Annotated in this window: 46 protein-coding genes (2 of these 46 cut by a window edge); 23 read left to right on the top strand and 23 right to left on the bottom strand. The window is 72.1% G+C overall.

The window, feature by feature from the left end; translation table 11 throughout:
- On the bottom strand, positions 1-3077 hold the 5' portion of the coding sequence (locus tag MTP10_RS22635) for a protein kinase domain-containing protein (RefSeq protein ID WP_310711571.1). The gene continues 436 nt to the left of window position 1, outside the view; only the first 3077 of its 3513 coding nucleotides appear in the window; it begins with the start codon at positions 3075-3077; its stop codon lies beyond the left edge, outside the window.
- 143 nt (positions 3078-3220) lie between these two features.
- Here MTP10_RS22635 and MTP10_RS22640 point away from each other — a divergent pair, with 143 nt between their 5' ends.
- Together MTP10_RS22640 and MTP10_RS22645 are read left to right on the top strand one after the other, a co-directional pair.
- Positions 3221-3718: an RICIN domain-containing protein gene (locus MTP10_RS22640; RefSeq protein WP_310711572.1), complete on the top strand. Its 498-nt coding sequence runs from the start codon at positions 3221-3223 to the stop codon at positions 3716-3718.
- Between the two features lie 335 nt (positions 3719-4053).
- Positions 4054-4224 (top strand): hypothetical protein, encoded by a 171-nt coding sequence (locus tag MTP10_RS22645; RefSeq protein ID WP_310711573.1) that lies wholly within the window; start codon positions 4054-4056, stop codon positions 4222-4224.
- A 23-nt stretch (positions 4225-4247) separates the two neighbouring features.
- Here MTP10_RS22645 and MTP10_RS22650 read toward each other — a convergent pair whose 3' ends face one another.
- Both MTP10_RS22650 and MTP10_RS22655 read right to left on the bottom strand, forming a co-directional pair.
- On the bottom strand, positions 4248-4868 hold the full coding sequence (locus MTP10_RS22650; protein ID WP_310711574.1) for a pyridoxamine 5'-phosphate oxidase family protein: 621 nt from the start codon (positions 4866-4868) through the stop codon (positions 4248-4250).
- 33 nt (positions 4869-4901) lie between these two features.
- On the bottom strand, positions 4902-5423 hold the full coding sequence (locus MTP10_RS22655; RefSeq protein WP_310711575.1) for a helix-turn-helix domain-containing protein: 522 nt from the start codon (positions 5421-5423) through the stop codon (positions 4902-4904).
- A gap of 45 nt (positions 5424-5468) precedes the next feature.
- On the opposite strand from MTP10_RS22655, the gene MTP10_RS22660 reads away from it, so the two are divergent.
- Complete coding sequence (locus MTP10_RS22660; protein ID WP_310711576.1) at positions 5469-6812, top strand: MFS transporter; 1344 nt, start codon at positions 5469-5471, stop codon at positions 6810-6812.
- Between the two features lie 39 nt (positions 6813-6851).
- Here MTP10_RS22660 and MTP10_RS22665 read toward each other — a convergent pair whose 3' ends face one another.
- A complete protein-coding gene (locus tag MTP10_RS22665; protein WP_310711577.1) occupies positions 6852-7952 on the bottom strand; it encodes a PrsW family intramembrane metalloprotease in 1101 nt (366 codons plus the stop codon).
- 146 nt (positions 7953-8098) lie between these two features.
- On the opposite strand from MTP10_RS22665, the gene MTP10_RS22670 reads away from it, so the two are divergent.
- From MTP10_RS22670 to MTP10_RS22685, 4 genes are all read left to right on the top strand, one after another.
- Positions 8099-8578 carry a PPOX class F420-dependent oxidoreductase gene (locus MTP10_RS22670; RefSeq protein ID WP_310711578.1) on the top strand — a complete coding sequence of 160 codons (480 nt, stop codon included), beginning with the start codon at positions 8099-8101 and terminating at the stop codon, positions 8576-8578.
- A gap of 14 nt (positions 8579-8592) precedes the next feature.
- Positions 8593-9561, top strand: coding sequence for a helix-turn-helix domain-containing protein (locus MTP10_RS22675; RefSeq protein WP_310711579.1), 969 nt, complete (start codon positions 8593-8595; stop codon positions 9559-9561).
- 120 nt (positions 9562-9681) lie between these two features.
- The gene (locus MTP10_RS22680; RefSeq protein ID WP_310711580.1) at positions 9682-10089 is read left to right on the top strand and encodes a VOC family protein; all 408 of its coding nucleotides are present in this window, start codon (positions 9682-9684) and stop codon (positions 10087-10089) included.
- A gap of 12 nt (positions 10090-10101) precedes the next feature.
- The gene (locus MTP10_RS22685) at positions 10102-10908 is read left to right on the top strand and encodes an alpha/beta hydrolase (protein WP_310711581.1); all 807 of its coding nucleotides are present in this window, start codon (positions 10102-10104) and stop codon (positions 10906-10908) included.
- A 16-nt stretch (positions 10909-10924) separates the two neighbouring features.
- Here the strand turns inward: MTP10_RS22685 and sigJ are convergent, their stop codons facing one another.
- Positions 10925-11896, bottom strand: coding sequence for an RNA polymerase sigma factor SigJ (sigJ, locus tag MTP10_RS22690; RefSeq protein WP_310711582.1), 972 nt, complete (start codon positions 11894-11896; stop codon positions 10925-10927).
- Positions 11897-12065: 169 nt separating this feature from the next.
- Here sigJ and MTP10_RS22695 point away from each other — a divergent pair, with 169 nt between their 5' ends.
- Positions 12066-12431, top strand: a complete 366-nt coding sequence (locus tag MTP10_RS22695; RefSeq protein WP_310711583.1) for a hypothetical protein — start codon at positions 12066-12068, stop codon at positions 12429-12431.
- 45 nt (positions 12432-12476) lie between these two features.
- The gene (locus tag MTP10_RS22700; protein ID WP_310711584.1) at positions 12477-12983 is read left to right on the top strand and encodes a carboxymuconolactone decarboxylase family protein; all 507 of its coding nucleotides are present in this window, start codon (positions 12477-12479) and stop codon (positions 12981-12983) included.
- Between the two features lie 116 nt (positions 12984-13099).
- Here MTP10_RS22700 and MTP10_RS22705 read toward each other — a convergent pair whose 3' ends face one another.
- The 3 genes from MTP10_RS22705 to MTP10_RS22715 form a co-directional block, all read right to left on the bottom strand.
- Entirely contained in the window at positions 13100-15958 is a 2859-nt protein-coding gene (locus tag MTP10_RS22705) for a vitamin B12-dependent ribonucleotide reductase (protein WP_310711585.1), read from the bottom strand.
- The gene (gene nrdR / locus MTP10_RS22710; RefSeq protein ID WP_175588570.1) at positions 15955-16410 is read right to left on the bottom strand and encodes a transcriptional regulator NrdR; all 456 of its coding nucleotides are present in this window, start codon (positions 16408-16410) and stop codon (positions 15955-15957) included. Before nrdR ends, MTP10_RS22705 begins: the two co-directional genes overlap by 4 nt.
- A gap of 683 nt (positions 16411-17093) precedes the next feature.
- Positions 17094-17429, bottom strand: a complete 336-nt coding sequence (locus MTP10_RS22715; RefSeq protein WP_310711586.1) for a hypothetical protein — start codon at positions 17427-17429, stop codon at positions 17094-17096.
- A gap of 1408 nt (positions 17430-18837) precedes the next feature.
- On the opposite strand from MTP10_RS22715, the gene lexA reads away from it, so the two are divergent.
- Complete coding sequence (lexA, locus tag MTP10_RS22720; RefSeq protein ID WP_310711587.1) at positions 18838-19545, top strand: transcriptional repressor LexA; 708 nt, start codon at positions 18838-18840, stop codon at positions 19543-19545.
- Positions 19546-20456: 911 nt separating this feature from the next.
- Here lexA and MTP10_RS22725 read toward each other — a convergent pair.
- Complete coding sequence (locus MTP10_RS22725) at positions 20457-21671, bottom strand: MFS transporter (RefSeq protein WP_310711588.1); 1215 nt, start codon at positions 21669-21671, stop codon at positions 20457-20459.
- A gap of 85 nt (positions 21672-21756) precedes the next feature.
- Between MTP10_RS22725 and MTP10_RS22730 the strand changes: the two genes are divergently transcribed.
- Entirely contained in the window at positions 21757-22224 is a 468-nt protein-coding gene (locus MTP10_RS22730; protein ID WP_310711589.1) for a helix-turn-helix domain-containing protein, read from the top strand.
- A 72-nt stretch (positions 22225-22296) separates the two neighbouring features.
- A complete protein-coding gene (locus MTP10_RS22735; RefSeq protein ID WP_310711590.1) occupies positions 22297-23403 on the top strand; it encodes an aminotransferase class I/II-fold pyridoxal phosphate-dependent enzyme in 1107 nt (368 codons plus the stop codon).
- An 81-nt stretch (positions 23404-23484) separates the two neighbouring features.
- On the opposite strand, the gene MTP10_RS22740 is transcribed toward MTP10_RS22735, so the two are convergent.
- On the bottom strand, positions 23485-26676 hold the full coding sequence (locus MTP10_RS22740; RefSeq protein ID WP_310711591.1) for a PDZ domain-containing protein: 3192 nt from the start codon (positions 26674-26676) through the stop codon (positions 23485-23487).
- A 188-nt stretch (positions 26677-26864) separates the two neighbouring features.
- On the opposite strand from MTP10_RS22740, the gene MTP10_RS22745 reads away from it, so the two are divergent.
- Both MTP10_RS22745 and MTP10_RS22750 read left to right on the top strand, forming a co-directional pair.
- The gene (locus MTP10_RS22745; protein ID WP_310711593.1) at positions 26865-27284 is read left to right on the top strand and encodes a hypothetical protein; all 420 of its coding nucleotides are present in this window, start codon (positions 26865-26867) and stop codon (positions 27282-27284) included.
- 53 nt (positions 27285-27337) lie between these two features.
- The gene (locus tag MTP10_RS22750) at positions 27338-28303 is read left to right on the top strand and encodes a TIGR03557 family F420-dependent LLM class oxidoreductase (protein ID WP_310711594.1); all 966 of its coding nucleotides are present in this window, start codon (positions 27338-27340) and stop codon (positions 28301-28303) included.
- 87 nt (positions 28304-28390) lie between these two features.
- Here MTP10_RS22750 and leuS read toward each other — a convergent pair whose 3' ends face one another.
- Positions 28391-30844 carry a leucine--tRNA ligase gene (gene leuS, locus MTP10_RS22755; protein WP_397334491.1) on the bottom strand — a complete coding sequence of 818 codons (2454 nt, stop codon included), beginning with the start codon at positions 30842-30844 and terminating at the stop codon, positions 28391-28393.
- A gap of 743 nt (positions 30845-31587) precedes the next feature.
- Here leuS and MTP10_RS22760 point away from each other — a divergent pair.
- On the top strand, positions 31588-33249 hold the full coding sequence (locus MTP10_RS22760) for a hypothetical protein (RefSeq protein WP_310711597.1): 1662 nt from the start codon (positions 31588-31590) through the stop codon (positions 33247-33249).
- 9 nt (positions 33250-33258) lie between these two features.
- Here MTP10_RS22760 and MTP10_RS22765 read toward each other — a convergent pair whose 3' ends face one another.
- Positions 33259-34500 (bottom strand): cytochrome P450, encoded by a 1242-nt coding sequence (locus MTP10_RS22765; RefSeq protein WP_310711598.1) that lies wholly within the window; start codon positions 34498-34500, stop codon positions 33259-33261.
- Positions 34501-34739: 239 nt separating this feature from the next.
- Between MTP10_RS22765 and MTP10_RS22770 the strand changes: the two genes are divergently transcribed.
- Entirely contained in the window at positions 34740-35870 is a 1131-nt protein-coding gene (locus tag MTP10_RS22770; RefSeq protein ID WP_310711599.1) for a methyltransferase domain-containing protein, read from the top strand.
- 11 nt (positions 35871-35881) lie between these two features.
- On the opposite strand, the gene MTP10_RS22775 is transcribed toward MTP10_RS22770, so the two are convergent.
- From MTP10_RS22775 to MTP10_RS22785, 3 genes are read right to left on the bottom strand one after another with little or no spacing between them, the layout of a single operon-like run.
- Positions 35882-36718 (bottom strand): alpha/beta hydrolase, encoded by an 837-nt coding sequence (locus MTP10_RS22775; RefSeq protein WP_310711600.1) that lies wholly within the window; start codon positions 36716-36718, stop codon positions 35882-35884.
- Between the two features lie 53 nt (positions 36719-36771).
- Positions 36772-38025, bottom strand: coding sequence for a cytochrome P450 (locus MTP10_RS22780; RefSeq protein WP_310711602.1), 1254 nt, complete (start codon positions 38023-38025; stop codon positions 36772-36774).
- A gap of 46 nt (positions 38026-38071) precedes the next feature.
- Entirely contained in the window at positions 38072-39619 is a 1548-nt protein-coding gene (locus MTP10_RS22785; protein ID WP_310711603.1) for a GMC family oxidoreductase N-terminal domain-containing protein, read from the bottom strand.
- A gap of 156 nt (positions 39620-39775) precedes the next feature.
- On the opposite strand from MTP10_RS22785, the gene MTP10_RS22790 reads away from it, so the two are divergent.
- Complete coding sequence (locus tag MTP10_RS22790) at positions 39776-41311, top strand: long-chain fatty acid--CoA ligase (protein WP_310711604.1); 1536 nt, start codon at positions 39776-39778, stop codon at positions 41309-41311.
- 56 nt (positions 41312-41367) lie between these two features.
- Here the strand turns inward: MTP10_RS22790 and MTP10_RS22795 are convergent, their stop codons facing one another.
- On the bottom strand, positions 41368-42312 hold the full coding sequence (locus tag MTP10_RS22795) for a teichoic acid biosynthesis protein C (RefSeq protein ID WP_310711605.1): 945 nt from the start codon (positions 42310-42312) through the stop codon (positions 41368-41370).
- 90 nt (positions 42313-42402) lie between these two features.
- Between MTP10_RS22795 and MTP10_RS22800 the strand changes: the two genes are divergently transcribed.
- On the top strand, positions 42403-42789 hold the full coding sequence (locus MTP10_RS22800; protein ID WP_310711606.1) for an ACT domain-containing protein: 387 nt from the start codon (positions 42403-42405) through the stop codon (positions 42787-42789).
- Between the two features lie 55 nt (positions 42790-42844).
- On the opposite strand, the gene MTP10_RS22805 is transcribed toward MTP10_RS22800, so the two are convergent.
- The 4 genes from MTP10_RS22805 to MTP10_RS22820 form a co-directional block, all read right to left on the bottom strand.
- The gene (locus MTP10_RS22805) at positions 42845-44104 is read right to left on the bottom strand and encodes a cyclopropane-fatty-acyl-phospholipid synthase family protein (protein WP_310711608.1); all 1260 of its coding nucleotides are present in this window, start codon (positions 44102-44104) and stop codon (positions 42845-42847) included.
- 3 nt (positions 44105-44107) lie between these two features.
- On the bottom strand, positions 44108-45457 hold the full coding sequence (locus tag MTP10_RS22810; RefSeq protein ID WP_310711609.1) for an FAD-binding oxidoreductase: 1350 nt from the start codon (positions 45455-45457) through the stop codon (positions 44108-44110).
- A 144-nt stretch (positions 45458-45601) separates the two neighbouring features.
- A complete protein-coding gene (locus MTP10_RS22815) occupies positions 45602-46573 on the bottom strand; it encodes an NAD(P)-dependent oxidoreductase (RefSeq protein ID WP_310711610.1) in 972 nt (323 codons plus the stop codon).
- The gene (locus MTP10_RS22820) at positions 46570-48120 is read right to left on the bottom strand and encodes a serine/threonine-protein kinase (protein WP_310711611.1); all 1551 of its coding nucleotides are present in this window, start codon (positions 48118-48120) and stop codon (positions 46570-46572) included. The genes MTP10_RS22815 and MTP10_RS22820 overlap by 4 nt, the downstream gene beginning before the upstream one ends.
- Before the next feature lie 161 nt (positions 48121-48281).
- Between MTP10_RS22820 and MTP10_RS22825 the strand changes: the two genes are divergently transcribed.
- Positions 48282-49412 (top strand): CaiB/BaiF CoA-transferase family protein, encoded by a 1131-nt coding sequence (locus MTP10_RS22825; RefSeq protein WP_310711612.1) that lies wholly within the window; start codon positions 48282-48284, stop codon positions 49410-49412.
- Positions 49413-49426: 14 nt separating this feature from the next.
- Here MTP10_RS22825 and MTP10_RS22830 read toward each other — a convergent pair whose 3' ends face one another.
- On the bottom strand, positions 49427-49879 hold the full coding sequence (locus MTP10_RS22830) for a GyrI-like domain-containing protein (protein ID WP_310711613.1): 453 nt from the start codon (positions 49877-49879) through the stop codon (positions 49427-49429).
- Positions 49880-49978: 99 nt separating this feature from the next.
- On the opposite strand from MTP10_RS22830, the gene MTP10_RS22835 reads away from it, so the two are divergent.
- Positions 49979-51418 carry a GuaB1 family IMP dehydrogenase-related protein gene (locus MTP10_RS22835; RefSeq protein WP_310711615.1) on the top strand — a complete coding sequence of 480 codons (1440 nt, stop codon included), beginning with the start codon at positions 49979-49981 and terminating at the stop codon, positions 51416-51418.
- Positions 51419-51515: 97 nt separating this feature from the next.
- Here MTP10_RS22835 and MTP10_RS22840 read toward each other — a convergent pair whose 3' ends face one another.
- The gene (locus MTP10_RS22840) at positions 51516-54269 is read right to left on the bottom strand and encodes an AAA family ATPase (protein ID WP_310711616.1); all 2754 of its coding nucleotides are present in this window, start codon (positions 54267-54269) and stop codon (positions 51516-51518) included.
- A 96-nt stretch (positions 54270-54365) separates the two neighbouring features.
- Here MTP10_RS22840 and MTP10_RS22845 point away from each other — a divergent pair, with 96 nt between their 5' ends.
- The 3 genes from MTP10_RS22845 (at position 54366) to MTP10_RS22855 (ending at position 57268) form a co-directional block, all read left to right on the top strand.
- Entirely contained in the window at positions 54366-55610 is a 1245-nt protein-coding gene (locus MTP10_RS22845) for a M24 family metallopeptidase (RefSeq protein WP_310711617.1), read from the top strand.
- Positions 55610-56206, top strand: coding sequence for a hypothetical protein (locus tag MTP10_RS22850; protein WP_310711618.1), 597 nt, complete (start codon positions 55610-55612; stop codon positions 56204-56206). Before MTP10_RS22845 ends, MTP10_RS22850 begins: the two co-directional genes overlap by 1 nt.
- A 66-nt stretch (positions 56207-56272) precedes the next feature.
- Positions 56273-57268, top strand: a complete 996-nt coding sequence (locus tag MTP10_RS22855; RefSeq protein ID WP_310711620.1) for an MBL fold metallo-hydrolase — start codon at positions 56273-56275, stop codon at positions 57266-57268.
- A 112-nt stretch (positions 57269-57380) separates the two neighbouring features.
- On the opposite strand, the gene MTP10_RS22860 is transcribed toward MTP10_RS22855, so the two are convergent.
- On the bottom strand, positions 57381-57671 hold the 3' portion of the coding sequence (locus MTP10_RS22860; RefSeq protein WP_310711621.1) for an SDR family oxidoreductase. Its footprint extends 498 nt past the window's final position; the window shows 291 of its 789 coding nt (coding positions 499-789); the start codon falls outside the window, past its right edge; its stop codon occupies positions 57381-57383.

The raw sequence follows: 57671 nt of genomic DNA on the forward strand, positions 1-57671 counted from the left end.
CTCAGCGCGGGACGGTAGCCCGTCGCGGACAGGGCGAACCCGCTGCCGGACGGCTTGCCCGTCGTCAGGTCGAGGAACCTGCCGCTGCCGGTGACGAGCGCCCTGCCGTCCTTGGTCAGCGGGCCGCCGCGCTCTGCCGCGGCGAAGTCGTGCAGGGTGCGTCCGGTGGCCGCGTCGTAGACCAGCACGCGGAAGTCCTCCACCTGCGCCTGTGGGTCCATCGACATGACGACCTCCTTGCCGTCGGCGGTGAACTGCACCTGATCGGGGTTGTTGAGCTTGGGCGTCCGGACGGCCCACACCTGCCGCGACGTCCTCAGGTCGATGAGCCTGACCTTGCCGTCCGACTCCGCCAGCACCATGCGGTCGCGCGGTTCGTCGAAGCCCGGCTCCAGGGACTGAGCCTCGGAGTCCTTGGCGAACGTGGCGACGGTTCGACGCGTCCGGAGGTCCACGACCCGGAGGCGCGTCGCCTCATAGTCGGCGACGGTGGCCCACCGCCCCGTGGGGCTGAACCGGATCTCGGCGTCCTCCTCGCCCACCCGCGTGGACGTCACCCGGGAGGCCAGGTCCACGCTCACGACGACATCGTCCATGAGATAACGCAGCGTCCTGCCGTCGGGGTCGAGGCGGACATCGGTCAGGTCGCCCTCGGCACGGTAGTTGAGCACCTCCTTGTGATCGGCGATCTGCCACACCTGCAGGTCCCGTAGGGCGAAGACGACGACGTACCGGTCGTCCAGGCGCATCTGGGCCCAGACATTCCGGCAGAGCTCGCAGGACCACTGGTCGTCCCTGGCGCGCAGCCGTCCCGAGGCCGCGTCCACCAGCGTGATCCCGTCACGTCCGCAGGCCAGGGTCCTGCCGTCCGGGCTGAAGGCGGCCACGGCCGACTCCTTGCGGCAGGCCGGGTAGGGCCGCTCCCACGTCCAGCCGGGCAGCGACAGCGCGTCGAGCCGCCCGTCCGTGACCAGCATGCGCCGGCCCGTCGGATCCACCAGCAGGTCGTCGGGCATGGCCTCCATGTCCCCTCTGACGACCGGCTTGCCGAACCGCCTGCCGGTCTTCAGGTCCACCAGATGCGACAGACCCTCGAAGTAGGAGACGAGCATGGTCGTCTCGTGCTCGCCGAACCGCGGGAAGTAGCCGCCGCCACTCGCCCCTCCGAGCTTCTCCCTGTAGACGCGTCTGCCCGTGGTGAGGTCCCAGACGCCGAGCTCCTCCGGCGTCGACTGCGCCAGCAGGCGGCCGCTCGGGCTGAGCACCGGGCCGAAGACGATCTCGCCCTTGAGGTCCAGCCCCTCCCAGCCGCCGGTGCGCCGGCCCGTCCGGATGTCGTAGACGTTCACCCCCTGCTTGCTGACGCTCACCAGCGTGCGGCCGTCACGGCTGAGGGCCCGGTAGGCCACGCCCTGAACGGGCGGGTCGCGGAACACCGCGGTCTCCTGCTGCTGGAGGGAGGCGACCAGGCTGGAACGGGTCTCGGGCTGCGGCGAGAGCCGCCACGCCGCGACGCTCAGCCGCATCGCGGTGCCCGGGTCGGTGACTCGCATCCGGTCCGCCTCGGCAGCCGCCTGCTTGGCGGTGGCGATGTCGCGCTGGCGGGCCGTCTGCTGTCCCTGCCACACCGCCACGCCGGCCGCGACCAGCGCGACCGCCAGCATCCCGGCCAGCGCGATCGTGGTCAGCCGCCGTCGCCTGGTGCGCCGCCGGGTCAGGTCGGTGCCGGCCTGGAGGTAGTCGCGCTCGCGCGGGGTCAGTGTCACGTGCCGGCGGCTGGTGGCGGCCCACCGCAGCGCCCGCTCCAGGCGGGTGCCCTGGAGCAGGTCGGCGTCGCGCCGGCCGTGCTCGGCCCAGTGCCGGGCCGCCCGGGTGATCTCGCCGAGGACGGCCAGGCCGTCGCGGTCGGCGTCCACCCACATGCGCAGCCGGGGCCAGGCGCGCAGCAGCGCCGGCCGGGACAGCTCCACCGACGTGCCGTCCGAGGAGACGACGTACGAGAAGGCGCGCAGCACCCGGTGCACCGCCTCGGCCTCCGGCTCCGGGCGTCCCTCGAACAGCTCGTCGTGCGAGGCCGTCCGGCCGCTCTCCCGGCCGTCGTCCCCCACGGCGACCAGCCGCAGGAACACCTCGGCCGCCACATCCCGCTCCTCCGGCCCGAGCGAGCCGTAGGCGTCCTCGGCGATCGTGCCGAGGGCGGGGTCGTCGCGGTCGGAGCCGGCCACGCCGCGGGCGGCGCGGCTGCCCTCTGCCAGCAGCCCGCCGGTGTCGGCGGCGTCGCCGCTGACCAGCGCGAGCAGCAGGTCGCGGGCCGCCGGCCGGGCGGCGGGCTCCTTGCGCAGGGCCGCGGCGACAAGGGGGCGGAGCGCCGGCGGCAGGGCGGTCAGGTCGGGGTGGTGGGACAGCACGCGGTGCATGACGCCGCCGAGGTTGTCGGCGTGGAACGGGTCCTGCCCGGTGGCCGCGAACACCATGGTCGCGCCCCAGGCGAACACGTCGGCGGACGCGCCGGCCCGCTGCCCGGTGAACACCTCGGGCCCGAGGTAGCTGGGCGTGCCCGCCACCTCGCCCGTCCTGGTCAGGGACATGTCGAGGGTCCGGGCGATGCCGAAGTCGATGACGCGGGGGCCGTCCGGCCCGAGGAGCACGTTGTCGGGCTTGAGGTCGCGGTGGATGACGCCCGCGTCGTGGATCGCGGTGAGCGCGGTGGCGACCGCCGTGGCCAGACGGTGCAGGTCGTCGCCCGCGAACAGCCGCCCGCCGTTCACCGCCTGCCGCAGGCTCGGGCCGGGGACGTACTCCGACACGATGTACGGCCGGCTGCCGTCGAGGTCGGCGGCCAGCACCCTGGCGGTGCAGAACGAGGCCACGCGGCGCGCGGCGGTCGCCTCCTTGGCCAGCCGGCCGGCCGTGCCGTTCCCCCCGCCGTCTCCCCCCGGGTGGAGCACCTTGAGAGCGACCCGCAGTCCCCCGGCGTCGTACGCCTCGTAGACGACTCCCTGGCCGCCGGCGCCGAGCCGTCCGGCCAGCCAGTACGGGCCGACATGCTGCGGATCCCCCGCGCTGAGCGTTTCCACAAGGGGTTGGATGCCGGGTCGTGCCCCGGGGTTGTCACATTCCGGGCGGCGAACCGCGCCTGAGGGAAGATCCCAACCAAACCGGGCCGGGATGCATCTCACGATCGACATGTTCCTCCCGAACATCACGAAAGGAACCGATCGTGAGCACTTTCCCTCGGCGCGTCCTCGCCTTCACCGCGGCGGCGGCCACCGCTCTGTCCCTCGCGGCCGTGCCCGCCGCCGCGACGGCCGGCTCCGTCGCGACGGCGGACGCATCCCGGCTCACGAACGCCGCCACCGGGATGTGCCTGGCGGTCGGCCGCAGCGAGGTCCGGGCGGGCAAGAAGGTCATCCAGTGGCCGTGCTCGGACAACAAGGACCAGAAGTGGATCTACCGCCACGGCCGGCTCACGAACGCCAAGACCGGCATGTGCCTGGCGATCCCGCACGCCTCGCCGCGGAAGGCCGAGGGCGTGGTCCAGTGGCCGTGCACCGATGGCGGCGCGGAGCAGAAGTGGACCTACGACGGCATGCAGCGCCTGCGCAACCGGGCCACGGGCATGTGCCTGGCCGTCGGCAAGGCGGAGCGGCGCAAGGGCAAGGTCGTCATCCAGTGGCCGTGCGGCGGGCAGACCGACCAGGTGTGGCTTCACCGGTAGAAATGCATTGAAAGCGCAGGTGACCCGCGTTAGGTTGTCCGGCATGGCGGGCCCCCGCGCCCGCCGGCCGCGCTGGCGCGGCGCTCGTACGGCCGGGCGCCGGGAGGGGCACACCATGAGACGCGTCACGATCGTCAGGCCGACGAGACCACGTCCGGATCCCAACGCGGACCTGGACCTGCGCTCCCCCTCGGGCCGCCGGCTCCCCTACTGATCGAGGATCGGGACCGCGTCCGGTTCGGCGAAGGATTTCCCCGCCGAACCGTTTCTTACACCGTGCTTACGGGTGTTTCTGTAGTTAAATTAGATAACAGGAACATCACGGGGGGCTCGGGGTGAAGAGGCTAGCGGTCGTGCAGCCGCACGTCATCAGGCACAAGGTGCGCGACATCCGCACGGTGGACCGGCGCAGGCCGGCGCCGCCCGATCCGAAGGTCGTGGACCTGCGCGCCTACGCCGGCCGCAACGTGATCCGCTTCCCCGGCGGCCCGACCCCGGCCGCCTAGCCGGGGCCCGGCCGAGGCGCGGCTCAGCCGTAGAGCCTCTTGGCGTAGGACTCGCCGTAGTACTGCTCCAGCTGCTCGACCGACTCCTCGACCACCTGCACGTCCTTGACCAGCCGGGCGTGCGAGGGCAGCGCGTCCGGCTTCCAGGCGTCGGGCTTCCACAGCGACGAGCGCAGGAACGCCTTGGCGCAGTGGAAGAAGATCTGGTCGATCTCGACCACGAGAGCCAGCTGCGGCCGGTGGTTCTTGACGACCATCTCGTCGAGGAACGGCGCCTCGCGGACGAGCCGGGCGCGGCCGTTGATCCGCAGGGTCTCGTTGCGGCCGGGGATCATGAAGATCAGCCCGACGTTGGGGTTGGTCAGGATGTTGCGGAAGCCGTCGGCGCGGCGGTTGCCCGGCCGGTCCGGGATGGCGATGGTGGTGTCGTCGAGGACGCGGACGAATCCGGCCGGATCACCCTTGGGTGAGACGTCGCAGCTCCCGTCGGCGCCGGAGGTGGCGATCAGGCAGAACGGCGAGGCGGCCAGCCACTGCCGGTCACGCTCGTGCAGGCGCGCCCGCTCCTTGGTGGCGGCACGGGGCATCACGTCGCCCAGCAGCTCCCGTAGCTCGGACTCGGAGTCGATCTCGACCCAGCTCATGCGATCTCCCTTCGGGGGTCCGGGCAAATCCTGTCACGGGAGCGGCTCCAGCAGTCGATGGGGTGCGCGCAGCGCCACGCTGACCGGATCGCGGCGACCGTCCTCCAGCCCGGGCCCGGGGCGTACCTCGACCTGCTCGGGCGGGAGGTGCGGCGCCCCGCAGCCGGTGCAGGAGGAGAAGGCGTCGATGCGGGCGCCGCAGTCCACGTGGATGAACAGCCGCCGGGCGCCGTTGCGGGTGAGGTGACGCTCGCCCCACTGTCCCAGGGCCAGCACGGGCTGCCAGAGCTCGCGGCCCATCGGGGTCAGCACGTACTCGTCGCGGGGCGGCGTGTCCTGGTAGCGCCGCCGTTCGAGCACGCCGGCGTCGACCAGGGCGGTCAGCCGCTGTGACAGCACAGCCCGCGGGATGTCGAGGTGGGCGAGGAAGTCGCCGTAGCGGCGCACGCCGTAGAGCGCGTCGCGGACGACGAGCATGGTCCACCGCTCGCCGACCAGCTCCAGGACCCTGGCCAGGGAGCAGTCCTGGCCGTCGTAGTTCTTGCCGAGCGCCATGGGGCCATCTTAGTTCATTCATTGAACCGTGGTACCGTGCCCGCCATGAGTTCAATGACTGAACCGACGACACGGCCCCGGTTGGGGCCCGCCGTGGCCTCGCTCGCCCCCTTGCTGGTGCTGACGAACTACACCGTGCCGATGGTCACGCTGCCCGACACCGCGCGGGCGCTCGGCGCCGGGCCGACGGGGCCGGTGTGGATCCTCGGCTCGGTCGCGCTCGGGTTGTCCTCGGTGCTGCTGGTGTCCGGGGGGCTGGCCGACGACCATGGGCGCAAGCGGGTGCTGGTCATCGGCACCGGCGTGCTCGCCGCGGCCAGCGTGGTGACGGCGCTGGCCACGGTCGTGCCCGTGTTCGTGGCGGCGCGCTTCGCGCAGGGCGCGGCGAGCGCCGCGATGCTGGCCGCCAGCCTCGGGCTGGTCGGCCACGCCTACCCGACCGGCCCGGAGCGGGTGCGGGCCACCGGGCGGTACGGGGCGATGATCGGGCTCGGCACCGCCGTGGGGCCCCTGGTATCCGGGGCGCTGGCCTCGGTGGCGAGCTGGCGGGCCGCGTACTGGCTGGTGGCCGGGTGTGCGCTGGCGCTGATGGCGGTGTCCGCGCGGGTGCTGGAGGAGTCGCGCTCCCCCGAGCCGCGCCGCTTCGACGTGCCGGGCGTGGCGCTGCTCAGCGTGGGCGTGGCCGCGCTGGTGGCCGGGGTGACCGAGAGCAGGCTCGGGTGGGGGCGGCCGGTGGTCCTGACGGCTTTCGCGGTGGCGGTGGCGCTGGGAGTCGCGTTCGTGGCGGCCGAGCGCAGGCGGCCGGACCCGCTGCTCGACCTGGAGTTGTTCCGGCGGCCGGCCTTCCTCGTGGCGACCGGGGGCGCGCTCGTCGTCGGGGCGGCGATCGTCGGGCTGCTGAGCTACCTGCCGAGCGTGCTCCAGCAGGCGCGCGGGCTCACCCCGATGGAGACCGGGTTGCTGTTCGGGCTCTGGTCGTCGCTGTCGTTCGTGGTCTCCCTGCTGTCCAGGCACGTACGGCTGCGCACGGCGGGGCGCTTCGCGCTCGGTCTCGCGCTCAGCGCGGCCGGCTTCACCGGGCTCCTCGGCGCGGGCTCGGACGGCTCGATGGTCCCGGTGGTGGCGGGACTCGCGGTCAGCGGGATCGGGTCGGGGCTGGTCAACTCCTCGATCACCCACCTGGCCATCGAGAGCGTGCCGGCGCACCGGGTCAGCATGGGGTCCGGGGCCAACAACACGGCCCGTTACGTGGGCAGCTCGCTGGGCGCGGCCGGGGTGGCGGCGGCCGTCGGGCAGCTCGGAACGGCATCGGGCGGGACGGTGGCCGTGGCGGGGGGCGTCGTGCTGACGGCGGCCACGGCCGTGGCCGCGCTGCTCACCCGCGCCTGAAGGGGCTGCTCACCGGCGTCCGTGACGGGCAAACGGACTTCACCAGCGGCGGGCGTTCGCCATGGCGCCGAGCAGCGCGTCCCGCTCCGCCGCGAACCTCACCGGCTCCATTCCCTCCCGCTCGGCGCGCAGGTGCAGCATGGTCAGCTCGGTCGCCGCGTGCTGGTAGTCGCTCATGGCCCGGCCGAGCCCGGCCCGCCCGGCCCACCGGCGGGCGCGCCGGCGTCCGGCCAGCGAGCCGAGCATCGCCAGGTCCGGCGGGGTGACCAGCCCCGTGTACTGGTAGGCGGGCAGGTAGGCGCCCATCCTGGCGAGGAGCTGCCGCCGCTCCCGCACGGTGACGACGACGAGCAGGACCAGCGCCGCCATGATCACCAGGTACGCGGTGGCGAGCCAGCCGAGCGACCTGAGGGAGGCGGTGCCGTTCCACAACGCGTGCAGCACGACCGCGGCCAGGTAGCCGAGCGGGATCATGGCGTACCGGGCCGGGCCGCGCCGGGTGAGGGCGTAGGCGACGCCGAGCCCGATCATCGAGGTGTAGACGGGGTGGCCGAGCGGGTCGATCAGCCCGCGCATGACGAAGAGCTGCACGGTCGCGTCCACGCCGCTGCGCAGGAAGGCGCTCAGGTAGTAGCCGACGTTCTCCACGGCCGCGAAGCCCAGCCCGGCCATCGAGGCGTACACGATGCCGTCGGTCAGCCCGTCGATCTCCCGGCGGCGGCGCAGGAGGAGCAGCAGCGCCGACCCCTTGAGCGCCTCCTCGATCACGGGGGCGAGGAACACGGTGCCCATGGCGTCGACGACCTGCGCGCCGTACCCCGCACTGCTGAACAGAGCCTGCCCGGCCAGGGTGAGCGCCACGCCGAGCACGATCGCCACGCCGGCGCCCCACGCGAACGCGAACGCGAGGTGCAGCTTCGGCTCCGGCTCCAGCCGGTCCAGCGAGAGGACGGCGGCGAGCAGCACGGGCAGCGGCGCGAGCGCCAGCAGCAGCGACAGCCCGAACCCGACCGGCCCGCCGCTGCGCAGCATGACGGCGAGCACGACCAGCGCCAGCGCGCTGGAGACGACCAGGCCGATCAGCAGGACCTTGCTGGGCCGCCGCTGGACCAGCAGGGGAGGGCGCAGGGGGACTGTCATCGTCACGCCTCTCTTCACTCGGGTTCCCACTATGGGCGCCCGGTGTCGACGAACGCTTGACAGTCGCTTGACGGGGTGGCCGGGCGCTCGGCGACCTGACGGGGGCTGCGGCGGTAGGGTTCCCCACAACGAGGAGGAATCACCATATGGCTGATGAAAGCTACGGACCTGGCGCCGGACCGGCACCCGTCTCGCTGCCGGAGGAGGAGCTTTCGAACCTGATCGCCGGGCAGCGCTTCGGCGCTCTCGCCACCACCCGGAGCAGCGGCGTGCCCCACCTGTCCACGGTCGTCTACAGCTGGGACGCCGAGCAGCGCGTGGCGCGGATCTCGACGATCGCCGACCGGCTCAAGGTCCGCCAGCTCCAGCGCGACCCGCGCGGCTCCCTCTACGTGACCAGCGACGACTTCTGGTCCTTCGCGGTCGCCGAGGGCAAGGCCGAGCTGTCCCCGGTCAGCGCCGAGCCGGGCGACGAGGTCGGCCGGGAGCTGCTCGCGATGGCGGGGGGCCTCGCCGACCCGGCGCGGGAGGAGGCGTTCCTGCGCCAGATGGCGGCCGACCGGCGCATGGTGATCCGGCTGCGGGTGTCGCGGCTGTACGGGACCACGCTGCCCGTCGCGGGCTGAGCGGGGGTGACGCGGTGGGTGTCCTGATCCGCGCCCAGGACGTGCCGCCGCAGCAGCGGCACGCCGCCTGGCGGAGCATCGTGTGCGACACGCTCGGCCCCCTGGACTGCCGCATCGACCCCGACTCCCCGCTGCGCGGCGAGATCGACGCCGGAGCGCTCGGCTCCGTCGGCGTCGGCAGGGTCCGCACCACCACCCCGCACAGCGTCCACCGGACCCCCGGCCAGATCCGCCAGGGCTCGCGCGAGCTCTACCGCGTGGTGCTGGCCCTGTCGGGCGAGCCGGTGCTGGAGCAGGACGGGCGCTCCACCCGGCTCACGCCCGGCCGGCTCGCCCTCTACGACTTCGCCCGGCCGTACCAGCTCGCCTACACCTCCGCGGTGGACCTGGCGGTGTTCAGCCTGCCCCGCGACGAGCTCACGCTCCCGCACGACTCCGTCGCCCGGCTCACCGCGGTCCCGATCACGACGGACGACGGCACCGGGGCGCTCGCCGCGCCGCTCCTGCGCAGGGTCACCCTGGACCTGGAGAGCTACCGGCCCGCCAGCGCGGCCCGGCTGTCGGGCGTGGTGATGGACCTGCTCACCACCGTCATCGCCGAACGGGCCGAGCAGACCGCGGCCCTGCCGGACGAGTCGCGCGCCCGCACCCTCCAGCTCCGCGTCAACGCCTTCATCGAGGAGCACCTGGACGATCCCGGGCTCGATCCGGCCACCGTCGCCGCCGCCCACCACGTCTCCGTGCGCCAGCTCCACCGGCTGTTCGAGACGCGCGGCACCACGGTGGCCGCCTGGATCCGGCACCGGCGCCTGGAGCGCTGCCGCAGGGAGCTGGCCGACCCGGCCCTGCGCCACGTCCCGGTGAGCCTCATCGCCGCCCGCTGGGGACTGCCCGGCTCGGCGCACTTCAGCCGCCTGTTCAGGCAGGCGTACGGCATGCCGCCCGCCGAGTACCGCCGCGCCCGACTCCCCCAGGACCCCTGATCCGGCACGGATCGTCAAGAGAGCGGCACTGACTCGCAAGACCGGCGAGCCGGGCGTCAGCAGACTGGGACGTGTCCGCACCACCCGGTACGGACACCACCACGGCGAAAGGCCCCGCCCATGTCCAGCGCCCCTGTCTCCCACACCATCTTCGTCAACCTGCCGGTCGCCGACCTCGGCCGCTCCAAGGCGTTCTTCGCCGCGCTCGGCTTCTCGATGTTCGGCGCGAGCGACGACATGGCGTCCGTGATGATCAACGAGCGGACCCAGGTCATGCTGCTCACCGAGCCGGTCTTCGCCTCCTACGCGCGCTCGGAGGTCGCCGACCCGGCCAAGAACACCCAGGTGATCCTCGTCCTCGGCCTGGACGACCCGGCCGCCGTCGACGCGCTGTTCGACCAGGCGATCGCGGCGGGCGCCACCCCCGTCGGCGAGCCGATCAACGACGGACAGCGTTACCAGCGCGGCTTCGCCGACCCCGACGGCCACCAGTGGTCGGCCCTGTCCCTGGTGGCGCAGGCCGGCTGAGGCGGCGGCCGGATGGACGAGCCCCGGACCGGCGAGGTCACCTCGGCCGACGGCACCCCGATCGTCTACGACCGCTCCGGCACCGGGCCGGCCCTCGTGCTCGTGCACGGGGCGTTCACCGGGAGGGAGCACCCGTTGCTGCGGGTGGTGGCGGCCACGTTGTCGCCCTGGTTCACGGTCTACAACTACGACCGGCGCGGCCGGGGCGGCAGCGGTGACGCCCGGCCGTACGCGGTGGAGCGGGAGATCGACGACCTCGCCGCCGTGCTCGCCGAGGCGGGCGGGCAGGCCATGGTGTTCGGCGGGTCCTCGGGGGCGGCGCTGGCGCTACGGGCGGCGGCCGGGGGCCTGCCCGTCTCCAAGCTGGCACTCTGGGAGCCGCCGTACCACGTCGGTCCCGGCGCTCCGGAGCTGTCCCCGGACTTCGCCTCGCGGCTGGAGTCGCTGGTGAAGGAGGGGCGGCGCGGGGACGCGGCCGAGCTGTTCATGGTGGAGGCCGCCGAGGTCCCCGCCGAGGCGGTCGCCGCGATGCGCGGCCTGCCCGAGTGGGCCGGGATGAAGGCGCTCGCGCACACGCTGGCGTACGAGGCCGCCGTCATGGGACCGCGCAACGCCCTGCCCGCAGGGTCGCTCGCCTCGATCGGGCAGCCCACGCTGGTGCTGAACGGCGGGGCCAGCCCGCTCTGGATGCTGGACGCGGGCCGGGCGGTGGCCCGTGCCGTGCCGGGCGCGGACCACCGGGTCCTGGAGGGCGAGACGCACGCCGTGTCGCCACGGGCGCTGGCGCCGGAGCTCCTGGAGTTCCTCGTCGCCGCGTGACCCGCCATCCATCGCGTCACGTGGTGGAACGTTCGCCGGCCGAGGCGCTGTGGCCCGCCGTCCACGGCCGGAGCTTCTCGGGGTTGCGCACCGCCCAGATGTTCGTGATCCGGTCGCCCGCGACGTCGAACGCCGCCACCGTCACGGTGACGCCGTCGTGCTGGGCCACCAGGCCGGGCTGCCCGTTGACCGTACGCTCCAGGATCGTCAGGCCGGGTGCCCAGCCGGCGATCTCGACCAGGTAGCGGGCGATCCGGTCGCCGCCCTGGATCGGGCGCAGCACGGTGCGGACCAGGCCGCCGCCGTCGGCGATCATCGTGGCGCCGGGGTCGAGAAGGCCGACGAGAGCGTCGATGTCCTTGGCCTCCCACGCCTGCTTGAAGTCCCGGACGACGCCGGCCTGCCGCCCGGCCGGGGGCGCGGGAGTCTGCGACGCGCGGATGCGACGCCTGGCCGAGGAGGCCAGCTGGCGACACGCCTCCGGGCTACGGCCGACCATCTCCGCGACCTCGGCGAAGGAGTAGCGGAAGACGTCGTGCAGCACGAACGCGACGCGCTCGGCCGGGGTCATCGCTTCGAGCACGACCAGGAAGGCCATGCTGACCGACTCGTCCAGGGTGACCCGGTCGACCGGGTCGGCCGTGGCGCCGTCCGACATCCCGGCGACCCACTCCATGCGGTCGGGCAGCGGCTCGGGAATCCATGCGCCCACGTAGCTCTCACGCCGGGCCCGCGCCGAGCCGAGCAGGTCGAGGCAGATGCGGCTGGCGACCGTCGTCAGCCAGCCGCCGGGTGACTCGATGGCCTCCTGCCGCTGCGGGGACATGGCGTACCAGCGGGCGTACGTCTCCTGCACGACGTCCTCGGCGTCGGCCAGCGAGCCGAGGAGCCGGTAGGCCAGATTGGTCAGCTGACGCCGCTCGCCCATGATCGCGCTCAGGCTCGGACCGAACCGGCCGTCTCCTGACCCGGATGCGATGGTGCTCATGGTGTCGCCGACTTCCCTCTGTCGCAGCTGCCCTCACTGATCCGACGAGACAACGCCGCGGAATGTGAGATCGATACCGCGCCTCACGTTCCCGGCCGCTGTGTCGTCGGATGAGTGAGACACCAGGTCACAAGCCTCAGACCACGGTGAGATCCAGAAGGGCAGTTCCATGTTCTTGCGTGTCGCCATCATCCTGCAGACCCTGGCCGTCTTCTCGGCGCCCGTCACCGCCGGGCTGTTGCTGTCCGCGCCCAGCGGACGGGCCCTGCACAGTGTCTCGGCGTACGGGGTGTTCACCGTGGCGCTGGTGCACGTGCTCGCCGCGATCCTGGCGTGGCGGCCGGGCGGCGGCTCGCCCAGGCCCATCCTGTACGCGGTCGTCTTCTTCGGGCTCACGCTGGCGCAGATAGCGCTGGGCATCGCGGGCGTGAAGACCGTGCACCTTCCGTTGGGGGTCCTGATGTTCGGCATGAGCGTCCTTCAGCTCGCCCGGGTCTGGACCGGCCGCCGCACCCACGAGACCGTCGCCGCTTGACGCCGGCGCGCCGCCACCGCCGACATGCAGAAGGGAAACCCCGCCATGTCCACGCCCGCGACGACCGAGCAGGACGATCTCCAGTCGCGCCTGCCCGACCCCACCCGGCTCTTCCCCGAGATGGCACAGATCGCCGGCGCCATGAACAGGGCCGCCCTGAACGGTTCGATTCCGCAGCCCACCGTCAACCTGGTGCAGCTCCGCGCCGGGCAGATCGTCGGCAGCACGTACCACACGGTCCGGCAGACGGGCCTCCTCCGCAGGGCCGGGGAGGCGGAGGAGCGCATCACCGCCGTGGCGTCATGGCAGGACGCCCCCTACTTCACCGACGCCGAACGGGTCGCGCTGGAGCTCGTGGAGGCCGTCCTCACCCCGAACCCGTCCGGGGAGCGCGTCCCCGACGAGCTGTACGCCAGGGCGGCCGGCCACTACGACGACCAGGCGCTGTGGACACTCACCCTGGCGATCAGCCAGATCTTCTTCTTCATCCCCGTCGCCCTCATCGCCAAGCCGATCCCCGGCAAGGTCCCCGGGAAGAACTACAGCAGGTAACGCCCCGGCCGGATGCGCAGGTCACGCGAACAGGGAACCGGACCTTTGTCCGGTTCCCTGTCCTGGCCCACTGATACGGGGCTTCGAGCTGTCCGGCAGCTCTCAGCGCCGGGGAATCAGCTGCAGCCGCTCGTGGAGCCGCAGCCCTCGCAGACGTAGCAGCTGCCCGCCGGGCGCATCTTGGTGCCGCAGGTCATGCAGAGCGGCGCGTCCGCCGTGAAGCGCTGGTGGCTCTCCAGCGCCTTGGCCGACGGCTTGAACTCCCCGGGCTGGTCGCCCGCCTTGTCCGCCGCCGTGTCCTCGAGGCGGGCCTCGATCGGCGCCGACTGGGCGAGCGCCTCCCGGTCGACCGTCTCCTGCAGCGGCGCCGGGTCCTCGCCGCGCTGCTGCGCCGCGCGCTCGGCCGCCGAGAAGATGCCCAGCGCCGCCCGCTCGTCGTACGGCAGGTGGTCGAGCGCGAGGCGGCGGAAGATGTAGTCCATCACCGACGTCGCCATCCGGATGTCCGGGTCGTCGGTCATGCCGGCCGGCTCGAACCGCATGTTGACGAACTTGCTCATGTACGTCTCGAGCGGCACCCCGTACTGCAGCCCTATCGAGATCGCCACCGAGAAGGCGTCCATGACGCCCGCCAGCGTCGAGCCCTGCTTGGACATCTTGAGGAAGACCTCGCCCAGCCCGTCGTCCGGGTAGCTGGAGGCGGTCATGTAGCCCTTGGCGCCGCCGACCGTGAAGCGGGTCGTCGTGCTCGGGCGCTGGTTCGGCATCCGCCGCCGGGTCGGGCGGTTGACCTCGATGACCTTGACCTCGGGCTCGGCCTTGGCCTCCTCCTTGGTCTCGGCCTTCTTGGCCTCGTCCTTCTTGCCGCCGGCCGACAGCGGCTGACCGACCTTGCAGTTGTCGCGGTAGACGGCCAGCGCCTTCAGGCCGAGCTTCCAGCCCTCCAGGTAGACCTGCTCGATGTCGTCGATCGTGGCCGACTCGGGCAGGTTGACGGTCTTGGAGATGGCGCCCGACAGGAACGGCTGGGCGGCGGCCATCATGCGCACGTGGCCCATCGGCGCGATCGCCCGCTCGCCCATCGCGCAGTCGAACACCTCGTAGTGCTCATGGCGCAGCCCCGGCGCGTCGACGACGTGGCCGTGCTCGGCGATGTACTCGACGATGGCCTCGACCTGCTCCTGCTGGTAGCCGAGCTGCCTGAGGGCGCGCGGGATCGTCTGGTTGACGATCTGCATGGAGCCGCCGCCGACCAGCTTCTTGAACTTGACCAGCGCCAGGTCCGGCTCGATGCCGGTGGTGTCGCAGTCCATCATCAGGCCGATGGTGCCGGTCGGGGCCAGCAGCGACGCCTGGGCGTTGCGGTAGCCGTTCTTCTCGCCCAGCTTGAGGCACTCCGACCACTGGCGCGACGCCTCGGCGTGGATCTTGGAGTCCATGGAGCCGACGGTGCGCAGGTTGTCGTTGGCGGCGGCGTGCTTGCGCATGACGCGCTTGTGCGGCTCCGCGTTGCGGGCGTAGCCGTCGTACGCGCCGACCGCGCCGGCCAGCTCGGCGCTGCGCCGGTACGACGTGCCGGTCATCAGCGAGGTGATGGCGCCGGCGACGGCACGGCCGCCGTCGGAGTCGTAGGCGTGGCCGGTGGCCATGAGCAGCGCGCCCAGGTTGGCGTAGCCGATGCCGAGCTGGCGGTAGGCGCGGGTCGTCTCGCCGATCTTCTCGGTCGGGAAGTCGGCGAACGTGATCGACACGTCCATCGCGGTGATGATCAGCTCGGTCAGCTTGACGAAGCTCGGGACGTCGAAGGTGTTGTCGTCCTTCAGGAACTTCAGCAGGTTGATGCTGGCCAGGTTGCAGGAGGAGTTGTCCAGGTGGACGTACTCGCTGCACGGGTTGCTGGCGGTGATGCGGCCGGTCTCGGGGGTGGTGTGCCAGTCGTTGATCGTGTCGTCGTACTGGACTCCGGGGTCGGCGCACTCCCAGGCGGCCTTGGCCATCTTGCGGAACAGCTCGCGCGCGTCGACCGTCTCGATGACCTCGCCGGTGAGGCGGGCGCGCAGGCCGAACTCGCCGCCCTTCTCCACCGCCCGCATGAACTCGTCGGAGACGCGGACGGAGTTGTTGGCGTTCTGGTACTGGACCGAGACGATGTCCTTGCCGCCGAGGTCCATGTCGAACCCGGCGTCGCGGAGCGCGCGGACCTTGTCCTCCTCGCGCGCCTTGGTCTCGATGAACTCCTCGATGTCGGGGTGGTCCACGTCGAGGACGACCATCTTGGCGGCCCGGCGGGTGGCGCCGCCGGACTTGATGGTGCCCGCGCTGGCGTCGGCGCCGCGCATGAACGACACCGGGCCGCTGGCCGTTCCGCCGCTCGACAGCAGCTCCTTGGAGGAGCGGATGCGCGACAGGTTGACGCCCGAGCCGGAGCCGCCCTTGAAGATCACACCCTCTTCCTTGTACCACTCGAGGATCGACTCCATCTGGTCGTCCACCGAGAGGATGAAACAGGCGCTGACCTGCTGCGGCGACTGGGTGCCCACGTTGAACCAGACCGGCGAGTTGAAGGCGAAGATCTGGTGGACCAGCGCGTACTTCAGCTCGTGGTCGAAGATCTCGGCGTCCTCGTCGTCGGCGAAGTAGCCGTGCTCGATCGCGGTGCGGGTGTAGACGCCCACCACGCGGTCCACGAGCTGCTTCAGGCTCCACTCGCGCTGCGGCGTGCCGACGGCGCCGCGGAAGTACTTGGTGGTCACGATGTTGGCCGCGTTGACCGACCAGAACTCGGGGAACTCGACGCCCCGCTGCTCGAAGTTGATCGAGCCGTCCCGCCAGTTGGTCATGACGACGTCGCGGCGCTCCCACGCGATCTCGTCATACGGATGCACGCCCGGCTTGGTGAAGATCCGCTTCATCTTCAGGCCCTTGCGGGGACGCTTGCCTCCGCGCGCGACTGAACCGCTTGCCGTCTCCGTCATGACTCCCCCTTCTCCGCCTTCAACTGTTCGATCTCGGCCTCGAAGTCCGCCAAGGTCTCGAAACCGCGATATACCGATGCGAACCGCAGGTAGGCCACCTCGTCCAGCTCCCGCAGCGGGCCCAGGATCGCCAGGCCCACCTCGTTCGAGGGGATCTCCGCCGCTCCCCTCGCCCGGATGGCCTCCTCGACCCGTTGCCCGAGCTGGGCCAGGGAGTCCTCGCTGACCGGCCTGCCCTGGCAGGCCCGCCGCACGCCCGCGACCACCTTGTCCCGCGAGAACGGCTCCGTCACGCCGCTGCGCTTGCTCACCATGAGGAGTACGGTCTCCTGGGTGGTGAATCGGCGGCCGCACTCGGGACAGGTGCGGCGACGCCGGATCGCGCCGCCGTCGTCCGTCGAGCGGCTGTCGATGACCCTCGTGTCAGGATGGCGACAGAACGGACAATGCACGCGTTTCGCCTCCTGCCCCGCGGCCACCCCACCCGGCCCTCGCCGCCGCGCGAACGCCCCTGCCCAGGTTGACCAGGGAACGCTCACGCCCGCACCATGGCATGCCATGGTGCGGTCACGAAAACACAAGGTGTGGTGAACTACATCGGTGTAAGTACTAGATGTTGTGGTCCAACCGTAGAAGCGCGCGACCATGAACGCAAGTTGAGCCACACCTGTCCCAGGGAAGCCGCTGATCAGCACGGCATGTTCCCGCCCGCCCGGCGTGTCGGCCCCTTCTGGCTACGTAGGCCCCGCTGAACTGCCCTGTAAGCGGAAAGAACACCATCCACACAGGTTCAAAACCTATGCCGCATCTCAGGCCACCGAGACCGCGCCCTTCCCCCCGCTCCGTCCCTCGTGGAGCCGGACCGACTCGCCGAACCGCCACCGCCTCGTAGCGGGCGCTGCCTGCGGCGACGGCGAGGTGCGGCCGCCCCGCGGCGTTGCCTGACCGAGCTGATTCTGCCGCGTGAGGCGCCCATCAAGGAGGCGGCCGAAACCACCGCCGTGCAGTTACCGCCCATCGTCCTCGGCGGAAGGTCGGCGCGGGCACGCGAGGACGGGCCCTCGACGAGCGAGAGCAGCGAAGGACTCCACGGTGGCCGGGTCAGGGGTCGCCCGCGCGAGTCAGCTTCGCGCGATCAACCGTACGCACCTCTGCGCGGGAAGGAGCACGCCGCCATCGAAGCGTGGACGGCCGTGGAAGCGACGGACGCAGCGGCATTCGCCGTCGTGGCGGCATTCGCCGTCGTGGCGGCATTCGCCGTCGTGGCGGCGTGGGCGGGCGTGGCGGCGCGAGCGGCCGTGGCGGCGTGGGCTGGCGTGGCGGCGTGGGCGGCCGTTCTGGTGCCGAGCCAGAAGCCGCACAGCGACAACAGCGCCGCCACCGCGACCATGATCGCGGCCCGTCCGCGACGGGTGAGCCGCACCGGCGCCGTGCGCCGCCCGCGCTTCCCGGGCACGGGACCCGTCCGCATGGACCCCTTCCGGACGGCGCCCCTCCGGACAGACCCCATCCGAGCAGACCCCTTCCGCACGGCCCGTCGCCCGAGCGCTCCCCGTCGCCTCTCACCAGCCCCGGAGCCGAGCCCCACCTCTCGGCTCTCCCCGAACCCTCGCCCTTGATCGCCCCTTCGCGCCTGGCCGACCCCTCGTTTCTGACCGGATCCTCGCCCCTGGCCCGCTGCGGCCGCCTCGCTGCGGCCACCCTGAACGACAGAACCGATCCGCGCCACCGGCACAGACCCGCCACCCCGGCCGCCCGCCCCTGCCGACCGGTTCGCCGGAAACGAGCCGCCTCCCCGTGCCCGCCGGCCTTCCGGGACGGTCGCGCCTCCCCCGCCCGGCCCGCCGCCCCTCCTTCCGGGTCGCCCAGCCGGGAGGCCGAGGCCCTCGGCCTCTGCTCTGGGGGGTGGCACGAGCCACAGCTGGGGTCTTCCTCCCGCGGCGAAGGCGCGACCGGCCCCGCGGGCCGCCGTCGCGTCGGCGCCCGGCGACACACCACCACTACGCGAGACGTCCTCCCGCATCTGAACCCCACCCCTCGAAGTGACCCCTGCGGTCCACCCGGCCGCGCGCCGGGCTCGGTCGCCGCGCCCGGCCCTACCATCCAGTACGCCCAGAACGCCCGAAGCGCTCAGCCGTTCCGCCTCACAGCACGCGACCCGCCGTCACGACGGGCCGGCGCCCCCATCTCCACGCACCGCGACCGCCTCCCCTGAAGCACGGCTCGGTCCCATCTCCACGCACCGCGACCCCCTCCCCCTGAAGCACGGTTCGGTCTCATCTCCACGCACCGCGACCGCCTCCCCCTGGAGTACGGCTCGGCCCCTGCCCGTGGGTGACGCCGAGCTCCGCGCGATGACCAACGAGCGTGGCGTGTCGGCTCCGGCCGTCCTGCCGCCGTCCTGCCGTCGTTCTGCGTCCGGCCACTCTCGCCACCCGACCACCACCACCTCGGCCCCGCCTGGATGGTGAATTGTCGCGTAAACCGAGGCGTTCGCGAATACTGAACGCTTTGTCCTCCCCCACGGTCCGCCCGCCCCCGACACCGTCGTTCTTGATCGCCTTTGTACGGCCCTCGGCGACCCGCTGCCGCCCGGCGTCGTCGCTGGTCATGTCCGTGACCGCGGTGACGCGCACGATTGACCTCCCACGCCGTCCGAGTCCGAGAAAAAGACCTCATTAAGATCAGCAAATCGAACACGGTGTCTATCGAACTCCCGTACGATGTTGTACACCACGTCACTGATAATTTCGAGGACGACTCGAACAATTGTTTGAAGATGATCTTCAACAGCGATACGGTCGCTGTGTGCGACATGGAGACCACGGACCGGGAGGGCAGGCCGGAGCGGCAGGCCACCCGGCGACGAGGAGGAGAGCATGAGCGAGCGAGATGACGCAAACGGGGTCACAGACCTCGCGGTGCGCCGGCGCGACTCCCTGGGCCTGACGCCCCGGCAGCGCAAGATTCTCGAAGTGATTCGCGATTCGGTGCAACAGCGCGGATATCCGCCGTCCATGCGTGAGATCGGCGAGGCCGTCCAGCTGACGAGCACGTCGAGCGTGTCGCACCAGTTGACGGCGTTGCAGCGCAAGGGCTACCTGCGGCGTGACCCGCACCGGCCGCGCGCCCTCGAAGTCCGCCTGCCGGGCGAGCCGGCACTGTGGGTCGACCCCGACGCCTCCTCCGAGGAGCCCACGGTGAGCAGGCCCACGGCCGCCTATGTGCCGCTGGTCGGCCGGATCGCCGCCGGTGGGCCGATCCTCGCCGAGGAGAGCGTCGAAGACGTCTTCGCGCTGCCCAAGCAACTCGTCGGCGAGGGCACCCTGTTCCTCCTCCAGGTCGCCGGTGACTCCATGATCGAGGCCGCCATCGCCGACGGCGACTGGGTGGTCGTGCGTCAGCAGCCCGTCGCCGAGAGCGGCGACATCGTGGCCGCCATGATCGACGGCGAGGCCACGGTCAAGACCTTCAAGCGCAAGGACGGCCACGTCTGGCTGGTCCCCCACAACCCCAACTACGACCCGATCCCCGGCGACGAGGCCAGCGTCCTGGGCAAGGTCGTGGCGGTCCTCCGCCGCCTCTGACCCACCCACCATCGCCGACGGCTCCCCGGAAGCACCCCGGGGAGCCGCGACCAGCACCGGCAGCCTTCGTTCCGCGCCCTCGGCGTTGAGCTCGTCGAGCCCGGCATCGCGCCCTGCTCCGGTCGCGGCGGTCCACTCGCGCGCTGCCCCAGTCGCGGTGTTCGAGCCGTGCCCTGCCCCGGCCACGATGTTCGAGTTCGAACCCTGCCCCGGCCACGGCGGTCGAGCCGAGCCGTACCTCGGTCGCGGCAGTCCACTCGTGCCTTGCCCCAGTCGCGATGTTCGAGTTCGAGCCCTGCCCCGGCCACGGCGGTCGAGTCAAGCCCTGCCTCGGTCGCCGCGGTCGATTCGTGCCGGCGGTCAGGCCGGACATCGCCCACCCCCATCGAGAACCCGTCCAAGGCGGAGACGACCTGGACGTTGCCGCCGCGCCGGGCGTGCTTGCGACCGCCGCAGGTTGACGCTCCTGGCCAGGTCCAGGCCATGACCAGTTGGGCGTGCGTCGAGAACCTGGTCGCATCAGGTCAACCGCCCCATCCGAGCCCGTCCGACAGCCACCGGAGCACCCGCACCGCCCGGCGGAACACCCCCACGCTCGCTCGCCCTCGCGGCGGAACACGCACCCTGCGACGGCCGGTCGCCGGCCTCGGGGCGAACCAGATGCCTGGCAGCATCCGGTCGCCGGCTCGCGGCGGAACCAGGTGCCCGACAGCATCCGGTCGCCGGCCTCGGCGGCGAACCAGGTGCCCTGCGGGCCGGTCGCCGGCCTCGCGGCGGACCTGGTGACGGCCTCCGCACCCACCGGCTGAACGCAGCGGTGGCCGGGGGACGCTGGAAGCCCTGATGAAGTGGCGGGGCTGCGAGGCCGTCAACGGTGCTCGCTCGGCGCCGTGCGCTCGCGCCGCCGAGTGTCAGCGGGACGCAGCCGATACGGACGCACCCGGTTGCCGCGCCCCCGGCAGGGCGGTGAAACGTCGGGTCGAGAGGGCGACGAGGAGTCCGAGGGCGGCGTAAGCTCCGCCGAGCAGGCTGGCGGCCGGCCATCCCGCGGCGCTGTAGGCCCACGTGGTGGTGATCGCGCCGAGCGCGGAGCCGAGGGAGTAGAAGGCCATGTAGGCGCCGATGACGCTGCTGCTCTGGTCGGGTCGGGCGGCGGTGAGCAGGTGCTGGCTGCTGACGTGAACGGCTTGCACGGCGAAGTCCAGAAGGATGACGCCGACGATCAACAGCCACAGCGACGACCCCGCTTGACCGATCAGCAGCCACGCGGCTGTGAGCAGGGCAAGCGACCAGCAGGTGACCGAGGACGCCAGACCACGGTCGGCCCATCGGCCGGCCCGGGCCGCGCCCAGCGCCCCGGTGAGACCGGCGAGTCCGAACAATCCGATCTCGGCGGTGCCGAAGTGCCACGGCGCGTCGCCGAGCGGGAGCGCCAGTCCGCTCCACAGCGTGCCGAAGGAGGCGAACAGGAAGAACGCGACCAGTCCCCGGCTGAGGAAGAGCCGGTCGCCGACCACCAGACGACCCACCGATGACAGCAACTGCCCGTACCGGGCTCGGGGGCGGCGGATGTCGGCCTTGAGGGTGAATCGGGCGGCGAGCGCGAGCATCGCGCAAAGCCCGGCGATGACGAGGTAGACCATGCGCCAGTCGGCCAGCTCGCCCAGGGTGCCCGCGACCACCCGCACTCCGAGAATCCCGATGACCACGCCCGAGGTGACCGCTCCGATGTTGCGGCCGCGCTCGCCGGTCGGCGAGACGGCGGCGACGTAGGCCACCGTGATCTGGACGACCACGGCGAACAGGCCGGCCAGGGCCAGGCCCGCGATCGCGATGCCGCCGCTGGGCGCGGCGGCGGCCACCCCCGCGCCTGCCGCTGTGAGCAGCAGGTGCACCGTGATGAGTCTGCGGCGGTCGAACAGGTCACCGAACGGGACCAGCAGCACCAGCCCCGCCAGATAGCCGATCTGGCCGGCGGCGACCAGCCACCCCAGTGCCCCTTCCCTCAGCCCGAGGTCCTCGCCCGCGGCCTCGAGAACCGGCTGGATGCCGTAGACGGTCGACACCGCCACCGCGCACACCAGCGCGAGCACGGCCCGCTGCCTCCCGGTCAGTCCTGGCGCCATATCACCCTCCGATAAGTTGCGAAATGCAACTCATCCGACGCTAGGGCATACTGGTTTCATATTGCAACTCATCGCGGAGGGCCCCGTGGACGTCACACTCGCTGCAGGAAGCGCCTGGACCGACCCGGCCTGCCCGGTCGCGCGGACCGTCGACCTGATCGGCGACCGGTGGAGCCTGCTGATCATCCGCGACGCGATGGACGGGGCGACGACCTTCACCGAGTTCCATCAGCGGCTGGGGATCGCCCGCAACATCCTCACCGACCGGCTCCGCAAGCTCGTCGAGCACGGCATCCTGGACAAGGGCGCCGCCACCGACGGCAGACGACACACCTATCGGCTCACCGAAGCCGGGCAGGATCTCTTCACGGCCGTCGTCGCTCTCCGCCAATGGGGCGAGCGCCACGCCTTCGCCCCGGACGAGCCGCACTCCGTTCTCGTCGACGACCAAGGGCGGCAGCTTCCCCGGCTCCACCCGCTCGGCCAGGACGGCGCGCCGCTCTCCGTCGAGGCGTCGCACGTGCGGAAGACCGCCCTGCCGCGCTTCCGTTGAGGCACCGCTCTCCCCGATCCGCAGCCAGCCCTCGCATATGGCGACAAAGCGCCGGAAATCTAGAATGATTCGGTGACCGATGCAACGAGCCCCAATGACCTCAAGGCCCTGCACGACGGGTTGAAGTGGGCCAAAGCTGGTCCCGGCGTCATTCCCGCCTGGGTGGCCGACATGGACCTGCCCACGGCCCCCGCGGTGGCCGAAGCCCTGAGGCGGCGCGCCGAGGGCGATCTCGGCTACCCGATCTGGCTTGACGATCCCGGCTGCGGACCCCTGGCGGAGGCGTTCGCCGAGCGCATGGCCGCCCGGTACTCCTGGAGCCCCGACCCGGGGTTCGTGCGGACCTTCTCCGACATCAACCAGGCGCTCCAGGTGATCCTCCACGTGTGGACCCGGCCGGGCGACGGGGTGGCGCTCCACACCCCGGCCTACCACCCGTTCCTGGGCACGCTGGAGACCATGGACCGGCCGCTCACGCCGCTCCAGCTCGTGCCCGACGAGGGTGACTCATGGCGGTTCGAGGTGCCCGACCTGTCCGGGTGCCGGGTGCTGCTGCTGGTCAACCCGCAGAACCCGACCGGCCGCGTCTTCACCCGGCGGGAGCTGGAGGAGCTGGCCGAGCACGTTGAACGGCACGACCTCCTGGTCATCGCCGACGAGATCCACGCAGACCTGACGTACACCCCGAACCAGCACATCCCATTCGCGACACTCCTGCCCGAGCGGACGGTCACGCTGACGTCCGCCACCAAGGCGTTCAACCTGGGCGGCATCCGCTGCTCGGTCGCCCACATCGGCTCCCCCGCCGTGCGTGCGGCGCTCGCCGCGCAGCCGCCGTTCCTGTACGGCTCGTCGCACGTGTTCGGTGTGGAGGCCACCATCGCCGCGTGGCGGCACGGCGACGCCTGGCTGGAGGAGACCGTCGCCCTGCTGGACCGCAACCGCAAGACGATCGCCGCCCGCCTGCCCGAGGGGGTGGGCTACCGCCTGCCCCAGGCGACGTACCTGGCCTGGCTCGACTACGGCCGTCCCGGCATGGCCGAGGTGCTGGAACGGGAGGCCAAGGTCCTGCTGAGCGACGGCGCGGGGTTCGGCCCGGGCGGCGAAGGCCACGTACGGCTGAACTTCGCCACCACGGAGCCGATCCTCAGCGAGGTCCTGGACCGCCTCCAGCGATAGCCCTCCCGTGGCTCGCCCGGGGCCGCGGGTGAAGGGACGGCGAATCGCGGCGCCGGGTGAGACACACAGCGGGTCACCCCGTCATGGCGCCAGTGGGGGAAGGGACGGCGGGGTGGCGGCCGGGCGTTCCTCCAGGGCGGCCAGTGCCAGCTCCACCGCCTTCTCCAGCTGCGGGTCGCGTCCCGCCACCCGGTCCTGCGGGGTGGTCACCACCTCCACGTCCGGGTCCACGCCGTGGTTCTCCACGCCCCATCCCGGGCCCTCCAGCCAGAACGAGTACCGGGGCTGCGTGACGACCGTCCCGTCCACCAGCGAGTAGCGCGAGTCGATGCCGATGACCCCGCCCCAGGTGCGGGTGCCGACGAGCGGGCCGAGGCCGCGGTTCTTGACGCCGGCGCTGACGATGTCGCCGTCCGATCCGGCGAACTCGTCCGTGACCGTCACGATCGGGCCGCGCGGCGAGTCCTCCGGGTAGCGCATCGGCTCGTAGCCGCGCGCGTGCGACCACCCGGTGACCCGGCGGGACAGCTTCTCCAGCACCAGCTCCGAGGTGTGGCCGCCGCCGTTCTCCCGGACGTCCACGACCAGGCCCTCGCGGGCCATCTCGGTGCGCAGGTCGCGGTGGAACTGCGCCCAGCCCGACGCCACCATGTTCGGCACGTGCAGGTATCCGAGCCGGCCGCCCGACGCCTCGTGGACGAACGCCCTGCGCCCCTCGACCCACTCGTGGTAGCGCAGCGGGGTCTCGTCCTCCAGCGGTGTGACGACGACACGGCGCGTATCGCCGCCCGACGCGGGTCGTACGGTCAGCTCGACGGGACGGCCGGCCGTGCCGGACAGCAGCGCGAGCGGGCCCCGCACGGCGTCGACCGGGCGCCCGCCGACGGCGACGATCGCGTCGCCGGGCCGTACGGCCACGCCGGGCGCGAGCAGCGGCGAGCGGGCGTCGTGGTCGGACGACTCGCCGGGCAGGATGCGCGTGACCCGCCAGGTGCCGTCCTCGTCGCGGGCCAGGTCGGCGCCGAGCAGGCCCTGCCGGCGGCGCGGGTCGGCGGGCGCGGCGTTGGCGCGGGCGTAGGCGTGGGACGTGCCCAGCTCGGCCTGCACCTCCCACAGCAGGTCGATCAGCTCGGAGTAGGAGCCGATGCGGTCCACGAGCGGCAGGTAGCGGTCGAGGACGGCCGGCCAGTCGACGCCGTTCATGTCGGCGCGCCAGAAGTGGTCGCGCATGAGCCGGCCCGCTTCCAGGTAGCTCTGCCGCCACTCGGCGACCGGGTCGAGCTGGACCGTGACCCGGTCGAGGTCGACGGTGACGACCTCGTCGCCCTCACCGGCGGAGCGGGTCTGCAGGCCGTTCTTGCCGTTGGTGACGAGCCGGGTGCCGTCGCCGCTCACCTCGAAGGCCCGTACCTCGGTGCCGAGCTCGGACCGGGAGCGCTTCTTGAGGTCGTAGCGTTCGAGCACGATCTCGCCGGCCGGCTCGGTGCCGTCGCCGAGCTGGCCCGACAGCGGGTGGCGCAGCCAGAGCAGGGCGTCCTTGCCGGCGCGCAGGTTGCCGTAGCGGCCGGCGGGCACCGGCACGGGCACGACGCGGGAGGCGAGCCCCTCGGGGTCCACCTCGGTTCGCGGGGGCGCGTCGTCCTTCTTGTCGTCCGGCGCGGGCTTGTCGTCCTCGCCGTTGAACCCGCGTCCCTGCAGGCTGGGGTCGAACGGCGACGGCGTGGTGGCCCGCAAGGGGACGATGTACGGCCGGCAGCCCACGGGGAACGACAGGTCGAACACGTGCGCGTCGTACACCGGGTCGAACGTGCGCACCGACAGGAACGCCAGGTGCTTGCCGTCCTTGGTGAAGACCGGGTCGTAGTCGGCGAAGCGCAGGGGGGTCACGTCGATGACGGACGTGCCGTCGAGGCGGCCCATCCTGATCCGCGACAGCGGCTCGTGGTGCGGGTGGACCCAGGCGAGCCACGCCGAGTCGGGTGAGAACGTCAGACCGCTGATGTCGCCGTGCTCGGTGCGGTCGAGCTCCCTCAGCGTCCCGGTCTCGGCGTCGACCACCAGGAGGCGCCCGTCGTGGGTGGCCACGGCCACGTGCTTGCCGTCGGGCGCGGCGGCCAGGGCGAGCACCCGGCCGAGCTCGCCCGCGGCGAGCGTGCGGATCTCGCCGCCGGGGGTGCCGACTTCGAGGCCGTCCTCGCCGGTGGCGTCCGAGACCCAGACCGCCTTGCCGTCGGCGCCGAGCACGCGCGGCAGCCGTACCCGGACTCCCGGCTGTACCCGGAGCGCGCCGGCCGGTCCGTCGCGGTGGGTGACCCAGTGGGCGGTGCCGCGGATCTCGACGGCGCTCGCCCGCCCGGTCGCGTCGGGCGAGAAGCCGCCGACGCGGGCGGGCGCCGGCCGGGTGGCGCGCGCCGGGCGCGGCCCGCTCAGCCTGACGTCCAGCTTGTACGGCTCCGCGTCGAGCCCGTCGAGCAGCCACAGGTCACCGGCGTGGGCGTAGACGACCCGCCGCCCGTCGGTGGAGGCGTGCCGGGCGTAGAACTCGGTGTGGGAGGTGTGCCGGCGCAGGTCGGAGCCGTCGGGCAGGGAAGAGTAGACGTTGCCCGTGCCGTCGGTGTCGGCGAGGAACGCGAGGCGGTCGCCCACCCACATGACCGACCAGTACTGCGCGTCGCTGTCGGCGAACAGCCGGGCGAACTCCCCGTTCCCGTCGGCGTCCACCCAGATCTTGCCCGCGGTGCCGCCCCGGTAGCGCTTCCAGTGCGACGGCTCGCGGAACAGGGACGACACGGTCGCCACCCGCGCGCGGCCGGCCCCCGGACCGCCGTCACCCGCCTCCGGGCCGGCCCCGACGACGGCCGCCTCGCTCACCCATCCGTACGGCAGGCGCGTCGCCGGTCCGCCGTCCAGCGGGACCGCGTACGCCCAGGTCCGCGCGCGGCCGCCCTCGCCCGCACCGGTGACCGCGAGCACATCGCCCTCGGCGGTCCATCCCCGGGTGGCGGTCGTCGCGTTGCCCCAGTGTGTCAGCCGGTCGCCCTGCGGGCCGTCCACCTCCGCGGCGAACACCTCGGGCGCGCCCTCTCGGTGGCTGGTCCACGCGATGCGCGCGCCGTCGGGCGAGAACCTCGGGAAGGAGACGGGTGCGCGGTCGGCGGTGAACCGCCACGCCCTGCCGCCCGTCACAGGTGCCAGCCACACGTCGTCGTCGGCGACGAACGTGAGCAGGTCGCCCCACAGATGCGGATATCTCAGGTATGCGCCAGTTGTCACACGTGAACACTAGTGCCGTCGCTCCGGATGCCGAGAAGGATTTCCCGCCCGCGACCCGGCCTGGCGCACGACTCGTCGCCGGGAGCGGTGCAAGTCAGGGTCAAGATGGCGGGCCGGGACGGATGCTCATCAGCCCCGAGGGAAAGGGACTCCACATCCCAAACTTCACATTGCCACCGCGAGGAACCATGAGACTCTTCCCCAGGACCCACCAGCTCCCGGCCCGCCTGGCCGCCGGCGCGTACATCCTCAACTCCGGCATCGACATGGCCGGCGCCGACCAGGACACGGTCGCGGGCGTCCACGGCATGGCGGCCGGCACGTACCCGTTCCTGAGCAAGCAGGACCCGGCGCAGTTCGTCGGCCTGCTGTCGAAGGCGCAGATCGCGGTGGGCGCCGCCCTGCTGGTCCCCGTGGTGCCCTCGTTCGTGGCAGGGGCCGCGCTGACCGCGTTCGCGGGCGGCCTCGTCGGCCTCTACCTCAGGACGCCGGGCATGCGGCGGGAGGGCAGCCTGCGGCCGTCGCAGCAGGGGATCGCGCTGGCCAAGGACTTCTGGCTGCTCGGCATCGGGCTCAGCCTGATGGCGGAGGAGGTGCTGGACCGGTAGGGATCTCCGGTCTCGTGAGCTAGGCGCCTGCCTCCTGGGGTAGCCCGCCCATCATGGTACAAATCGGATACACTCTGATGTGCGAGCAGACACCGGCTCGGCAGCTCGTCGACGACGCCGCCAGGGCCGAGCAGGTCGGCTTCGACTACGCCGTCATCTCCGATCACTACTTCCCGTGGGTGGAGGAGCAGGGCCACGCGGCCTACGCCTGGTCGGTGCTGGGCGCGGTGGCGCACGCCACCGAGCGGCTCCCTCTCATGACGTACGTGACCTGCCCGATCATGCGTTACCACCCGGCCGTGGTCGCGCAGAAGGCCGCCACCATGGGCGTGCTCAGCGGCGGACGCTTCACCCTCGGCCTCGGCTCGGGCGAGAACCTCAACGAGCACGTCATCGGCGAGGGCTGGCCGTCCGCCGACCGGCGGCACCGCATGTTCCGCGAGGCCGTCACCATCATCACCGAACTGTTCGGCGGCGAGTACGTCACCTACGAGGGCGAGTTCTACGACGTCGACTCGGCCAAGCTGTACGACCTGCCGGAGCGGCCGGTGCCGATCGGCATCGCGGCCTCGGGCGGGCGCTCGGCCGCCATCGCGGCGGAGTACGGGGACCTGCTGATCATCAACGAGCCGATGCCGGAGGTGGTCGGGCAGTTCGCCCAGGCCGGAGGAGCGGGCAAGCCGGTGTACGGCCAGCTCGCCCTGTCCTACGACACCGACGCCCAGGCGGCCAAGGAGCGCGCCCACCGGCTCTGGCGCTGGTCGGCCGCCGGGTGGAAGGTCATGGCCGAGCTGCCGGGGCCGGTGAACTTCGAGGCGTACGCCCAGTTCGTCACGCCCGACGACGTGGCCTCCAGCGTGCCGTGCGGCAGCGACGTGGAGGCGGTGGTGGAGGCGGTCAAGAAGTACACGGACGCGGGCTACACGCACGTCGCCCTGGTGCAGGTCGGGCACGACCAGCAGGAGCCGTTCTTCCGCTGGGCCGAGAAGGAGCTGCTGCCGGCCCTGCGCTCCCTGTGACCGGCCGCGCCCGAGGGCGCGCGGTCTCTTCACGCGTAAGCCCCCACCGGCTCGTACGGCCGGCGGGGGCTCACCCGGGATCATGGGTCAGGGGACGATGTTGACCAGCTTGGGCGCCCGGACGATCACCTTGCGGGGCTGGCCGTCCAGGTAGGCGCGGACCTTGTCCGAGCCCAGCGCCAGCGCGCGCAGCTCGTCCTCGGCGATCGAGGGCGAGACCTCCAGGCGGTCGCGGACCTTGCCGGCCACCTGGACGACACAGGTCACGGAGTCCTGCACCAGCAGCGCCGGCTCAGCGACCGGCCAGCCGGCCAGCGCGACCGTCGAGCCGGTGTGGCCCAGCCGCTCCCAGCCCTCCTCGGCGGTGTAGGGGGCCACCAGCGACAGCATCACGGCCAGCACCTCGGCGGCCTCGCGCACCGCCGGGTCGGCCGCGCCGGGGCCGGAGTCGATGGCCTTGCGGGCCGCCGACGTCAGCTCCATCAGCCGCGCCACCGCGACGTTGAAGCGGTGGGACTCGACCAGCTTGGTGACCTCGTCGACGGTGCGGTGGGTGAACTTGCGCAGCTCCAGGTCGCCGCCCTCGAAGGGGACGCCCGGCTCGCTGCTCACCTCGTCCATCACGCGGAAGGCGCGGGCCAGGAACTTCTGCGAGGCGGCCGGCGAGACGTCGGCCCAGTCGATGTCGTCCTCGGGCGGCCCGGCGAAGACCATGGTCAGGCGGACCGCGTCGACCCCGTAGGCGTCGATCTGCTGGCCCAGGTCGACGCCGTTGCCCAGGGACTTGGACATGGCCTTGCCGCCGTTGATCACCTGTCCCTGGTTCAGCAGGCGCAGGAACGGCTCGGTGAAGTCGACCATGCCCATGTCGTGCAGGACCTTGGTGAAGAACCGGGAGTACAGCAGGTGCAGCACCGCGTGCTCCACGCCGCCGACGTACTGGTCGATCGGCCCCCACTTGCGGACCTGCTCGACGTCGAACGGCCCGTCGGTGTAGCCGGGCGAGCAGTAGCGCAGGTAGTACCACGACGAGTCGACGAAGGTGTCCATCGTGTCGGTGTCGCGCGTGGCGCGCCCGCCGCACTTGGGGCAGTCGACGTTGACCCAGTCGGTGGCGCTGGCCAGCGGCGAGACACCCTTGGGCGCCAGCGCCTCGCCGCGCAGGTCGGGCAGGGTGACGGGCAGCTGGTCGTCGGGGACGGGGACCTCGCCGCAGTCCGGGCAGTGGATGATCGGGATCGGCGTGCCCCAGAACCGCTGACGCGACAGCAGCCAGTCGCGCAGGCGGAAGTTCACCGAGGCGGTGCCCCTGCCCTCGGCCGACAGGATCTCGATGATCCTGGTGATGGCCTCGGTCTTGGTCAGGCCGTCCAGGGGGCCGGAGTTGACCAGGGTGCCCTCGCCGGGCGTCGCCTCGCCGGTCTCGCCGGGGTCGGCCAGGCCGGTGTGGACGACGACCTTGACCGGCAGCCCGAATTTCAGCGCGAAGTCCAGGTCGCGCTGGTCGTGGGCGGGCACGGCCATGATGGCGCCGTGGCCGTAGTCGGACAGCACGTAGTCGGCCGCCCAGACCGGGATGCGCTCGCCGTTGACCGGGTTGATCGCGTGGCGGCCCAGGAAGACGCCGGTCTTCTCCTTGTCGGTGGACAGTCGCTCGATGTCGCTCAGCTTGGCGACCTCGGCGCGGTAGGCCTCGAACTCCTCGCGCCGGTCGTCGGTGACGATCTCGTCGGCCAGCGCCGCGTCGACGGCCACCACGAAGAACGTCGCGCCGAACAGCGTGTCGGGGCGGGTGGTGTAGACGTGGACGGGCTCCTCGCGGCCCTCGATCTCGAAGAGCACGTCGGCGCCCTCGGAGCGGCCGATCCAGTTGCGCTGCATGGTCAGCACGCGGTCGGGCCAGCCGCCCTCCAGCTGCGCCATGTCGTCCAGCAGCCGCTCCGCGTAGTCAGTGATCTTGAAGTACCACTGCGTCAGCTCGCGGCGGATGACGTCGGCGCCGCACCGCTCGCACTTGCCGGCCACGACCTGCTCGTTGGCCAGCACGGTCTGGTCGTTGGGGCACCAGTTGACCAGGCCGCCCTTGCGGTAGGCCAGGCCCCGCTCGAAGAACCGGTTGAACAGCCACTGGTTCCACCGGTAGTACTCCGGGTCGCTGGTGTGCAGGCGGCGCGACCAGTCGAAGGAGATCCCGTAGCGGCGGAAGGACGTGGCCTGGGTCTCGATGTTGGCGTAGGTCCACTCGGCCGGGTGCGCGTTGCGCTTGATCGCGGCGTTCTCGGCGGGCAGGCCGAAGGAGTCCCAGCCGATGGGGTGCATGACGTTGTAGCCGCGCTGCATCCAGTAGCGCGCGACGACGTCGCCGATGGCGAACACCTCGCCATGCCCCATGTGCAGGTCACCGGAGGGGTAGGGGAACATGTCGAGCATGTAGCGCCGCGCCCGGCTGTCGGCGGCGTCCTCGCCCGCCCGGAACGGGTCCAGCTCCTCCCACCGCTGCTGCCACTTGGCCTGCAGCGCCTGCGGATCGTACTCACTCACGGCGAATGTCCTTCTGCCTCGACTCGGACCCATAAGAAAACCCCCCGTGCGCAGGACGAGGGGCAGCCGCGACGGCGAGAGCTCAGGGCCGTCGCGGCCCGCTAAGAAGCAGGGTCGCGGAACGCATAGGTCAAGCCTAGCGCACCTCATCAGGACTTTGCCGATACTCGACGATGACCGCCGGGCGCAAGGGGGGTCGCCACCCGAATTCCGGCCTATGAGATCTGATGGTGATCCATCCGTTGTGACCTCATATGTCCCATTAGATTACCCTCGACGCCGTGGTCTACCCCGTCGAGCCTCACCGATCCCTGGCCGGCCTGCCTATGCAGGATCCCCCCACGGATCCGCACGGCTTCGCGCGTTTCGCTGCGGAACCCCCCAACTCTCCTGGAAAATCCCATGAGATCATGTCCGACACGTCAAAAGCGGACAGAACACCACCAGGAGGTACGGGAGCAATGGCAACGGAGCATTCCGGAGCACAGCACCGGCCACCCTCCTGGCCTGAGGTGCCGCCCCGGGAGGGATCCTCACGTGGGGAGTCCCGCCGGTCCCCGTCCGCCCGGCGCGCCCAGTCCTCCGAACGGCCCGCCCAGCCCTCCTGGACGGAATCGACCTCCCCCTCGAACGCGTCCTGGCCGGGCTCGACCTCCCCCTCGAACCCGTGGCCCGACGCCGGCCCCCCGGCGAACGCCTCCTGGCCGGAGGCCGCCTCGCCGTCGCACACGTCGTGGCCCGACGTGACCGTCGCCTCCAGCGCCCCGCGGCCCTCCAACCCCTCCGACGCCGTGAACGCCTCCTGGCCCGAGACGCCGCGTCAGGACGGCCCGGCCGGTCGGCATGACGGCATGAGGGACGGCGGGCGGGGCGGCTCCCGGGAGCCCGTCCACCGCGATCCCGTGCCGGCCTGGCAGGACCCGTCCAGCACCCCGTCCTCGCCCTCCAACGCCTGGTCCAACCTCAGCTCCCCGGCCCCGTGGCCGCCCGCCGACAGCGCCCCCGCGCGCCCGTCGTCCGCCGACGCCATGGACCGCACGATGATGTACGGCACCGGCACGCCGCTGAACGACCACGCCGTACCACAGGGCCCGCACAGCGCCCGGCCCGACGACCGCTCTCATGACCGGCCTCATGACCGGCCCGTACCGCAGGGCTCGTACGGCGACGGCATGCCGCTGGACGAGCGGGCCGCAGCCCAGGGACGCGAGCGCGCGCGGCCGGGCGGCGACCGCCCCGGCCCCGGCCACCCCGCGAACGCACATCCCGGCGCCGGACACCCGCCGCCGGGCCCGGGCCCGGCCGGACGCGACGCCGCCGGCCACGCCCAGCCCGCCCCCGGCCACGCGTACCCGGCCGAGGTCCGGCAGCCCGGACACCCCGGCCAGCCCGGACACCCCGACCAGCCGGGTCCCCCCGGACAGCACGGGCAGCCGGGTCCCCCCGGACAGCACGGACAGCACGGGCACCCCGGCGAGCACGACCAGCAGGGACACCCGGACGAGCCCGGCCAGCCGCGTCCCGGCTCCAACCTGAGCCGGGACCCGTCCGACCCCGACCGCCCGTTCGTGACGGCCGGGCAGATCAGCGGCTCCCGCACGCCTCCCCCCGACCGCCAGCAGGAGCTCTGGAACAACGTCTTCGGCGACGAGTACGAGGGCATGGGCGAGCCCGACTCGCTGGACGAGCCGGGCAAGCCGATCTGGATCTACGCCCTGGCCGGGTCCGTCTCGATCGCGCTCGTGGGCGCCCTGCTGTGGGCGTTCCTCGCGGGCCCGCTGGCGGGCGACAAGGAGACGCCCGCCGCCGCGGACACCTCCAAGCCGTCGGCCTCGTCCACCCCCAGGACCACCCGATCGTCCACCTCGATCGGCCGCCTGAAGACGTATCCGGGCAAGGCCGCGCCGGTCGTCGGCACGGTGTCCGACACCACGGCCGGTCTCAGCGTCCCGCGGCTGGGCGGCACCTGGCAGCTCGACCAGCGCGGCACGGTCCGCGGCACGTACGGCTTCGCCACCCGCCAGTACGTCAGGACGGGCACCGACACCTACGCCCAGATCCTCACCGGCCCGCTGCCCACGGCGATGGCCTCGTCCTTCACCTCGGAGAAGGACCTGGAGCCGGCCATCAAGAGCGTCGTGGTCAATGCCCGCAAGCGGTTCTTCCCGGAGGGCAACACGGTCCGCAAGATCGCCCAGCAGCCGCTCAAGGTCGGGAACTCCACCGGGCAGCTGATCGCGTACTCGCTCACCTCGGCCACGGGGAACGCCACGATCGTCACGGCCGCCGTCAACACGGGCAAGGACGTGCCGGCGATCGTGTACATGTCGGTCCCGGCCACGGGCAAGCAGCTGCTGCCCGACGTGAACACGGTGGTCAGGCAGCTCAAGGTGATCAGCCAGTAGGCGGCCGCGTCAGAACGTGCACTCCATGTGCTTGATCCCGTTGATGAAGCTGCTGTGCAGCCGGTCCGGCCGGCCGCCCTCGATCGTGGGGACGCGGCGCAGCAGCTCGCGGAACATCAGCGTGATCTCGCGCCGCGCCAGGTGCGCCCCGAGGCAGAAGTGGGGGCCCGGGCCGCCGAAGCCGACGTGCGGGTTGGGGTCGCGGGTGATGTCGAACCGGTAGGGGTCGGCGAACACCTCCGGGTCGCGGTTGGCCGCCCAGTAGAACAGCACCACCTTCATGCCCGCCGGGTAGAGCTGGCCGTTCAGCTCGAAGTCCCGGGTCAGCTTGCGGCGCATGAAGTTCACGGGCGAGGCGAGCCGGACGATCTCCTCGACGGCGCCGGGGGCGCGCCCGTCGATGTCCTCCAGCCACAGGGCGCGCTGACCGGGGTTCTCGGTGAGCAGCCGCAGGCCGTACGAGATGGCGTTGCGGGTGGTCTCGTTGCCCGCCACCACCAGGAGGATGAAGAACGAGCCCAGCTCCTGCATGGTGAGCCGCTCGCCGTCGATGTTGGCGTTGACCAGCGACGAGGTCAGGTCGTCGGTGGGGTGCTCGGCGCGGTAGGCGGCGAGGTCCTGGACGAGCTGCTGGAGCTCCATGCCGGCCGTGAGCAGCCTCTCGGCCACACCGGCCAGGTCGCCGCCGGAGTACTCGGGGTCGAAGCCGCCGAGGATGATGTTCGAGCGCTCGAAGACGAACTGGTAGTCCCGCTCGGGGATGCCCATCATGTCGCAGATGATCTTCAACGGCAGGCGGGCGGCCACCTCCGTCACGAAGTCGGCCCCGGGGCCCTTGGCGAGCAGGTCGTCCACGATGCGCGCGGCGGCGACCTCCACGTCCGTCTCGAACTGCTTGATCATCTTTGGCGTGAACGACCGTGAGACGATCCGGCGCAGGCGGGCGTGGCGCGGGTCGTCCATGTTGATCATCGAGCCGAAGTACTCGGCGAACTCGGCGGGCATGTCCGGGATGTTCGTCGCCCCGCCGTCGCCCGAGCAGAAGATCTCCGGGTGCCGGCTGACCTCGACGATGTCGGCGTGCCTGGCCAGGGCGTAGTAGCCCGGCCCCTTGGGGGCGAAGGAGATCTCCATCTCCTCGAAGTAGGGCGGCCGCTCCAGCGAGCGGATCAGGTCGAACGCCCGCTCCCGCTCGGCCATGGGCCTGGCCCAGAAAGCCTGGTCCGAGAGATCGAAGTCAACGGCAGTCATAGGGCCATCATTTGGGCAAGTGGCCACTTACGTCAATGGTCATGACGTACAGCGTACGTGTCCGTTTCCGGGGTCCGGGGATATTCGCTGGGCCGCGCGGCCGGTGATCGCTAGCATGGCCGCGTGCAGTTCTTCTTCTTCCTGCGTTAGCGGCCCGCCGGCGGGTCGCGGATGACCCACCGCCGGCGATGCGGGGCGGCCAAGGGGCCGTCCCGGGTCGCGACGTTGGAGAAGGACACGTGCGTGCTTTCGCCGTGGCCAGGGCGGTGCGTGGCATCGAGCCCCTGGTGGCCGCGGAGATCATGGAATTGGGTGTCGTCCGGAGACTGCGCCACCGCGAGGTGTGGTTCGAGGTGGCCGAGCCGGGACCCGGGTCGGGTGGGTTGCTCGGGTTGCGGACGGCCGACGACGTGCTGCTGGCGGCGGCCGTCGTGGACGGGGTGGGGCCGGGGCGCGCCGCGCTGGCCCGCCTGCGCCGGGCCGCCGCCGACGCCGACGCGGAGACGCCGCTGAAATTCCGCCGGGCGGCCGCGCCGCCGAGGACTCGCCGGCAGGCCGCGCAGCCTGGCACGCCGGACGGCCTGGACGCGCCGGGCGGTCTGGAGGTGTCGGCGACGTTCGTGGGGCGGCGCTCCTACAGTCGCTTCGACGTCGAGGACGCCGTCGGGGCCGGTCTGTCGCGGGCGCTCGGGGTGCCGTACCACTCGCGGGCGGGCGGCGTGGCGCCGCCTCCGGGCGCGGTGCCGTGGCGGGTGACCATCGAGGGCGACCAGGCGGTCATCGCCGTACGGCTGGGCGAGCGGCCGCTGCACCGCCGGCCGTACAAGGTGGACTCGATCCCCGGCACCCTGCACCCGCCGCTGGCCGCCGCCATGGCCGTCCTCGCGGGCCTCGGCCGGCCACCCGCCGGAGGAGCAGCGCGCGGGGGCGGGCCGGTGGTGCTGGACCCGTGCTGCGGGGCGGGCACGACGCTGACCGAGGCCGGGCTGCTCGCGCCGCACGCGCGCCTGGCCGGGGCCGACCGCTCCCCCGTGTCCGTGCGGGCCGCCGCCGCGAACACGGCGCGCGCCGGAGTGCGGGCGGCGCTGGCCGTCGCCGACGCGGGACGGCTGCCGCTGCCCTCTCGGAGCGTGGATCGTGTGCTGGTGAACCCGCCGTGGGGCCGCCAGGTCGCCGCCGCCGGGCTGCTGGCGCGTGATGGCGGGCTGCTGTGGCGGGAGGGCCGCCGCGTGCTGGCCCCCGGGGGGCTGGCGGGGGCGCTGGGGGACGGGGTGCCGGGGGGCTTCCGGGTCGAGCGGGTGATCGAGGTCTCCCTGTCCGGCAGGCCCCCGGCCCTCGCCGTGCTCAGCGTGGCGAACCGGCGCCGCTGAGGCGAGCCTCGTCAGGAGGCGGGGCCGAGCCAGTCCAGGATGAGGCGGTTGACCTCCTCCGGGCGCTCCAGGTGGAGGAAGTGGCCGGCCCCGGCCACCTCCTCGGCCCGGGAGCCCGCCGGCAGGTGGTCCGGCGCGTCCTTGACCACACCGGCCCCGAGGCAGCCGTCCCCGCTCCCGTGCAGGTAGAGGATCGGCCCCGTCGTGGGCTCGGGGTCCGGGTGACGGCCCGAGGGCGGAGTGGTGCCGAGCATGGCCCGGTAGTACCCGATGGCCGCCGCCAGGTTGCCCGGCCGGCCGAGGCTGCGGTGGACGAACTCAAGGTCGCGCCGCGCGTCGTACCCGGGCGACCAGTCCGCCCACAACCCCTCCAGGAAGCCCGGCTCGGCGGCGGCGGTCTCGGCCAGCCCCGTCTGGAAGAGGAAGACGTAGAAGGAGCGCTTGAGCTGCTCGTACGAGAAGAACGAGGTGAGCATCGCGCCGGGCGGCGGGACCGCCAGGGTCACGGACCGGCGGAAGCGCCCGCCCAGCCCGTACACGGGGAAGGCGCCCCAGTCGTGCCCGACGACCACGGCGTCGTCGCCCCCGCCGAGCTCCTCGTGCAGGGCGGCCACGTCGGCGGCCAGCGCCGCGCCCTCGTAGGCCCCGTCGGCCGGGATCTCGGTCGGCGCGTAGCCGCGCATGAACGGCGCCACCGCCCGGTAGCCGCGGCCGGCCAGCGCCGGCATGAGGTGCCGCCAGGTGTGCGCGGTGTCGGGGAACCCGTGCAGGCACAGCGCCAGCGGCCCCTCCCCCACGGCAAGATACGCGAACTCCACCCCGTTGGCGTGGATTGTCCTGATCTCCATGACTGCGAAACCTAGCACCCGCTTGCCCACCCGAGAATGCCGGGCGGGCGCGCTCAGTAGGCGTACCGCAGGTGCTTGATGCCGTTGATGAAGTTGGACAGCAGATGGTCGGGCTCGCCCACGGCCCTGAGGTCGGGCAGCCGGGTGAACAGCTCCCGGAACATCACGGTCATCTCCCGGCGGGCGAGGTGGGCGCCCAGGCAGTGGTGCGGGCCGGGCCCGCCGAACCCGACGTGCGGGTTGGGGTCGCGGGTGATGTCGAAGGCGTCGGGGTCGCGGAAGACGGCCTCGTCGCGGTTGGCGGAGTTGTAGAACAGCAGCACCTTGTCGCCCTCGCGGTAGCGCATGCCGTTCATGACGTGCTCGCGCGTGACCGTGCGGCGGAACTGGATCACCGGCGTGGAGTAGCGGATGATCTCGTCACACGCCCTGCCGATGAGGCCCTCGAAGTTCTCGGTCAGCAGCCGCCGCTGGTCGGGGTGGTCGGTGAGGAGCTTGAGCCCGTGCGTGATGGCGTTGCGGGTGGTCTCGCTGCCGGCCACCACGAGCAGGATGAAGAACGAGCCCAGCTCCTGGGAGCTGAGCCGCTCCTCGCCGTTGACGAGCAGGCTGACCAGGTCGCCGGTCGGCCGCTTGCGCCGCTCGTCGCCGAGGCGGGCGGCCAGCCGGTTCAGCGAGTAGCCGGCGTGGATGAGCCGGGCCAGCCCGCGCGCCACGTTGACGCGGCTGAGCTGGGGTCCGACGCCGCTGTACTCGGGGTCGGCGTTGCCCAGGATGACGTTGGTGCGGCGCAGGACCAGGTCGTGCAGCTGCGGCGGGACGCCCATCATGTCGCAGATGACGCGGACCGGGAGCCTGGCGGCGACCTGGGTGACGAAGTCGCTCGGCCCCTCCTTGACCGCCTGGTCGACGATCTCGGCGGCGGCCCGCTCCAGGTCCTCCTCCATCTTGGCCAGGACGCGGGGGGTGAAGGCGCGGGAGACGATGCGGCGCAGCCGGGCGTGCTTCGGGTCGTCCATGTTGATCATCGAGCCGAAGTAGACGGCCAGCCAGCGGGGCATGTCCGGAATGCTGTTGGAGCAGGGCTCGCTGCTGAACACCTCGGGGGTGCGGCTGGCCTCCACCACGTCGGCGTGCCGGACGAGCGCGTAGTATCCGGCGCCGCTCTTGATGAACGGCAGCGGCTGCTCCGGCACGAACACGGGCCGGTCGAGCGCGCGCATCCGCCGGAAGGTCTCCTGGCGGTGGGCCTGGGGCAGTGCCCAGAACGGCATCTGCGACAGGTCCATGTCGGCGGAGATCGTCATAACCGCAAAGCCTTGTGCAAGTGGTCACTTACGTCAAGGCGTTCGGTCAGGCCGGACCCGCCAGGATCAGATCCGCGGCCTTCTCCCCGATCATTATGGCGGGAGCGTGGGTGTGGCCGCGATTGAGCGACGGCATGATCGAGGCGTCGGCCACGCGGAGCCCCTCGACGCCGCGCACCCTCAGCTCGGGGTCCACCACCGACGTCTCGTCCGCGCCCATCCGGCAGGTGCCCACCGGGTGGTAGAGCGTCTCGCCGCGCTCGCGCACCCACTGGGCGAGCTCCTCGTCGCTCTCCGGGCCGTCGTAGGGCGGCATCGGCCCGTCGGCGTACGGGCGCATGGCGGTGGTGGCGAAGATCTGCTTGGCCGTCCTCAACCCGGCGACGAGCCGCCTGACGTCGGCCTCCTTGGCCAGGTAGCCGGGGTCGATGACCACGTCGTGCCCGTTGAGCCCGACGCGGCCGCGGCTCTCGGGCTGGAGCAGCACCACGCCGACGGTCATGGCGTGGCCGGTCGGCGGGGTGAGGCCGTGGTCGACGAACGGCCCCGGCGCGAAGATCAGCTCGATGTCCGGCGCCGGCTCCTCCGGCGAGGTCCGCACGAACGCCACCGCCTCGCCCACGTTCGTGGTGAGCATGCCGGAGCGCAGCACGAGGTAGCGCAGCAGGTTGCCGACGGACTCGGCCCTGGTGAGCGTCACCGGCTGCCGGCACCGGACGAACACCCCGGACGACAGGTGGTCCTGGAGGTTCTTGCCGACCTCCGGCAGGTCGCGCACCACGGTCACGCCGGCCTCGCGCAGCTCGCCGGCCGCGCCCACCCCCGAGCGCATGAGCAGGTACGGCGAGCCGATCGTGCCCGCGGCCAGGATGACCTCGCGACGGGCCCGGACCTGCGCGCCGCCGTCGTGCTCGATCCCGATGGCGCGCACGCCGTCGAACACCACCCGGTCCACGGTCGCGCCCGTGATGACGATCAGGTTGGGCCGTTTGAGCGCGGGGCGCAGGTAGGCGTCGGCGGCGCTCCACCGGCGGCCCCGGCGCTGGGTGACGGGGGTGGGGCCGTAGCCCTCGCTGGAGGGGCCGTTCACCTCGGGCAGCCTGGTCAGGCCCAGCTCCTCGCAGGCCCCGAGGAAGGCGGCCGTGGTGACGTTGGGACTGCGCAGCTCGGAGACGTACAGGGGGCCGCCGGTGCCGTACACGCCGCCCTCGTTGCCGCCGACGCGGTGCTCGGCCCGATGGAAGTACGGCAGGACGTCGTCGTACGACCAGCCGGGCACCCCCCACTGGTCGTAGTCGAGCCGGCCGCCGCGCACCCACATCTGCGCGTTGATCGACGACGACCCGCCGAGCACCCTGCCCCTCGGCCAGTACAGCTCGCGGCCGGACATCTCGGGCTGCTTGGCGGTGGAGTAGTTCCAGTCGTAGGCGGTCTTGAACAGCTTCGCGAAGGCCGCCGGCATGCGAATCTCCAGCTTGTCGTCCGGGCCGCCCGCCTCGACCAGCGCCACGCTCACCCCCGGATCGGCCGTCAACCGGCCGGCCAGCACGCATCCCGCCGACCCCGCACCGACGATGACGTAGTCGTACTCCATGGTTCCTCCGCAGGGGTGAATGACGTGGTACCTGCTTACTCCAGGCGACCGGGGGCGTCCATATCCACTTGTGACCCGCGTTACCTACCGGTCGGTATGCCGCCCTGCGAAGATGGCCGCGACGTCGCGTAGGCCGCGTAGAGGGAGGAAGGCGACATGCTCAACCTGTCGGTCGTGCTCGAGGACAGCGCCAGGAACAACCCGGACGGCACCGCCCTGGTCTTCGGCGACATGCGCCTGCCCTACTCGATGGTCGAGACGATCGCCAACCAGGTCGCCAACCTGCTGGTGTCACGCGGCATCGGCCGCGGGGACAAGGTCGCGCTGGCCTGCCCCAACCTGCCGTACTTCCCGTTCGTCTACTTCGGCATCCTCAAGGCCGGGGCCGCCGTCGTGCCGCTGAACGTGCTGCTCCAGGACCGGGAGATCGCCTACCACCTCGACGACAGCGACGCCAGGGCGCTGTTCTGCTTCGAGGGCACGCCCGAGCTGCCGCTCGGCGAGCGGGGCCGGGCCGGGTTCGAGGCCGCCGAGGGCTGCGAGCACTTCTTCGCGCTGCCCGCCACCCCGCTCGCCACCGAGTCGCCGTACGGCGAGTCGATCTGGGCGGCCCTCGACGGGATGGCCGGCACGTTCGAGACCGCGGCGACCTCCCCCGACGACACCGCGGTGATCCTCTACACCTCGGGCACCACCGGGCAGCCCAAGGGCGCCGAGCTCAGCCACCAGAACATGCTGATGAACGCCATGGTGTGCGACCAGATGTTCGAGCGCGAGGCCGAGGGCGACGTGTACCTCGCGGTGCTGCCGCTGTTCCACTCCTTCGGCCAGACGGTGGTCATGAACGTCGGCTTCCGGCGGCGCGCGGCGGTGGTGCTCATGCCGCGCTTCGAGCCGGGCGAGGCGCTGGAGCTCATGCGCCGGGAGGGCGTCACCTTCTTCGCGGGCGTGCCGACGATGTACTGGGCGCTGCTCACCACCTTCCACGCCAACGGCGGCGAGGTGCCGGGCCGGCTGCGGACGGCGGTGGCGGGCGGCTCCTCCTCGCCGGTGGAGGTGCTGAGGGACTTCGAGCGCACCTTCGGCGTCGGCATCCTGGAGGGGTACGGCCTGTCGGAGACCTCGCCCGTGGCCAGCTTCAACCAGCCGGGCCGCCCGGCCAAGGTCGGGACGGTCGGCACCCCGATCTGGGGGGTGGAGATGCGGCTCGTCGACAGTGAGTGGAAGACGGTCGAGGACGAGGGTCCCGGCGAGATCGCGATCCGCGGTCACAACGTCATGAAGGGCTACCACGGCCGGCCGGAGGCGACGGCCGAGGTGCTGCGCGACGGCTGGTTCCGAACCGGCGACATCGCCACCCGCGACGCCGACGGCTACTACGCGATCATCGACCGGGCCAAGGACATGATCATCCGAGGCGGCTTCAACGTCTACCCGAGGGAGCTGGAGGAGGTGCTGCTGACGCACGAGGCGGTCTCGCTGGCGGCGGTCGTGGGCGTGCCCCACGAGTCGCACGGCGAGGAGGTCAAGGCGTACGTCATCCGCACCCCGGACGCGACGGTCACCGAGGACGAGCTGATCGCCTGGTGCCGGGCGAACATGGCCGGCTACAAGTACCCGCGCATCGTGGAGTTCAGGGACACGCTGCCCATGACGGCCACCGGGAAGATCCTCAAGCGCGAGCTGCGCTGACGCCGCCCCTCACCCAGCCGCCCCTCACACCAGCCGCTCCTCACACCAGCCGCTCCTCACACCAGGGCGGTCTTGTAGAAGATGCTCGCCTTCCTGGCCCCGGCGGCGCCCGAGGCCAGGCCGAGACAGAGCCGGGGCCGGCCCGAGGCGATCTGGATCGCCATGCCCTCCGGCTCACGGTAGTCCAGCGACTTGCCGGCCTGGGTCAGCGCCCGCTGCACCGTGCGGCCGGTACGCAGGTCGACGCAGGTGGCGTAGGTGTTGCCCGGAGCCGGGTTGGCCGGGCCGTAGGCGTCGCCGTCCAGCAGGTAGAGGTAGTCGCCGTGGGCCGCGTACCCCTGGAAGGTGCCGAGGCCGGCCGGCTGGGCGATGTCGTGCACGGGGGTCCGCGAGCCGGACTTGACCGCCTGGAGCGGGAAGACGGCGTAGCGGAAGCCGCCGTTCTTCCGGTAACGCATGACGAGCCGGCCGGTGGAGGGGTCGATGGCGCAGGTGGTGTTGGTCGCGCCGGTGACGGGCGCGTACCGCGTCACGCCGGCGGACGTCGGGGTGATCGTCCGGCCGGAGGCGAAGGCGAATCTGGCGAGCCGGTTGCCCCAGGCGTTGGCCCCGTCGGCGACCGCGCCGGTCTCGGTCCACAGGTAGGCCGATCCGCCCGATGGCTCCACGCCGATCTGCACGCCGTGGCCGAAACCCATGAGGTACATGTGCCCGAGCACCGCGCCGCCGAGGCTGAGCCTGGTCAGGCAGAGGTGTCCGGCCGCCGAACTGCCGCCCCCGTTCTTGACCTGCACCGCGTAGATGTGGCCGTGGGCGTTGTCGAAGGCGAACGACTGCAGGACCGTCTCGTCGTACAGCGCCTTCTTCCAGATCAGGCTCGTGGCGGGCGCCGCCAGGTCGAACCGGCCCGCGGCCCCCGCGGTGGCCTCGGCGGCCCTGCCGCTCAGCAGCGCGGTGACGGCGGCCCCGGCGCCGCCCACCAGCAGCCCTCTCCTGGTCATGAATGACGACATCTCGGACAAAGGTCCTCCACAACGGTCGACAGGAGTCCAACACCCTAGCGGGTGATCTCGCCGTGGTAGACACGTGCCATGTCGTCACCCACCGCCCAGCGCCTCAGCGTCGTCCCGTCCGCGTTCGCCGTGGAGCACCTGCCGCACGCGACCTTCCCCGAGGACGACGAGTGGATCGCGCTGGTCCGCGCCCCCGAGGGGCTGACCGTCGTCCGCGAGGCCTGGCCGTCGGGCTCGGGTGAGCGCTGGATCGGCCTGTACGGCGCCGCGAGCGCCCACGACCTCGACGTCCCCGGCATGCTGGCGGCGGTCGTGGGGCCCTTGGCCGGCGCGGAGATCCCGGTCTTCGTCGCCTCCACCTTCCACGCCGACCTCGTGCTCGTTCCCGAGCCGAGGGCCGGGGAGGCCGTGGCCGTCCTCGAAGGCGCGGGACATCGGGTGGACACCCGGCACCTGCGCCTCTGAGACGCGCGGGGGCGCGGAGCCGTGCGGCTCCGCGCCCCTGATGCACCGCGCCGGATCAGGGCCAGTCGCGGGCCGGGCGCAGCGGCACGCCGGAGCGGCCGTCCTTGTCCAGCTTGACCCCCAGCACCTGGTGGAGCTGGACCTTGTTGCGCTCGAAGCCGACGATGCAGCCCGCCATGTACAGCGCCCACACCCGGGCGGTGCCCATGCCGACCTCCTCGACCGCGTCGGCCCAGTTGGCGTCGAGGTTGTCGCACCAGTGGCGCAGCGTCTTGGCGTAGTGCTCGCGCAGGTTCTCCTCGTGGCGGATCTCGAAGCCGAGGTCCTCCATCTGCCGGATCAGCCAGCCGACCGACTCCAGCTCGCCGTCAGGGAAGACGTAGCGGTTGATGAAGCCGCCCTTGTTGAAGGTCTTCTCCGCGCCCGTCGGCCGGGTGATGCAGTGGTTGAGCAGCCGGCCGCCCGGCTTGAGCTTGCTGTACAGGAACTCGAAGTAGGCCGGGACGTTGTCCTTGCCGATGTGCTCGGTCAGGCCGATGGAGCTGACCGCGTCGAAGCCGCTCTCGCTGACGTCGCGGTAGTCCATGTGACGGACCTCGCACAGGTCCTGCAGCCCCGCCTCGGCGATGGCCCGCTGCGCCCACTCGGCCTGCTGCTTGCTGAGCGTCACGCCGAGGGCCTTGACCCCGTAGTGCTTGGCGGCGTGCATGACCATGCCGCCCCAGCCGCAGCCGACGTCGAGCAGCCGCATGCCCGGCTGGAGGCCGAGCTTGCGAGCCACCAGGTCGAACTTGGCGTACTGCGCCTCCTCAAGGGAGGAGGAGTCGCCGGGGAACACGGCGCAGGTGTAGGCCATGGACGGGCCGAGCACCCACTCGTAGAAGCGGTTGGAGACGTCGTAGTGGTGGTGGATGGCCTCGGCGTCGCGCTGCTTGGCGTGACGCGAGCCCAGCCGGGCCAGCCTGCTCTGCCGCATCTCCTGCGGGGGCGGCGGCACCCGCATGAGCAACGGCTTGACGCCCAGCGCCCGGACCGCGGCGATCTTCTCGGGCGTGGTCAGGTCGTTGGTCGTGATGTTCCACATGCGATCGAGCAGGGTGTACATGTCGCCGTGGAGGTCCAGGTGCCCCGACACGTAGGCCCTGGCCAGGCCCAGCTCGCCCGGCGCCTGCGCGAGGTAGGCCACCGCGATCGGGGACTTGACCTCCAGGCAGAGGTCGGCCCCGTCCGGCCCCGCCTTGCTCCCGTCGTACGCCCGGAAGGCGATCTTCGCCTCGGAGCCGACGATCTTCTCGAAGATGCTTGCAAGAGCCATCTCTCACCTTCCCCGCACACACTTGTCGTACAGGTCCAGCAGGCGCCCGTCCCGGTCGTATTCCCGTTTGACCGGCCAGTACGCGCTGCCGTTGTACAACTCCCAGAACTGCTCGCGGGCGTAGAAGGACGTCGAATAGAGCGACTTGTGCCCGTCGAGTTCGTGCACGGAGCTCTCGATGAGCCGGTTGTAGTAGCCGTCGAACCGTCCCCGCGGCAGCGGAACCATCCCCCAGAACCCGAAGTTCACGTACAGCCGGCCCGGCTCCAGGGGGTAGAGGGGCCAGCGGGACGAGGCCCGCAAGGGGCACATCCAGACCGGCGTCATGCCGACCTGGTCGTAGAAGAAGTCGAGGAACTCGGCGCCCCGCTCGGCCGGCACCTCGACGTCCTGGATGACCGACTCCTGCACGGGCCGGCCGGCCCAGCGGTCGATCCGCGCGGTCACGCCGTACCGGCGGTCGAGCGCGACGAGCCTGCGGTAGACGTCGGAGCGCATCCAGCGGCGCGGCATGAGCGAGCGCACGACGGGCTGCTGCACGCCGAAGGCGCGCGAGCACCAGAACCAGTCGGTGTCCCAGCGCCACAAGTAGTCGCGGATCGTCAGCCAGTCACGCTGGCGGTTGCGGATCGACTGATAGTAGATGCGCATCCCGGTGTAGTCGGAGACGTACGGGGCGCGCTCGGCGAAGCGGCCGAGCGTGATGTACATCTCCTGCGGGGTGAAGAACACGCCGTCGACGAAGTCGACCGGCTCCCCCTCGTGCTCCATGCTCTCGCAGATCTCCTGCATGGCGAGCATGCACTTGTCCGCGTCGGTGAACGGCACGTGCGTGAGGCGGACGTACGGCTGGACCGGCTTGAGCCTGATCTTGATGCGCAGCGCGTAGCCGAGCGTGCCGTAGGAGTTCGGGAAGGAGCGGAACAGGTCGCGGTGCTCGTTGTCGTCGCGGGCCACGACGACGCGCCCGTCGCCGGTGAGGATCTCCAGCTCCTCGACCGACTCGTGCGGCAGCCCGTCGCGGAAGCTGGTGGACTCGATGCCGAGGCCGGTGACCGCGCCGCCGAGCGTGATGGTCTTGAGCTGCGGCACGACGTACGGCATGAGGCCGTGCGGGAGCGTGGCGTCGACCAGGTGCTCGTACGTGGTCATGCCCTGGACCTCGGCCGTCATCGTCTCCGGGTCGACGCTGATGACCTCGTCCAGGTCGCGCGCGGACAGCTTGGCCGTCTTCTCCGAGTCGCGGAACCTGAAGAGGTTGGAGGTGGCCTTGGCCAGCCGGGGCGCCGCACCGCCGGGGATCTCCGCGTAGGACCGCTGGATCTGCTCTACTGCCCGTCGGTGTGTCGACATCGTCGTCGTCACCTCAAGCACCCCCTTTGAGCTGGTAGAGATCGTCCGTAAGAAAGTATCTCTCGCCTTGGATCTCGAACAGACCGGGGTCGTTAAAGACTCGAAAACTGTTCATCGCACCAGGTGAATCGCCGATATTCGGGGCTAATGACCGAGCTTCCTGCTGATCGTCGGGGAAACACCGTTCAGCACGTTCGTCACCGGATGGCCGTCGAGGGCGGCCGTGAGGTTGGCGAGGACGGCCTCCAGCAGGCGGCCGGTGGACCCGGGGGTGACGCCGGCGACGTGCGGCGACAGCAGGACCCGGGGCAGCTCGCGCAGCGGGTCGCCGGCGGGCAGCGGCTCGGTCTCGAACACGTCGAGGGCCGCACCGCCGAGGTGCCCGTCGCGCAGCGCCCCGGCCAGCGCGTCCTGGTCGACGACGCCGCCGCGGGCCGCGTTGACCAGCAGGGCGCCGGGCTTCATGCGCCGGGCGTCGACGAGGCCGCGCGTCTCCTCGGCGAGCGCGATGACCACGACGAGCACGTCGGAGCCGGCCACCAGCGTCCGCAGGTCCACGTGGCCGGGCTCGTCGCGGGGCGTGCGCGTCCAGTACGACACCTCGCAGCCGAAGGCCCGGAACAGCCGGGCGCAGGCCGCCCCGATCGGGCCGAACCCCACGATGCCGACCCGCCTGCCGCACAGCTCGCCCGGCTGGAGCGACTGCTGGGGCCAGCCGCCCGCACGGACGGCGGCGTCGGCCTCGGCCAGCCGCCGCACCAGGGCGAGCGCGGCGGCGACGCACCATTCGGCGACGGCCACGGCGCTGACGCCCGCGGTGTTGGCCAGGGGGACGCCCGCGGCGGCCAGCGCGGCCGCGTCGTGGCCGTCGACCCCGACGGACGGCTGCTGCACGAACGCCAGCCGGGGCGCCGCCGCGACCGCCTCCGCGTCGAGCGCCAGCTCCGCCGTCCAGTCGCCGACGACGATCTCGGCCTCCGGCAGGGCGGCCAGCAGCGCCGCGCGGTCACGGGAGGCGGGCACCCGCAGCTCCACCCGCCCGCCCAGCGGGGCCATCAGGCCGCGCAGCGCGTCCTCGGGGAGCGGGGGCAGGGCGAGGAGGTTCCAGGGCGTCATGCCCCCACGGTAAAGCTGCCGATCACCTGCCGCATCAGCCCGGCGTTGCGGGCCCACTGGGCCTCGGCGGTCGTCCACGACAGGATGTAGGTGGTGTCGCCGGCGGTGACCGCCCGCCGCAGCTCCCGGTACCGCACGCCCTCCCGGGCCCACGGCATGTCGGATGTGGGGCCCGCCGTGTAGACGAACTGCGACTCGACGGCCCTGACGCCGTGGTGCAGGACGGCCCGGCGGCCGGCGGCCCGCACGTCCGGTGCGCTCTGCCGGAGTATCTCCTCGGCGTCCTGGATGAGCTGGCCGGCGTCGCGCTGGACGTAGACGGTCTCGACGGCGAGGTGCGCGGCCCCGTCGCGCCGGGTCCACTCGGTGAGGGCCTCCTTGCGCGCGCCCCTCCAGCCGACCGGGCGGGCGATCGACCAGCCCTCGGGCGAGGTCCAGGCCCGCGTGACGGGCGCGGTGCGGGTGGGGGACGGCGTGGGCGTGGCGCTGGGGGTGGCGCTCGGGGTGGGTGTGGACGCGGTCGCGGTGGCGGTCGCGCTCGGCAGGGGGCTGGTGGCGGCGCGCTGGGCGATGTCGGAGGTGCCCTCGGCGGGGGGTACGAGGTTGAGGTAGGCGACCGTGCCGCCCGCGAGGACCAGCACCGCGGCGGCGGCCGCGGCCAGCAGCGTGCGGCTGGAGCGGCGGGGCACGGCCTCGTCCGGGACGTCCATGTCCGCCCCGGCGGGACGCAGGTTGACGACCTCGGCGAGCAGCCGGTCGGCCTCCTCGGCGCCCATCCGCTCGTGCGGCTCCTTGCGCAGCAGGCCCTTGAGGACCGGGTGCATCGCCGGCGGGATGCGGCGGTAGTCGGGCTCCTCGTTGAGCAGGGCGTTGAGCGTGGCCATCGGCTCGCCCCGCTCGAACGGCGAGCGGCCCACGAGTGTGGCGTACAGCGTCGCGCCGAGCGACCACAGGTCGGAGGGCGGCCCGGCCTCGGCGGCGCGCACCCGCTCCGGCGCGAGGAAGCTCGGCGACCCGGTGACCATGCCGGTGCTGGTCAACGAGGAGTCGCCCTCGGCCGTGGCGATGCCGAAGTCGGTGAGCACGGCGCGGCCGTCGTCGGCGAGCAGGATGTTGCTCGGCTTGACGTCGCGGTGCAGGATCCCGGCCTCGTGCGCGGCGCGCAGGGCGGACAGCACCTGCCGGCCCACGTCGGCCGCCTGCCGGATGGGCAGCGCGCCCGTGGTGGCGACGACCTGCTCGACCGAGGGATGGCGGACCAGCTCCATGATGATCCAGGGGCGGCCGTCCTCCTCGACGACGTCGTAGACCGCGACGACCGACGGGTGGTTGAGCCGCGCCGCGGTCCGGGCCTCCCGGGCCGTCCTGAGGAGCTGACGCTCCTGGTCGGCGCGCGACAGCCCGTCGGGCAGCAGCACTTCCTTGATCGCGATCTGCCGGTTGAGCAGCGTGTCGCGACCCTCCCAGACGACTCCCATGCCGCCGCGGCCCAGCTCGCGGAGTAACTGGTAACGCCTGGCGATCAGCGGCGTGCTTTCCGAAACCATGTCCTACCCCTGTAGACCACCCGATCAGTGGGCAAGTTTCCCATACCTGACCTTGCTTCGTCGGAAGGTCGGAAAGGTGGCTTGCGACAGCTCGCCGAATGTTGTTCTACTGGGGTGTTCCGCAGACGTCGGGCGCGGCCGCGCCCATGGAGGAGAGTCCCATGTCCGAAGGCCGTCAGGGACCGCTCGCGGGTGTGCGCGTGCTGGAGCTCGCCGGGCTCGCCCCCGGGCCGTTCGCCGGCATGATGCTCGCCGACCACGGCGCCGAGGTGCTGCGGATCGACCGGGTGGCCGCCGTCTCGGACCTCCCGCGCGCCGACGTCATGGACCGCGGCAAGCGCACGATCGGGCTGGACCTCAAGTCGCCCGAGGGCGTGGCCGCGCTCAAGGAGCTGGCCCGGGGCGCGGACGCCGTCATCGAGGTGTTCCGGCCCGGCGTCGCCGAGCGGCTCGGCATCGGCCCCGCCGACCTGCACGCCGTCAACGAGCGGCTCGTCTACGGCCGGATGACCGGCTGGGGCCAGGACGGCCCCCTGGCCGCGACCGCCGGGCACGACATCGACTACATCGCCATCGCCGGCGTGCTGTCGCAGCTCGGCCGCGCGGACCAGCCGCCGACGCCGCCGGTCAACATCCTCGGGGACTTCGCGGGCGGGGGCCTCATGCTCGCCTACGGCATCCTGCTCGCCCTGGTCGAGCGGCAGCGCACCGGCAAGGGGCGGGTGATCGACGCCGCCATGGTGGACGGGGCCGCGCTGCTGTTCGCGATGTTCTACAACGCCGCGCAGAGCGGCTCCTGGGGGCCGCGCGGCACCAACCTGATCGACACCGGCGCCCCCATGTACGACACGTACGAGACGGCCGACGGAGGCCATCTCGCGGTGGGGGCCCTGGAGTCCAAGTTCTGGGAGGAGCTGCTGACCCGCATGGGCCTCGCCGGTGCCCCGGACCTGCCGGACCGCGGCGACCGGGCCCAGTGGCCGGCGCTCAGGGCCCGGCTGGCCGCGGAGTTCCGCAGGCGGACGCGGGCGGAGTGGGAGGCCGTCTTCGCGGGGTCGGACGCCTGCGTGTCGCCGGTGCTGTCGATGGCGGAGGCGGCCGGGCACCCGCACAACGTGGCACGCGGCACGTTCACCGAGGCCAACGGGGTCGTCCAGCCCGTGCCCGCGCCCCGCCTGCTCGGCGCGCCGGAGCCGGACCTGTCGCCGGCGACCCGGCTGGAAGACCTGTCGTCGTGGGGCATCCCGGCCGAGACCGCCGCCAAGCTGCGTGCCCAGGGCGTCCTGGCCTGACCCCCGGCCCTTGGCTAGATCGAGATGTAGAGGTCGGCCCCCTCCGGGTGGTGGACCTCCAGGTCCGTCGTGAACGCCCGGGCCGGGGCCGCCCCCGAGTCGGTGTGCGCCCACACCCGCTGCCACGCCTCCACGATCGCCTGCGGCATCGGCCCGCGCGCCTCGAAGCGCAGCGACTTCGCCGCCGGCACGCGCACCGCGACCATGCCCTCGGGCAGCCGCACCACCGTGCGGACGCCGGTGCCCACGATCTGCGTGTAGGCCCCGTTGTGATCGCTCTCGTAGTCGGTGAGCACGGCGTACAGGTTCTCGTCGATCCGTCCGGGCACGTGCGCGAACGCCCCCGGCGCGCCGGCCCGCCTCCACAGCGCGGGCAGGCTCGCCCTCGCCGGGTCCATCTCGTCGGCGTTCGTGGTGCGGATGGCGAAGCCGACGACGATCAGCTCGTCGCGGTCCGTTATCTCCACTGGGACCCTCCTCCCCCTCGGGTGTCCGGGCCGATCATAAGCCCCCCGCGAACGGGGAAAACCCCTGGAAGGCCCTGTCACCGCATAAGATGGACGAACGTGAGATTTCTCAACGGCATCGAGCCGCACCACGACCTCACCTACAGCGACGTGTTCATGGTTCCGTCGCGCTCATCGGTCGGATCCCGGCTCGGGGTCGACCTGTCGACCTCCGACGGCACGGGCACGACCATCCCGATCGTCGTCGCCAACATGACCGCCGTCGCGGGCCGCCGGATGGCCGAGACCATCGCGCGGCGCGGCGGCGTCGCGGTGATCCCGCAGGACATCCCCATCGACGTCGTCGCGGACGTCGTCGACTGGGTGAAGAAGCGCGACCTCGTGCACGACACGCCGCTCACGCTCACCCCGCACGACACCGTCGGGGAGGCGCTGCAACTGCTGCCCAAGCGGGCGCACGGCGCGGTCATCGTCGTCGACTGGGACAACCGCCCGGTCGGCGTGGTCACCGACGCCGACTGCCAGGGCGTCGACATGTACACGCAGCTCGCGCAGGTGATGTCGAGCGAGCTGCTGACGCTGCCCGCCGGGCTGGAGCCGCGCGCCGCGTTCGAGCGGCTGCACGAGGGCCGCCACCGGCTGGCCCCCATCGTGGACGGCGACGGCCGGCTCCTCGGCATCCTGACCCGCACGGGCGCCCTGCGCGCCACGCTCTACAAGCCCGCGCTGGACGCCTCCGGCCGGCTGCGCGTGGCCGCCGCCGTGGGCGTCAACGGCGACGTCGCCGCCAGGGCCAAGGAGCTGATGGAGGCCGGGATCGACTGCCTGGTCGTGGACACCGCCCACGGCCACCAGGACAAGATGATCTCCGCGCTGCGGGCCGTGCGGGCCCTCGACCCGGGCGTGCCCGTGGCCGCCGGCAACGTCGTGACGGCCGAGGGCGTGCGCGACCTCGTCGAGGCCGGGGCCGACATCCTCAAGGTGGGCGTCGGGCCGGGCGCCATGTGCACGACCCGGATGATGACCGGCGTCGGCCGGCCGCAGTTCTCGGCGGTGCTCGAATGCTCCACCGAGGCGCGCCGGCTCGGCCGCCACGTGTGGGCCGACGGCGGCGTGCGCCACCCGCGCGACGTGGCCCTCGCCCTGGCCGCCGGCGCGGCCAACGTGATGATCGGCTCGTGGTTCGCCGGCACGTACGAGTCGCCCGGGGACACGCGCACCGACGCCGACGGGCGCAAGTACAAGGAGAACTTCGGCATGGCCTCCGCCCGCGCCGTGCGGCTGCGCACGGCCGAGGACAGCCCGTTCGACCGGGCCAGGAAGGCGCTGTTCGAGGAGGGCATCTCCACCTCGCGCATGTACCTGGACCCGCGCCGGCCGAGCGTGGAGGACCAGGTGGACGCGATCGTGGCGGGGCTGCGGTCCGCGTGCACGTACGCGGGGGCCACGACGCTGGAGGAGTTCCACGAACGGGCCGTGGTGGGCATCCAGGGCTCGTCCGGCTACGCGGAGGGCATGCCGCTGCACCAGAGCTGGTGATCTTCGCGGGCCTCGGCTCCGCGCCGAGGCCCGCGACCGGTGTCGTGGTCACGGACCTGATCCCGCCACCGCGGGGCCGGAGAGATCCGTCGAGCGATCAGCAGTCTTGGTCGCCGAGGTCGAACTGACCGAGCTGGGTTCTGGAGGCGACGCCGAGCTTGGGAAATGCCTTGTGCAGGTGGTAGCCCACAGTGCGCGGGCTCAGGAAGAGCTGCGCGCCGATGTCGCGATTCGTGGCGCCCCGCGCGGCCAGCCGTACGATCTGCAGCTCCTGCGGAGTCAGCAGGCCGGCCGGGCCCGTCGCCCGCACGTCGCTGACCGCCTCTCCCGTGGCACGCAGCTCGGCGCGGGCACGGGTCGCCCAGGGGCCGGCGCCGGCGCGTTCGAATGTTTCCAGCGCCTGCCTGAGATGGATCCTGGCGTCGGCCTTGCGCCGGCCTCTGCGCAGCCATTCGCCGAACAGGAGTCTGGTGCGAGCTTCCTCGAACGGCCGTCCTCCGTTCAGGTGCAGGCTGATGGCCTCCGCGTAGCGGCTTTCCGTCTCCTCTTCCCCCACGGCGGTCAGCGCCCTGCAGCGCAGAGCGACCGCGCGTGCCCAGGGCTGCCTGGTGGCGGTGGCCCATTCCTCGAACCTGGCGAGCGGCGCCCGAGCCCGTTCGGCCTGCTCGCACCGGACCGCCGCTTCCACCAGGTCCGGCACGAAGAGGGTGGGCGTGAGCTGGTGGCGGACCGTGCCGGTGATGCCCGCCTCCAACAGGTCCCATGCTGCCTGAGTCCTGCCCTGCCCGAGGGCGAGCAGGCCCTCCGCCCAGACCGCCCAGGCGAGGCTCGACACGTTGCCGTGGTCGGTGGCGTGAGCACGGACGCGGCGCGTGAGTTGCTCGCAGGTCAGATCGTCGCCGGAGACGGCGGCGAGCCAGGCGAGTACGCCCTGGAGGTGATCGACCCGATGATGCTGCCCTGTGTCTTCGGCGATGCGCACGGCTTCGGCGGCCGACGCCTGCGCGTCCCGGAACCGGCCGAGATACAGCTGGCTGCTGGCCAGATTCTGCAGCGCGTGCGGAAGCCGGCCGATCATCGCCTGCGCCCGGCAGTCGTCGACCAGGCGGGCGGCCAGATCCATGGACGTCTCGTCGTCGCCCACCATGAAGGCCATCGACGCGATGATGAGCCGCTCCCCGGGTCCCGCAGGCGGGAACCGCCTGGCGTCGGCGAGTGCCGCGTGGATGCGGACCAGCCCGCGGGCGGCGTCGCCCGCCAGCAGGGCAGCCAGCCCGGTCATCCCGGAGATGACCGGATGGAGGGGGTGCCCCGATGGCAGGGCCAGGCCGTTGACGCGATCGACGGCCTGCCGCGCCAGTTCGGGCGCGCCGGCGAACCAGGCATCGCGTACGGCTTCGAGCAGCATGGACGCGGCCATGGTCGGGTCCGCGTCCGCGATGGGCGCGGCGGCGGCCGTGAGGATGCCGTGCGCGACGCGCGGTGAGCCCTGCTCGAATTCGACGGCCGCGCGTACCCCTGCGAGCCTGGCGCGCTCGCGCGGATCATCGGTGAGCCTGGCGGCGCGGTCGGCCAGCGCGCGGGACTGAAGAAGCTGACCGGCGTCCATCGCCGCCTCGGCGGCGCTGATCAGCCGGCGTACCCGGTGCCGCGGGTCGGGTGTGAGCTGCGCCGCGCGCCGGTAGGCGGCGGCCGTGGCGGCGTGGCCGCTTCTGCGCCTGGCCTGTTCTGCCGCGTGCTCCAGCTCGACGGCGACACCTTCGTCGGGTTCGGTGCAGGCGGCGGCGAGGTGCCAGGCTCGCGCGTCGCCGGCCTCGCCGATGGCGGCGGCCAGGGCCCGATGCGCGGCCAGGCGTCTGGTGAAGGGCGCTCCCTGGTAGGCGGCCGCCCTGATCAACGGGTGCCGGAAGGCGAGACCCTCGTCGACACGGATGAGCCCGGCCCGCTCCCCCGGCTCGACGGCGTCGGGGGCGACACCCATCCGCTGCGCGGCCCCGAGGATGACGGCGAGGTCGCCGGTGCTCTCCGCGGCGGCCACGAGCAGCAGGGTCTGGGCAGGCTCCGGCAGGGCGTGGATCTGCGTCTGGAATGCCTCCTGCATCCGGCCGGTGAGCGGTAGCGGGCCCAGATGGTAGGCCAGCGGGGCGACGTGTCCGGCCCGCTGGTCGAGCGTGAGCGCCGCGGGCAACTCGATGAGCGCGAGCGGGTTTCCCTCGCTCTCGGCGAGGATGCGGTCTCTGACGTGCGGCGCCAGCGTACCGGCGGCCTCGCCCAGCAGGGCGGCCGCAGCCTCCGGGCCGAGGCCGCCGAGCCGGGTCTCGGGCAGCCCGGACGGCCGGAATCCGTGGCTGCCGTCCCGCACCGCCAGGATCAGCGCCACCCCTTCCGCCTCCAGCCGCCTCGCGGCGAAGACGAGCGCGTCGGCCGAGGACCGATCCAGCCACTGGGCGTCGTCGACCAGGCACAGCAGAGGCCCGTCGCCGGCGAGCTCGGACAGCAGGGTCAGAGCGCCGAGACCGATGAGGAAGCGGTCGGCCGAGCTGGAAGGGGCCAGCCCGAAGGCTCCCCTGAGCGCGTCCGCCTGCGGAGCCGGGAGCCGGTCGAGGCGGTCGAGCCCGGAACGCAGCAGCAGGTGAAGCGCGGCGAACACCAGCTCGGTCTCGCTCTCGATGCCCACGCCGCGCAACGTCCGCATACCCATGGCGGATGCCTCCCGCGCCGCGTGATCGAGGAGCGCGGACTTACCGATTCCCGCCACGCCACGGAGCACCAGGACGCCGCTTCGGCCGTCCCGGGCCTCTGCCAGCAAACGGTCTATCTGTTCGATCTCGGCGTCGCGCCCGTACAACACGGGACGATCCTATTGATGCCGTGACGTATCCCACCGTCGGGATGACCGGTCATGTGTCAGATTCCGGGCAGATGGCGTAGCTCTAGCGTCATCGGCATGGATCTTCCCCTCTATTCCCTGGCGGAACGGGACCGGCGCTGGGACCTCGCCCGCGAGCTCATGGATGCCGAGAACGTCGACGCGCTCGTCGTCTACGGCGGGCGGGACAACAGCGGGCCGGGGGAGTGGGCGCCCGATGTGTTCTTCACCAACGACCGTCCCGGCGCGATCGTCGTCTTTCCGCGCGCCGACGAGCCCCTCGCGCTGGTCCGCTCCCCTGCGCACATCGGCGACCACCTCAAGGCGAGCGCGTGCGGCGACGCGGTGTGGATCAGGCCGGAGAACGTGCTCGTCGCCAAGCACGCTGAGGGTGTGGCCGAGGTGCTGCACGCGCACGGGCTCACCAGGTCGGCGGTCGGCGTGCTCGGTCTGGAGCCCTGGCCGCCCTTCCACGCCGATCCGCTCATGCCGTACACGTTGTGGGCGTCGGTGCTCCAGCAGCTCCCCCAGCTCACCTTCAAGTCCTTGGACGCGGGATTCGTGACGCGCGCGCTGGTCCAGTCGGCCGAGGAGCTCGCGGTGATCGGCCACGCGGCCGCCATGGGCGAGGCGATGGCGGGGGCCATGCTGCGGGCGGTACGGCCTGGCGTGAGCGAGGCGTCGGTGTACGCGGCGGGCATGGCTGAATCAATGCGCCGGGGCGCCGGGGCGCCGGGCATGTCGATCGCATCGGGCAAGGAGCTCGTCTCGTGCGGCCCGCCCGCGTGGTCGTACCGGCCGCAGGCGCCGCGCGTGATCGAGGACGGCGACCTGGTCCTGGCCGAGATCTCCTGCTCATACGGCATGCGCGAGACCCGGCAACGGGTGGCCATCGCCGTCGGAGACATCCATCCCGAGCTGGAGTCGGCGGCGAAGACGGCCCGCGCCTCCTATGAGGCGGGGCTGGCGGTCCTGCGTGCGGGGCACACGTTCGGCCAGGTCGTGGCCGCGATGAAGCAGCCGCTCCAGGAAACGGGCGGCTGGTACGCGCACCCGCTCGTCCACGCCGTCAATCCGTGCGGGCCGGTATGCGGATCCGGCGCCAGGCTCGGCCTGCTGCCGGAGACCGCGCGCTACGGGCTGCTCGCCGAGCAGCCCACCATCGGCTCCGACCTGCCCCTCAGCCGCGGGATGACCTTCGTCCTGGCGCCCACCTGCGCCTACGGCCGTCGCCTGGCCGGCCTCGGCGGCACCGTCGTGGTCGGCGAGGACGCACCGATCGAGCTCAACACCATCACCACTCACCTCATGAGGAGCAACTGATGACACGCCACCGATCCACTGCCGCCGCCGGTGTCATGGCCGTCACCCTGATCGCGTTGTTCGCCTACCTGTCGCCCGGGGCGGCCCTGTGGCTGACCTTCATCCCGGCCATGGTGATCGCCTACGGCTGCCACCTCGCCACCACCAATCGCCGGCTGCCCGACGCCTCCCGGGTGCTGCCGATCTACCTCATCGGGCTCGCCTGGCAGTTCCTGCACTTCGGAGAGGAGTTCATGAACGGGTTCAACGAGCGCTGGCCGACCGAGGTCTTCGGCGCGCAGGCCATGTCACTCCCCCTGTTCGTCTGGATCAACATGATCTCGTACGCGGCCTTCGCCATGGGTGCGCTCGCGATCTACCGCGGCTGGCGGGTGCCGCTGCTCATCGCCTGGTTCTTCGCGATCATGGGGGCGATGGGCAATGCGATCGGTCACCCGATCTACGACCTGGTCTCGGGTGATCTCGCCTTTCCCGGCATCGTCACCTCGCTCGGCTACTGGATCATCGGCCCGATCCTGGTGTACCGGCTCTGGACGGCCTCGCGTCCGCAGGCGGTCTCCGCTCCTGACGCCCGGCCGGTAGCCGCCTCCATGTGATCAGCCGCCGCACAGCCAGTCGATCGTTCACTCAAGAGACAGTTCAGTCGATGAAAGGTAACCACGATGTCCATCTCACACATTCCTGAGCGCGAGATCGCCGAGCGGCCCCAGGGCTACGGCGGCCCGAACCTGTCACCGGTGGGTCTGGAGCTGGAGCCGTACGAGCTCACGCAGGGGGTATGGGCGCTCATGGCCAACGTGCCCCCGAAGGACAACAACGGGGTGGTCGCGGGGCGGGACAGCGCACTGGTGATCGACGCCGGGATCACCGCCGACGTGTCGGCCAGGATCCAGACCGCCGTCGGCGGCCTCAGCAACCGGCCGCTACGCTACCTGGTCAACACGACTTATCACGGCGACCACACCTTCGGCAACGCCGCGTTCCCCGACGAGGTCGTGATCGTCTCGTCCAGGGCCAACCGGGCGAACATGACTGACCTGGCCTACGAGAAGCGGACCCGGTCGGCCAACATGTACGGCGACGCCGCTCTGCTTGACGAGATCACCTTCTGGCGCAGGCCGGATCTGACCTTCGACTCCTACGCCGAGATCGACCTGGGCGGACGCGTCGTCCAGCTCCATCACTTCGGACCGGGCAACGGCCCGGGCGACACCATCGTGTATGTGCCCGACGCCCGCACCGCCTGGACCGGCAACTTCCTCTGCCATGCCGGCACGGCGCACATGCTGCTCCAGGGAGGCCCCGAGCCGTACCTGGGCTCGCTGCGCAGGATGCGCGAGGCTCTGCCCGAGCTGGAGACCATCGTCCCCGGCCACGGCCCGATGGGCGACGGGCCGGCGGCGGTGGACGCCCTCATCGGCTACCTGGAGCGGCTGCACGACGAGGTCCAGGCGAATGTGGAGGCGGGTCACAGCCTGGAGGAGACCCTCGCGGCCTGCACCGACCCCTGGGCCGAAGCCCTCGACCCCGGGCTGTCAGCCGCCCTCGCCCGCTACCCGTTGCCGCGGGAGGCCGCACAGCAGGGCATGCTCGCCCTCTGCCGCGACCTGCACCGCCTCAACATCCTGGCCACCTACCGCCTCTACGAGAGCCGGTAGGCGCTCGGCCGTCCCAGGCCCACAGGCATCAGGACGTAAGCGGGCAGCGAGCGGCCCACAGCCGGGCGGAGACAGCCGGGCGGAGGTCGCGGACCGGACATCAGGCCACGGCTCAGCCGATGCGGCGCCAGCCGCCGGCGGCGTGGATGCCGCCGTCCACGTGGAGCGTCGTGCCGGTGACGAAGCGGGACAGGTCGCCGGCCAGGAACACCGCGGCCGCCGCCGCGTCGGCGGGCTCGCCCAGGCGGCCGAGGGGCGGCAGCCGTACGGGCTCGAACGGCGGCGTGCCGGGGCCGGCCGGCTCGCCGGGCCGGCCGGTGCGGACGGTCTCGCGCATGGCCAGCTCGCCCTCCGTGGGCAGGGCGTCGGGGGCGATGGCGTTGACGCGGACGCCCCGGGGCGC

The sequence above is a fragment of the Nonomuraea sp. 3-1Str genome, from assembly GCF_031570565.1.
Lineage (GTDB): Bacteria > Actinomycetota > Actinomycetes > Streptosporangiales > Streptosporangiaceae > Nonomuraea.

Bases quoted from the DNA above. Each gene is read 5' to 3' on its own strand.
- MTP10_RS22650 (WP_310711574.1), bottom strand. From the start codon at position 4,868: ATGAGCTGGGTCGAGATCGACTCCGAGTCCGAGCTACGGGAGCTGCTG.
- MTP10_RS22655 (WP_310711575.1), bottom strand. From the start codon at position 5,423: ATGGCGCTCGGCAAGAACTACGACGGCCAGGACTGCTCCCTGGCCAGG.
- MTP10_RS22660 (WP_310711576.1), top strand. From the start codon at position 5,469: ATGAGTTCAATGACTGAACCGACGACACGGCCCCGGTTGGGGCCCGCC.
- MTP10_RS22665 (WP_310711577.1), bottom strand. From the start codon at position 7,952: ATGACAGTCCCCCTGCGCCCTCCCCTGCTGGTCCAGCGGCGGCCCAGC.
- MTP10_RS22670 (WP_310711578.1), top strand. From the start codon at position 8,099: ATGGCTGATGAAAGCTACGGACCTGGCGCCGGACCGGCACCCGTCTCG.
- MTP10_RS22680 (WP_310711580.1), top strand. From the start codon at position 9,682: ATGTCCAGCGCCCCTGTCTCCCACACCATCTTCGTCAACCTGCCGGTC.
- MTP10_RS22685 (WP_310711581.1), top strand. From the start codon at position 10,102: ATGGACGAGCCCCGGACCGGCGAGGTCACCTCGGCCGACGGCACCCCG.
- sigJ (WP_310711582.1), bottom strand. From the start codon at position 11,896: ATGAGCACCATCGCATCCGGGTCAGGAGACGGCCGGTTCGGTCCGAGC.
- MTP10_RS22695 (WP_310711583.1), top strand. From the start codon at position 12,066: ATGTTCTTGCGTGTCGCCATCATCCTGCAGACCCTGGCCGTCTTCTCG.
- MTP10_RS22700 (WP_310711584.1), top strand. From the start codon at position 12,477: ATGTCCACGCCCGCGACGACCGAGCAGGACGATCTCCAGTCGCGCCTG.
- MTP10_RS22705 (WP_310711585.1), bottom strand. From the start codon at position 15,958: ATGACGGAGACGGCAAGCGGTTCAGTCGCGCGCGGAGGCAAGCGTCCC.
- MTP10_RS22715 (WP_310711586.1), bottom strand. From the start codon at position 17,429: ATGCGGACGGGTCCCGTGCCCGGGAAGCGCGGGCGGCGCACGGCGCCG.
- lexA (WP_310711587.1), top strand. From the start codon at position 18,838: ATGAGCGAGCGAGATGACGCAAACGGGGTCACAGACCTCGCGGTGCGC.
- MTP10_RS22725 (WP_310711588.1), bottom strand. From the start codon at position 21,671: ATGGCGCCAGGACTGACCGGGAGGCAGCGGGCCGTGCTCGCGCTGGTG.
- MTP10_RS22745 (WP_310711593.1), top strand. From the start codon at position 26,865: ATGAGACTCTTCCCCAGGACCCACCAGCTCCCGGCCCGCCTGGCCGCC.
- MTP10_RS22750 (WP_310711594.1), top strand. From the start codon at position 27,338: ATGGTACAAATCGGATACACTCTGATGTGCGAGCAGACACCGGCTCGG.
- MTP10_RS22765 (WP_310711598.1), bottom strand. From the start codon at position 34,500: ATGACTGCCGTTGACTTCGATCTCTCGGACCAGGCTTTCTGGGCCAGG.
- MTP10_RS22775 (WP_310711600.1), bottom strand. From the start codon at position 36,718: ATGGAGATCAGGACAATCCACGCCAACGGGGTGGAGTTCGCGTATCTT.
- MTP10_RS22780 (WP_310711602.1), bottom strand. From the start codon at position 38,025: ATGACGATCTCCGCCGACATGGACCTGTCGCAGATGCCGTTCTGGGCA.
- MTP10_RS22785 (WP_310711603.1), bottom strand. From the start codon at position 39,619: ATGGAGTACGACTACGTCATCGTCGGTGCGGGGTCGGCGGGATGCGTG.
- MTP10_RS22790 (WP_310711604.1), top strand. From the start codon at position 39,776: ATGCTCAACCTGTCGGTCGTGCTCGAGGACAGCGCCAGGAACAACCCG.
- MTP10_RS22795 (WP_310711605.1), bottom strand. From the start codon at position 42,312: ATGACCAGGAGAGGGCTGCTGGTGGGCGGCGCCGGGGCCGCCGTCACC.
- MTP10_RS22800 (WP_310711606.1), top strand. From the start codon at position 42,403: ATGTCGTCACCCACCGCCCAGCGCCTCAGCGTCGTCCCGTCCGCGTTC.
- MTP10_RS22805 (WP_310711608.1), bottom strand. From the start codon at position 44,104: ATGGCTCTTGCAAGCATCTTCGAGAAGATCGTCGGCTCCGAGGCGAAG.
- MTP10_RS22810 (WP_310711609.1), bottom strand. From the start codon at position 45,457: ATGTCGACACACCGACGGGCAGTAGAGCAGATCCAGCGGTCCTACGCG.
- MTP10_RS22815 (WP_310711610.1), bottom strand. From the start codon at position 46,573: ATGACGCCCTGGAACCTCCTCGCCCTGCCCCCGCTCCCCGAGGACGCG.
- MTP10_RS22820 (WP_310711611.1), bottom strand. From the start codon at position 48,120: ATGGTTTCGGAAAGCACGCCGCTGATCGCCAGGCGTTACCAGTTACTC.
- MTP10_RS22825 (WP_310711612.1), top strand. From the start codon at position 48,282: ATGTCCGAAGGCCGTCAGGGACCGCTCGCGGGTGTGCGCGTGCTGGAG.
- MTP10_RS22845 (WP_310711617.1), top strand. From the start codon at position 54,366: ATGGATCTTCCCCTCTATTCCCTGGCGGAACGGGACCGGCGCTGGGAC.
- MTP10_RS22850 (WP_310711618.1), top strand. From the start codon at position 55,610: ATGACACGCCACCGATCCACTGCCGCCGCCGGTGTCATGGCCGTCACC.
- MTP10_RS22855 (WP_310711620.1), top strand. From the start codon at position 56,273: ATGTCCATCTCACACATTCCTGAGCGCGAGATCGCCGAGCGGCCCCAG.